Source organism: Paenibacillus jilunlii (assembly GCF_900102965.1).
Classification (GTDB): domain Bacteria; phylum Bacillota; class Bacilli; order Paenibacillales; family Paenibacillaceae; genus Paenibacillus_AQ; species Paenibacillus_AQ jilunlii.
Genome location: NZ_FNGM01000024.1, coordinates 57672 through 98282 on the forward strand (window position 1 = coordinate 57672; position 40611 = coordinate 98282).

Genomic DNA, 40611 nt, shown 5'->3' on the forward strand with positions numbered 1-40611 from the left:
TCCGGGTACGTTCGGTTTGCAGACCGGAAAACGCGTCCAGATAGCTGTTGCCCGCCACGTAATCTCCTAAATAGATGCCGCCCACTACAGAAGCGATGGATGAAAACAACAGGAGAAAATCGGGCGGGTTGTCACGGGTCAACAGATGCAGATGATGGGTTCCTTTGATTTTGGCAGCGACGGAGGCGGCAAACGCTGGCCCGTCCTTCTCAATCAGCAGACCACTGCCGGGAAGGCCCGCTGCGTGGATGATTCCGTCTATTTTTCCAAGCTGTCTTGTGATCCTGCTGATTACTGGGGACAATTCGTCCAGCTCGGCAACGTCCGCACTGTATGTATATAGCTGTGAACCGTTGCTCTCCAGATGCTTCAGGCTGCGGATCAGCGCCACTCTCTCGTCCGGTTCCTGAGCCGATTGGATCAGCTCATCCCAGGTTTCGCGCACAGGCAGCCGAGATCGGCTGATGAATACCAGCTTCACTTGGTGCTGCAGGGCAATATGCTGTGCCAGCTGCAAGCCAATCCCGCCCGTTCCCCCGGTGATGACATATACACCTTGCTCCTTAATGCCTGTCGTACTATTGTCGATAGCGTCCAGATCAACAGGCGTTAATTGCGGGTAATACTTCCTTCCTTCACGAATGGCAATTTGGTAGTATTCTGATTGCCTAAATACCTCCTCAGCGAGTTCACGGACCGTTGCCGATTCATCGTAATCAATGCATCTGCAGCGAAGTCCGCTGTATTCCTCGCGAATCACTTTTCCCATTCCGTAAAGCGATGCGAAATATGGATAAATCCTCTGGTCTGAAGGCAATACCCTTTGACCATTCTTCCCGGCTACGATAAGCTCTGTCCGGTTCATCTCCTGCTTGACCCATGCCTTTGTCAGATACAGCAGCGCATACAAGGTACGGGTTAATCTCTCCTCCAGCTCGCTGCTGCTCCCGATATCGCAGTCATCCATTCCGGTTGCCAAAAGAATTTTGCTGATCTTCATGGTCCCCGTATCTTTCATCAATTGGCAGAAGTCTGCTTCTGTGGCAGCCAAACTGTATAATGCCGGACTCTCCCTCTTGTAAGCTGCTGCAAGCCGGGCATGAATGACATGAGGGGTGTGCCGGGAGATTTCGCCTGCCAGTGCTTGGCCCCAATCCGTCGAATCGGTGAGCACCAGGACCACCTCTTCGTTCGTATGCAGCGGCGGTGAGGGTTCTTTGTTTACGGGCAGCCATTCAATATTGTGGTAGAGCCGGGACTGCGGCGTTTCTTCACGCGGGTTGGCCGTATCATGGATATCCGGCTGCTTCTCAAGTGCAGAACCGGATTTGACAGCAGCTGCCGGCCACAGCTTAATCTTTTCAAAGGGATATCCGGGCAAATTCAGCTTTTGCCGCTTTTGCGGGTAGAGGGCTGCCCAATCGACGGATAATCCGCAGACATATCGCTCAGCCAGCTTTTCATAAGTTAATTTCAGATTCTGGCGATTCATCTCGAACTCATCTGCAGCAGCTGACGTATCTACCGGCTGGATATTGCCGCTGATATAGATTCCATTCTCACCGGATATACGGTTTCGGGATAAATCTGCATTAGCCAACTGCTTCATTAACTCTTCTTTGGTGGCAAAAACGAACGCGGCCCTGCTTTCAGCCTGCCCCCTGCCGGTATTGGCGGTATAGCATAGATCCTCAAGATCAAGCTGATCGTTATCCTGCAAAAAAGCATAATACGCTTGGATTAACCGGGCCAGGCCCTGTGTTGATCCGGCTGACATCGTTAAAAAATGAAACGGAGACGAGCCTTCCCCTGCTTGATGATTCATCTCCGGAGCTTCCTCCACCACTACGTGGCAGTTCGTACCGCTGAAGCCGAAGGAATTGACACCGGCCCGCAGCAATGTATCTCTCCGTTCCCAGTCTTTTACCTCCGTATTCACGTAGATTGCAGAATGCTCCGCGTCAATAAACGGATTCGGGGACTGATAGTTCAAGGACGGAGGGATTTTTTTATGTTGCAACGACAATATAACTTTCAGCAATGACGCTAACCCTGAGGCAGCCACTGTATGTCCAATATTGGTTTTGACTGAACCAATGCCGCAAATATGAGGGGTATCCGTATATTTTTTAAATGCATCGTTTATCGCCTGCAATTCGATGGAGTCGCCCAGCAGTGTACCTGTACCGTGGGCTTCCACATAAGAAATCGAGAGCGGATCGATCTTGGCTTTCTCCCAGGTGCGGATGAACAACCCTGTCTCCGCCTCCGGATTGGGAGCGGTTAAGCCATTGGAGGCCCCGTCGGCGTTGACCCCGCTTGCCTTAATGACGGCATAGACGGGGTCCCGGTCCCTCATAGCCTTCTCTAACGGCTTAACCAGCAGGGCTGTGATTCCTTCGCTCCAAATGGTCCCGTTGGCATCCTTGTCGAATGCTTTCACCTTTCCATGGGAGGTCTCCAGATCATTTAGTTTCCCTGTTGCCTGCGGAATCACCATAAGGTTGACACCGCCAACCAGTGCCGTTTCGCACTCTTTGTTCGCCAAGGCCAAGCAGGCCTGGTGCAAGGCAACAAGTCCGGATGAGCAGGCTGTATTTACAACGAGGGCGGGTCCCCGCAGGTCCAGGAAATAGGAGATCCGATTGGCTAACAGACCTACCAAAGAACCCGTCAGCGAAGAGATATCCTCATGCTCCAAAAGAGCGCGATAGTGGGACTGATAAGCCGTTTCCAAGCCCACAAATACGCCTGTGTTCGAATGCTTCAGTGCATCTCCGCCATATCCTGCGTCTTCAATCGCATGGTACGCCGTCTCCATGAACAGTCTTTGATAAGGCTCCATCGCCATGGCTTCCTTCCCGCCGATCCGGAAAAAAGGATGGTCAAAGTGGGCGATTTGCTCCAAATAGCCTGCTTGATGATTGGACTGTGCAAGCAGCTCCTCCAATTCCGGGATAAAGGGAGCGAGGTCTTGCAGGCGTTCCTCCGGAAATGCTCCGATGCTGTTGACCTGGCCCAGCAAATTCCCCCAAAACTGCCCGGGGGTATTTGCACCGGGAACACGGCAGGCGATCCCGATTACGGCAATATCCTGCCGCTTCACGTCTGAGGAGCGGTTGACCTTTTCCAGAATGGAGACAGCCATTTCCTGATTCAGGTTGCCTGATTTTAACAACTGTAAAATATGATCATTGATCTCTTTACGGTTAATCATCATCATCCCCCAACTCGTTGTTATCCAGGTACTGCAAAATATTCTCGATCGGCACACTCCCCTCGACAAACCCGGATAGCTTATCGCTGAGCTCCATCCGCTTTGCAGCCTTCGGGTCTGCTTCCCGCGATGATTCGTTTTGACTTTGTTTTTGCTTAAGGTATTCCGCCATTTTGGCAATGGAAGGGTACGCAAACAAGGTCGCTATGTTGACACAACCAGGATAGACATCGTCAATTTCTTTGACCAGGCTTGTAGCCAGAATGGAGTTCCCGCCTGTTTCCTGAAAGGGCAGGTACACATTAACCTCAGCTACTCCCAGCACCTTTTGCCACATCGCTGCCAGCGAAGTTTCATACGAATTGTAGCTGTGATCATTTCTGCCTTTTAGGATAGGCATGATGGGCTCGTCTATAGTTGCTTTTCCTTGTGGAAGAAACGCTCCGGTTCCCCGGGCGATCATCTGGGGCGGGACGGCAAAAGGCAGCGGATGGTCCCCTCTCCGGAAATAGCGCTCATTGATTTCACCGGCAATGATCCGTGACAGCTTCCGCTGCAAAACAGCATCCAGGATGCTGATTCCCTGCTCCTCCGTCAACCCCAAAAAGGGAGAGCGTCCCTCCTGAATTTCATATTTCAGCGTCATGCCGACTTCTTTCCATGCAGGCCAATTGATGGTAACGCTCCTGCGGTTATTCGCCTGCCTGTAGTCGCTGAACCCATCCAAGTACGCATTGGCAGCCGTGTAATCCGCCTGTCCCATCCCCCCCAGCAGGCTCGTGACCGAAGAAAACAGCACAAAATAGTCCAGGTTATCCTGGGCCGTATACTGATCCAATAACCAGGTCCCCGTTACTTTTGCATCAAGCACCCGCTTGATCTCCGGCTTCGTTTTGTTGATCAGCAGCCCTTCCCCGGCAATGCCCGCGCAATGGAATAGGCCATGAATCTGCCCGTATTTGGTGCGGATGGCTTGCAGCACACCCTGCAATTCATTGGGATCAGAAATGTCTGCGGTATACAAATCTACGTCAGACCCATTGGCTTCGATCTGGCGAATCCTTTGGCTTTGGCCTGGGCCGGGCGGCAGCGTGCCCCTGTTCAACAGACAGAGATGAACCCGGTGCTTCCCGGATAGATATTGGGCCACCGCCAGTCCAATACCGCCAAGTCCTCCGGTCACCACATAGACGCCGTTTTCTTTGAGGGACACGCCTCCCGCTTCGGCAGCTTCAAGCCGCCGCTCTTCGAAATGCTCGATATAGCGGGTGTTTTCCCGATAGGCCACTTGGAAATCCTCTTTGCCGGAACATATCTCTTTCCAGACAGCCTCTGGAGCTGTAGCATTGTCGATATCGATGCAGCGGCATTTAAATTGCGGGTATTCCTGCGGGATCACTTTAGCCAACCCGAACAGAACGGCATGATGCGGGTTAAGCACCGGTTCATGCCGGTTCACCCTAAACGTGTGGTCTGCAATGAAGAACAGGTTCAGTTCTTGATGATACTGCCCGTTCAACAGCTCTGTTACCAAATGATAGAGGTTATATACGCCCCTGTTCTCTGCGGCATGCAAGTCTTCTATCCCGGTAATCTTCTCGTCCACGAGGCTTAGGCAGTGAATGATATTTTTGATCCCTCGATTTGAAAGCTCTTTCAGCAAAAGAGAATACTCTTCGCCCGAACCCATGCTGTACCGGTTAGCAGCTAATTTGTGATAGTGGGTTCCCGGAGTGACCTCAATGAGTTCAAGCTCTTGCTTCCGCAATTCACGGAGCAGCTCCTGGCTCTTGCTTCCGGTTCCCCCCACAAAGAGCCATGCTCCTTCGTTGGGCTTGATCCCCGCGGGCTCTTCTCTATGATCCGGCAGCCATTGCAAATGATAATATTTCCCTGAAGGGGAAGACGGCTTCCGGCTGGAGCCACCGATCCAATGACGGACAGATTCATAAGAATAAGCGGGCAGTTCGGTCAGCCGGTGCTGCTTGCCCTGATATAGACGGTTCCAGTCGATATCCGCTCCATCCGTGTATAACCGTGCAATTTTGTGCAGATTGTCCACAGCGGACAGCGTCTCCTCAACGCTCCATTCCTCAATCAGGCTCTCTGCCAGCTTGTTTAATTTGAGCTTATCCTGCTCAAGCAGCCCCTCTTCGTCATAACTATCCAGGTCATAAATAATCCTGCTGGCCTTGTAATAGATTCTCTGATCACTATCCGCCGCTTGCGGGATGCCCGCCTCCTGCAGACATTTGAACTTGGCGCGCAGCTCGTTTTCGGTCCGGAACAGGAGGGCAACCCGATGCTCATAATGTCCCCGGCTGATATTGGCGGTGAAGCAAAGATTTTGCAAATCCAGAGCCACTGATCCGTTGATCATGTGAATGTAGCGTTTGATCAATGCGTTCAAGGATGCTGCCGTCTTCGCCGACAACGCCAGAATATGCCAATCCTGCTTCTCTTCCTGCGGATTGGTGAAGGCCGGAGGCTCCTCCAGCAGGATATGGCAATTCGTACCGCTGAATCCAAATGAACTGATGCCGCATCTGCGCGGAGCGGCCGAGCCGCTCCAATCCTGAAGCTTGTCATTCACATAGATAGGAGAATCGGCAAATTCTATAAATGGATTCGGATTCTGGAACTGTAGAACCGGAGGCAATTGCTTATGCTTGAACGCCATTATCATTTTGATGACCGACGCCATCCCTGAGGCCCCGACCAAATGGCCGATGTTGGCTTTCACGGTGCCTGCGGCACAAAATTGCCTTTTATTCGTAAAACGTCTGAACGCATTTGTAATGCCTTTTATTTCAATGGGGTCCCCCAGTCTGGTTCCGGTTGCGTGGGCCTCAATATATGAAATCGTCTCAGGATCAATGTTGGCCGCTTTCCAGGCGGCTACCAGTACCTTCTCCTGCGCTTCGGCATTCGGTGCAGTTATGCCGTTGGACGTTCCGTTGTTGTTCATCTCCGAACCCTTGATTACGGCATGAATCACATGGTTGTCCTGCACCGCTTCGTTCATCCGCTTCAGGATGATCGTCCCTGCCCCCTCGCCCCACATGGTACCGTTAGCCCCGGCATCGAAGGGGCGGATCCTTTCGTCGGCAGAGTCAATCAAAGAGTTATGCTGTGTAGGAAGATACGCCAGAGATACGCCAGCCACAATGGCGATATCAATCTGTCCCTGCTTCAGGGCCTGCACCGCCAGACATATTGCGGTCAGACTGGAAGAACATGCGGTGTCCACAACCAGGCAAGGACCATTTAAATTAAGATAATAAGCGATTCTGCTGGCCAGAATGCCAGTAGAGCCTGAAGTCACTTTTAGAGGGTCCAGGATATCCACCCGGTTGTTATACTCATTCCGTCCGGTGGTATCCTTTCCGACATACACGCCTGTCCGGGTACCCGACAAGAGGGTTCCGCCCAGGCCGCTATGTTCGGCAGCCTGATACACATTCTCCAGCAGCAGCCGCTGCTCCGGGTCCATCATTTCTCCTTCTCTGGGAGAAATGTGGAAGAAGGCGGAATCAAACCGGTCGATGTCCTCCAGATACCCTCCCTGACAATACGCATTGCCCCCAGGGCTGATCTGATCGGCCGCCAGGTAGTCGTCGGTATCCTTTCTTCTTGATTCAGGAAATGGCCGGATCGCGTTGACTCCTGACGTAAGATTCCGCCAAAATTGTTCGGCATCCTCCGCCATTGGGAATTTGCAGGCATATCCAATGATGGCATACTCGTCACTCTCGGTTGGGTGAAGGCGCTCACCGGATGAATGTTCAGTCCATTCTGCTAACAGCCTCTTTGCCTCTTCTTTGGAATATTTACTTCCCTTGAACCCTTCCAGAATACTATCCAGATTAAGCGCCGCCGGCGGACTGATCCGCTGGCTGTCCAGATACCCGGCCATTTCATGAATGGTCGGGTATCTGTAAATATCCGTAACATCAAGCGTGCCGGGATGCCGCTCGTTCCATTGCTTGTGCAGATGCGCAGCATGAATCGAGTCCCCGCCCAGCTGGTGAAAAGAATCGAACACACTGATCGAGGCAAGTCCAAGAATATCACCCCAGACCTGAGCCAATTCCCGGTGTGTGGCTGTATACCCTTCTGACTCTTTCACTGTGACCTGGGTCTGCCGGACGGGCCGCTCTTCCTGGTGTGTCTTCTGGAACAGGGCCTGCTTGATTTCGTCCGCCAGCCGGAAAGGCCAGACGTTCTCCAATTCAAGCAGCTTGTTCTGAACGTTGAGCCTGCCGACGATGGTCCGGAACATCCGGCGGCGGATAATCAGATCCAGGGCCTGCAATGCCTGATGGGTAGGCAGAAACTCAAAAAAATGCTTTTCCCCCTGTAAGGAAAGACTGGATGCGGTCGCTTCCCAGGTGGACCAGTTGATGGCCATCACGTTTTTCCCCTGCAGCTTGATGGTTTCCGCCAAACCATCCACAAAAGCATTGCCCGCCGTATAGGCAAGCGAACCTCTTCCGCCCGTAATGCTAATAGCCGAAGAAAACATCACGGTAAACCCGGTATTGATTGGCTCTGTAAGATTGTGTACCAGCCAGCTTCCATAGGTTTTCACCGCATGTCTTTGTTCAAATTCCGGCCCGCTCATGCCGAAATCCTCGATGTCCCCTACTCCAACTCCCGCACAATGGAACACGCCGCTTATTCTCCCGTGCTGCTCCCGGATCAGCTGGACGGTCTGCCGGAGCTGAGTTTCCTCGCAAATATCTACACAATGGTAATCAAGCGTGAAGCCCAGCGCTTCAATAGCCAGAATGCCATTGATTTTTTTCAATAGCTGTTTATCTTCATTCTCCGTAATGATTGATTGCCAGGATTCTCTGTCAGGAATAGCCGTTCTCCCCAGGACGATCAGCTTCACTCTGTTCTTTTGGCTCAGATACTTGCAGACCTCTGTCCCCAGCAGTCCCAAGCCGCCGGTAATCAGGAAAGTGTCCCCTGCTTCTATGGCTATGGCTTCGCCGGCTTGTTCCGCAATATCCGCTCTCTTAATGACTTCAACGTACCGGCGGCCATGACGCAGCGCTACCGAATAGTGGGCAGAGGGTACTTCCAGCTCCACCGCAAGTGCATCCAGATCAACGGGCTCATTGCTGATGTCAATATGGCGCACATGGAAGGAACGATTTTCCTGCAGGATTGATTTTCCTATTCCGTAGAGCGTGTGGGCGAACGGGTTGGAAACCGTATCCCGCTTATCCATGACATGGGCATGCTTGGTAATCAGTGCAATGTCCAGATCCTTATGAAGTGTATTGGCAGCCTGCAGGGCCTTCACCAAATACAGCAGATTCATCACCGTCTGATTGAAGCTTTCCTTGAATTCCTCCAAAGAATCAGGCAGCCCTTCCATAGAAGGCGCTGCATACAGAATTTGCTCCAGGGCCGAAAGATCCAGCTCCCCGCACAGGGCGGAGAAATCTTCAACTGAATTGGATACTTGATAATGCACAGCGTTTATTTTGTGATAGGGTCTGCCGATTTCTGCGAGGATGCAGCGCTTTCCCTGTATTTTTCCGAGAAGCTGTGCCTCCCATAGGGCTGTATCGGCCTCATGGACAATCAGCAGAACCGTATCACGGGCAGCTCCCGTACCCGCGGGCAGCCTGTTCTCTTCTACCCATTCCGTCGTATAATACAGCTCATCCTGGAATGCTTCTTCCCGCTTCGCTTCGGCCGGCCAGTATTTCGCCCGTTCCAGCACATTGCCGGGCATAGCCAGTTTCCGGCCGTCGGGATAGAGCAGACGCCAATCCATGCTGGCGCCCTTGATGTAGAAGCGGGCAGCCTGCTCCCAGAGCATTTCATTGCCTGCTTTCTTTTGCAGCAGCTCCCTAATCACTTCACCTGCGATTTTATCCAGCGCGATTTTCTCGCCTTCCCTGAGCTCCCACGCTTCTACCGGCGATTTAGTATCGGCAACCACTTCATGGAGCTGGAAGCTGATTCCGGGATGGTTGTTCCACAGGGAGCGATCCTGTGTCTCCTTAATGATCTTCAGTTTGGCCAGCAAATCCTCATAGCTGCTGAACAGGATAGCCAGCCGGTTCGCAAAATGATTGCGGAATTGACTCGCTGTACAGCACATATCTGCCAGATTAACGCTGCGGTTCGTGAGCAAAAAACGCTGCAGGCTCTGTGCAGCCTCTACCAGCTTCTGGCCGCTTCTGGCCGATAAGGTCAGCAGGAAGACGTTATTCTCCGCATTTTTTTCGTATACAGGCACTGGTACAGGCACCGGCGGCTCTTCAAGCAGCACGTGGCAATTCGTACCGCTGAATCCGAACGAGTTAATCCCTATCCGGATCGGGTGGTTCCCCTTCTCCAGCTTGCTCCGCTGATCATTGATGTATAAAGCCGAATCCGCCAGATGGATATATGGACTGGGCGTCTGAAAATGCAGCGAGGCCGGAATTTCTCCATGCTTCAGCATCAATACGGCTTTTATCAGGGAGACGATCCCGGAAGCCCCGACCAAATGGCCGATATTGGTTTTCACCGAACCTACACCGCAGAACTGCTTCTTGGAGGTAAACGCTTGAAAGGCATTGATTATTGAATTCAATTCGATTGAATCTCCCAAGACCGTTCCCGTCCCGTGCGTCTCGATATAACGGATCGTTTCGGGGTTGATTTGTGCTTGCCTCCATACCTTTTTCAACAGCTCTTCCTGTGCTTCCCCGTTCGGGGCGGTGATGCCTTTGGAAAGACCGTTATTGTTGATTCCGCTGCCTTTGATGACCGCATAAATCACATCTTTATTTGCGACCGCCTTGGACAGCGGCTTCAAAAGCAGGCCACCGCAGCCTTCCCCCCAGACCGTGCCCTCTGCATCTCTGTCAAAAGCCCGGATCCTTTCTTCAGCGGACTCAACTTGGTCCAGTGATCCGTCTTCCTTCACAGGAGGAAAATAAAAAAGGCCGCTGATGCCGCCTACAAATGCCATGTCACATTCATTTCTGCGCAGAGATTCACAGGCAAAATGAAGTCCAACCAACCCGGAGGAGCAGGAGGTATCAAACACAACACTCGGCCCCTTCAGGTTATATACATAGGAAATTCTGCTTGCTAAAATACCCGGCCAGCCCCCCGTCAAACGAAAGATATCGGGAGCGGCATAGTTGCGGTACTCAATCCCTGTGACGTGGTCACGCCCGATAAACACCCCGGTTTTGGAGCCGAGAATATCCTGCGTTTCATAGCCGGCATTCACTAGCGTGTCATAAGCAACTTCAAGCATGATCCGTTGGTAGGGCTCCATCGATAAGGCTTCCTTAGGCGAAATGCGAAACATCTCTGCATCAAAAAAACTGATCTCGTCTAAATATCCGCCTTTTTTGAAGCGCTCACCCGCCAAATGCCGTTCAGGTGCCAAGGCCTGTCCGTCGTGTAACCGGTCTTCGGGAAAGGTGTCTAAACAATCTCTGCCTGAATAGAGATTATCCCAGAACTGCTCTACCCTATCAGCCTTTGGAAACCTCCCGGAGATTCCGACAACTGCAATCTCCTCGCTCCGATGCTCATTTCCGTTTTGCAGGTAAGTGATGTACTCCGTCGCTTCCTTGGCAGTCAGCTTCTTGGATGCAACAAGCTCGTAGATGTACTTTTTCAGTTTGTCCATCATTTAACACCATCGCTTTCTTGATCCTTCGGCTCTCCTACCCTTTGAATTGCAGCGATTCATTCTCCAGAAAAAGCGCCTGCAGCAGCTCAAAATGGGCATCGGGGTCTTGAAGATACATGGCGGCTTCATCGAGCAATTGCAATTCCTCGAAATCCAATTCATCTATTCCTTTTTGGCAAATAGGAGGATAATCCCAGTACCGCAGCTCCCGTCCAAGCACAGCATGCAGATCATAGCAGAGGTTGTTGCGGATGTAGTGCATTCCCCACGATTTTTTCACGCCAAAAAGCTGCGGGTTAATCTCTTTGTCTCTGGCCATTAACCAGGCAACTCCGGCCTCCAGGAAATCATCCCCTTGAAGATCGACGATTCCGATATCGGGGTCCACTCTGATCCAGCGCACCCCGCCTTCGTCCCACACCTCGCAAATCCAGTGATCGATATATTTCAATTGATGCTCTGAGAGATACCTTGCAAAACCGACTCTGCAGCGCACCGGGACTCCCTTGGAGCGCAGTATGGAAATAAGCAGCAGCGAATGGAACCGGCAGGAGACAATCAATCTTTCCCGGGGCAGCCGCTCACCGATAATTCCATTGGCATTGCGCTCTACCAAAGCCTCGAGCATGTCTTGAACGGTATAGAATTGCTCATCTTCATTTTTGGTATACGAAGTGAGCAAATGCCTTACCTTCTTCACCATCGCAGGATGAATCAATTGACATTTGATCAATTTGCATAATTCGCCCAGATCATCCGGCAGCTCATCAAAGAGGTAGCGCAGGCTGTATGGGTCTGTGTTCGGAGTATACTCCTTATAAAATTGCAGCACATAAGATTTATTCACTGTCCGTCTGTCCCCTTCTCTTGGCGCTTCGCTGTTTCATCCGCTCTCTTCCTTGATTCCGTGTAAGTATTTGCTCCTGCGGCATATCATCCGGCTCATTCTGGTCATTGCCGGATAAATACCCGGCCAGCGCGTGAATATTTGCGTATTCGAACAGGGTGAGCAGGGGAATTTCTTTCTGGAATTCCTGCTTCAGCTTGTTGTTTATCATTGCAATCTGAAGGGAGTTGATGCCCATCTCAAAGAAATTGTCCAGTGTACCCACCTGGTCCGCTTCCAGAAGCTCTTTAAAGATGTTTACGATGCTCTCTTCAACTTCATTGCACGGAGCCGCATAGGCCGACGTCTGCTTATTGCCGGCAGGCTGCAGCTTCAGCAGCGCTTGTACATCCATTTTCCCGTTCGCTGTCAAAGGAATTTGCTCCAGCACGACAAAATAATGCGGGATCATGTACTCCGGCAGGACCTTGGCGATCCGCGCCCGGACTTCATTGATGAATGCTGCCTGATCTGCTGAAGGGCTGGCTGGAATCAGATAGGCGCCCAAACGCTTTTCTTCCCCGTCCGCTGCCAGAACCACCGCTTGCCGGACCCCATCACAACGCTGCAGCTGCGCTTCCACTTCACCCAGCTCAATGCGGTAGCCGCCTACTTTTATCTGCTGGTCCTTCCTGCCCAGAAACTCCATGCAGCCATCCCGGTGCAATACTCCGTAGTCACCTGTCCGGTAAATGTACCCCAATTCGGGATGATGAATAAAGGAATGGCTAGTTTTATCCGGATCATTCAGGTAGCCGTTTGCCACTCCGCTTCCCCCGATGTACAACTCGCCGGGCACTTCAAGCGGGCAATAGTCCATCTGCTGGTTGAGGACATAGAATCGCTGGTTGGCTAGCGGCATGCCATAGGGAATGCTTGTCCACTGCGGCATGACCTCGTCTATTGGATAATAGATGGACCATATGGACGATTCTGTCGCCCCCCCGCAGCTGATCAGCTTGGCTTCAGGGAACAGCTGCTTGACAGTCTCCGGCAGATGCAGGGGAATCCAGTCTCCGCTCAGCAGCACCAGCCGTAAATCAAGATTTTCCTGATATATGCCCTGCGCTCTTATTTCTGATCCCACCCGGTCCATGATCGCGGGAACAGAATTCCAGATGGTGATCTTTTGGGCGGACAAGGTAGCCGCAAGCTGCCGGATGTCCTTCTGATCTTTCACCAATACAAGCGTTGCCCCTGCTGCAAATGCTCCAAAAATATCATAGACCGACAGGTCAAAGCAAAGCGAAGAGATGCCCAGCATCCGGTCCTCAGCGTTCACCTGAAACTTCCGATTGATATCCTGAACGGTATTGCATGCAGCCTGATGGCTGATCATAACGCCTTTGGGATTCCCTGTGCTTCCCGATGTATAGATTACGTAAGCGAGGCTTTCCGGCAGATGAGCGCGATGCTGTGGTTCCGCGGAATGCTGTCCTCTGTAATTCTTCTCATAATAATCCGTCTCCAGAACAAGCTTGCACTGGCTATGGTTACGGATATAGTCCACCCGTTCCTGCGGATATTCCGGATCAATCGGCACATAGGCAGCACCGCTTTTCAGGATGCCTAAGATATTGATAAAAGTAGCGATTTCTTTCCTGGCAATCACACCAACCCTGTCACCGGTGCTTACCCCAAGACTCCGCAGGCAACCCGCGACCTTGTCCGCCCTGTCATCAAGCTCTTTGTAGGTAATGCTTGCATGATCGGCTTCAATGGCAACCGCATATGGAGTTTGGTGGACGGCTTCTTCAAAAAGCCCGTGCAAGGTCTTGCTTGGAATCGGCTCTTCCGTATGGTTATAGGCCTGGATGCTGGCGTAGTCCGACGCCGGTACCGCCGGAAAGCCCCTTTCCTCACGGGAATCCATAATGGCATCGATCCGCGACAGATATTGCTCAAACATGGCATCCATCACGGCAGGATCAAACAGCTCGCTGATATAGTCCCAATTAATCACCATTTTCCCATGGATCAGCGCCACCTGGTTATCAAGATAGACCTGGGAGGTTTGCGTAATTCCGTTGGTGCTCTGCTCTCCATCAGAGGCTTCGCCTTGTTTTTCCGCGGCTTCCCCGCCGTCTTCACCATTTTCAAACAAAGCGCTTGTGAACACAATCGGCATCAGCGCCTTGTTCCCCAGCTCTCTTCTTTTGCTGATTTCCCGCATCACATCAATGCCGTCAAAATGGCGGTGGGCCAATGCTTCCATCAGCACCTGCTGAATGTTGCTTGCCTTCTCCCAGAATGAAGCTCCGGGATTCATCCGGACCTCTAACAACAGAAGAGAGGTGAAATCCCCGATCAGCTTGTCTACATCAGAATGCAAGGGCAACCGGTTAAACAGCGTCAAGTTCAAACCAAACTGGGGCTGGTTGCTCCAATTCGCCAGCACTTCGGCATAGACGGTGCATAACACCGCCGAAGGGGTCAAATTATGGTTTTGCGAAATTCGTTTGAATTGCTGCCAATGCTGCTGCGAATAATGCTTCGACTTCCGCTTGAAATAAGGATTTTTGATGTGCTGCGGTTGTGTCCGCAGAGGAAGGACGGGAGCTAAAGGGAAATCCTCTACCTTTTGCAGCCAGTACTTCTTGTCTTCCAGATACCACTTGCTGGTTTTCATCTGCTGGTAGCCTACGATGTAATCCCGGAAGGTAATGGACAGCTCCTCCAGCTGCAATGAGCGGTCAGCATACAGCGCCAGGATTTCCTTCTGCAGGATCTCCAGACTGTAAGCATCCATAATCAGCAGATCAAAGCTGATGCACAGCAGGCTCTCCTCCGGGGAGGAGCGGAATGCCACAATCTCAAACAGCGGCCAGATATTCGGATTGAAGATATGATGAGACATCCGGTCTCTTTCTTCGGCAATTCTCTTATGTTTCGCTTCTTCGGCGTATCCGCTCAGGTCGTATTCATAAATATGGTATTCCGGCACTTCCGGCAAAATCTGCTGTGTGGCATCCGGCAAATACACGGTGTGAAGCGCGGGATGCCTTTGAATCAGGATATTCAGGCATTGGTTCAGCCGGCGGATGTCCAGCTCTGTGGCAATCTCCAGATACGAGTGGGTCGAAACGCCGCCCAGTTCAAAATGGCTGCTTCTGCCCAGGTAATACGCCATTTGCACATTCGTTAATGGAAACGGTTCATGCCGGTTGGCAGGATCTGCAGCAATGGACGGCAATTCCTCCTCCCGCTCCTCTTGTAATGCCTCTTTGATGAAGTCCGCTATCCTCTCTATCGTCTGCCGTTCAATAAAATGTGTAAACTGAAAGGACACCGGAAAACATTGGTTGATCTCATAAACGAGCTGCATGATTTGAATCGAATTTCCGCCCATTTCAAAAAATCCGTCCTGCACACCGGCATCCCCGATACGCAGTACTTTCTTCCAGATTTCATGCAGCTTCGTCTCCACCTCACCCTGCGGCTGGCGTGCTCCGCTTGGTTGAACCAGAGTACCTGTTACAGGCGGCAGCGCCTTTACATCAAGCTTGCCGCTGATCATGAGGGGAATCTTGCCGATCTGCATAAAATGCTGCGGGATCATGTAGACCGGCAAAAACTTCAGCAAATACTCCCGGAGCTCCGCGCCCGAAATGGTGTGGGCTGCTGTATAATACGCAACCAGCATGGGTTCGTCCTGGGCATCCCGCTGGGCACGGACCACGGATTTTTCAATGGCGGGATGGGTATCGAGCTGCTGTTCAATCTCCGCCAGCTCAATGCGGTAGCCCCGGATTTTCACCTGAAAATCTGCTCTTCCCAAGTATTCAATCGTACCCTCTTCCGTCCACTTGGCCAGATCTCCCGTGCAATAGATTTTTTCACCGGGACGGTACGGATTATCAATAAACCTCCGGGCAGTCAGCTCCGGATTGTTCTGATACCCCCGCACAACACCGTGTCCGCCGATATACAGGATGCCGGGAACGCCTATGGGCTGAGGCAGAAGCTCGTCATTGAGGATATAAACTTGTGTGTTCTTGACCGGTTTGCCGATATTTACGGGACCTGCCGTCACCTCTTGTGCCGTAGACCAAATAGTCGTTTCCGTTGGGCCATAAAGGTTAAATATCCGTCCGCAATTCATGATGCTTCGCGCCTGCTCCGCCAAAGCCTGCGGCAAGGGCTCCCCTCCGATCAGCAAATACCGCAAGGAGCCCAGCGCCTTCGCCAGTTCTGAATCAGCGAGCAGGAGCTTCAGACGCGACGGTGTGGTTTGCATTACGCTGATCTCCGCTTGTTTTACTAAGGTGACCAATGCGTGTATATCTTTTTGCTGAAGCTCATCGGCAATGACCACCTGATATCCGGCTAACAGAGGCAGGATGCTTTCTAACCAGAAAATATCAAATGAAACGGTTGTTAACGATAAAAACGTCTCATCCTTCCCGAAGGACAGCATATCCGACATCGCCGATAAAAAATTCATTAAGGACCGGTGCTCCACCAGAATCCCTTTCGGCAAGCCGGTAGTTCCCGAAGTATACATGCAGTACGCCAGATTACGGTTGCTGTGTACGGGCGGCAATGGAAGGGGGGCACCCTGATCCATCTTCAAGCTGCGCATGTCCATGACAATACGATTTCCCTGATTTTCTACAGACGTGTTGGTCAAAATGACTTGAACCTGGGAGTCATCCAGCATATAAGCGATTCTATTCGCCGGAAGGCCCGGGTCAATAGGCAAATACGCCCCGCCGGCCTGTAATATGGCTAATATCCCGACGATCATATCAACCGAACGCGTGGTGATGAGTGCAACGACCTGATCGGGACCGATTCCTTGTGCCCGCAAGGCGTGTGCCGTTTGCTGCGCCCGGCGGTCCAGTTCATCGTACGTAATGCTCTGATCGCGGAACGTGACAGCCACCTGGTACGGATGCTCTTTCACCCTGGCGGCAAAAAGCTGATGAACGGTCAGATGCTCCGGATACTCACCTGCAGTCTGGTTGAAGCGGTTAAGCAGCCGGTCCGTCTCTTGGTCATCGGGCAGATGAATCCGGCCGATCTTCTGCGCGGGGTGTTTCAGAACCTCCAGAAGAATGGTGCGGAAATATCGGATCAAGCGCATGACCGTTTCTCTCTTGAATAAGTCCGTCGCGTACTCCAAAGTGAAAACAAGCCCGCCTGCCCGCTCCTCGCCGTCCAGTGTCAGATCAAAGCGCGACGTTGTTGTCTTATACGGATAAGGCGTCATTTCCAGCTCATTCAGCTGGACCTGTCCGGCCTCTTGCTGCTTTACATTGGCATTTTGAAAAGCAAACATCACATCAAACAAAGGATTTCGTCCAAAGTCACGTGTAATTTGAAGCCGGCTGACAAGATCCTCAAAAGGATAATCCTGGTGCTCCAGCGCATTGGAAATGTTCGCTTTCATGGCATGCAGGATTTCAGCAAACGTCTGCTTGGTGGAAATCCGGCTTCTAATCGGTAGGGTATTCACAAACATGCCGATTACATGCTCGATATCACTGTGATTTCTTCCCGAGGTGGGCACGCCTACAATGATTTCTTCCTGATCGCTCAGCTTAGCCAGCATTATGTTCCAAACCGCAAACAATACCATATACAGTGTCGCTTCCTGCCCGGCCGCCAGCTGCTTAATTTCCAGTACCTGCTCTTTCGGGATGCTGAACATTTCCGCAGAGCCCTGGTAGGTCTTGAATGCCGGACGTGAATGGTCTGCAGGCAGATCGAGCAGCGGAATTTCCCCGGAGAACGTTTCCAGCCAATAGGCCTCAGCGGCTTCATTGCTGACGTTCGCCGCATCATTCCGCCATTCCGCGTAATCCTTGTATTGTACAGCTAAAGGCGGCAAGGCGCTGACCTTCCCGTCATTCTGATACAGGGTAGTGAACTCGTCGATCAGGATGGCATTCGAGGTCCCGTCGGTGATGATATGATGAATATTAAACACAATAAGATGACGGTGTTCACTTTCCTTAAACACACCAATTTTCCATAACGGCGCTGCCGCCAGATCAAACACCTGTACCCATGCTTCAATGTGCTTATCCTTGACCGTTCCCTTGATGTCCACAACATCAAGGGTCACCTGGACCTCTTCCTCAATCCATTGCATCCATTCCCCATCTATTCTCCGGAAGCAGGTCCGCAGGCTCTCATGTCTGCGAATCAGCTGACTCAGGCAAGCTTCCAATTTCCCGAAGTTCAAAGGCCCATTTACTTGCAGTGCAATAATATTGTTGTACTGTTTATTTTCCTTCTCCATTTGGCTGAGGAAATAGAGCCTTTTCTGTCCCGGAGTTAACGGATAACCCTCTTTTTGGGGTGCGCGCTTAATCTGGGCATAATTACTCCGGGTTGCTTCCTGGATGACACGGCTAATTTCACGGATCGTTGGTTTGTGGAAAAATGCAGGGAGCGGGAGCTTGACTCCAAGCTTTTTGAAGACCAATGATACGATGGTGATCGCTTTAAGGGAATCGCCGCCCAATGCGAAGAAATCCTCATCGATGCCGATAGCGTCAATTCCCAGGACTGTGCTCCAGATATCCGCAATCTGCTGCTGCAGCCCGACTTCCGTGAGCAGGCTGCCGCTGCCAACTGCTGCAGGTGCAGCTTCCATGGCATGGGCAGCCGCCTCCTGCTCCAGAATGGCCTCCACATTGATGTTGTTGCTCTCCTCCATCAATGCCGGCAAATCGAGCGCAGACACGATTACCCGGTTCATGCGGTTCTCCATAATATACCGGAACACATTGACACCTTGTTCTGTCGTGATCGCCTCGGCTTCAAACTGAAGGTCGTTGACCGCCTTGTGCAGGCTGCGGTTCTTCTCCATCGCTTTCACGGACATTCCGGCTTCCGCCCAGTCGTTCCAGTTAATCGTGGCTGTAAAGCCCTCCCGGTGCTGTAAGCGGTAGTGTACAAAGGCATCCAAAAATTCATTTGCCGCATTGTATCCCACCTGTCCGAACTTGCGGCCATAAATATAGTTGCCGATGGAGGAAAATAAAACAAAAAAGTCCAGCCTGCGGTTGCGGAAAAGCGTATCAAGCACGATGGTCCCTTTAACCTTGGGCAGCAGCACCTCGTCGGTCATCGCCTGTGTCCGTCTTTGAATGACTCCGGCATAATCTGCAACTCCAGCCGTGTGCAGGACCCCGGTTATCGGTCCCAGCCGCGCTTCCGCCTGGTCAACCACCTGCTGCATGGCGCTGAAATCTGAGATATCGGCGCTATGCACCTCAATCACTGCCCCTGCCGCTTCCAGCGACCGGATGGTTCGAATGGTCCGGGTTACTTCTGCATCGTCCGGGCGATCCATCCATTGCTCCCATTCACCTTTCGGCGGAAATGCAGAACGGCCCACCAAAACCAGGCGGGCTGTGTACTGCGTGGCTAAATATTCCGCCAGCGCCAGGCCCATTCCTCCCAGCCCCCCTGTAATCATACAGACGAGATTTTCCTTAAATGGCGGAACCTTGCCAGGGCTGGCTAACAAAAGCGGCTTTTGGACCGATTCGATCCACCGGCTTTTCCCCCGGTATGCGACTTGCTTGTTCGGAAACTCAAACTGGAATTCCCGGAGCATTTGCCGGGCCTGCTCTCTTTGCCGCGCGGCATCACCTTCCGCCAGCGGGAAATCCACATGGCAAACCTTGATATTCGGATATTCGTACGGAATAATTTTGCTGGCACCCAGCAGCAGCCCTTTCATGGAGCACAGCATTTCTTCCTGTGTTACTGAATACAATCCATTCGAAGCGATCTGTAAGTGTACCTCTTGAGCAGCAGCCGCAGTGCCTAAGAATTGGACCAGACGCAAAATATGATGCAAAAACAATTGCTGGCCGATTTCGATATTAGCCAGCTCCGGCTCCATCGGTGAGGTGACCGTCCAGAGATAGCAGATGTGATCCGGAACCGCGTCCAGGCTATGATACAGCCGGTCCATCTCTTCGCTGCGCAGCGGATTCACCCTATAGTGATCTGCCGTAATTTGCTGGTAATGCTCTGCATGTTCAACCATAATGCAGCGGATCTGCTGCTGCTTGAGCAGATCGCCCAGCGCTTCTCCCAGACCGGTCGGGTCACAAAAAATGAACCAGACTGCATCCCTGGAGAGCATTCTGCCTTCATAGTTAGGAAGTGAGGCGCTTTCCCAGGCGGGGATATAAAACCACTTGCGGATATCGTCCCTATTTGCCGGGATACTGCCCTTCCCGGATGGAGGCCGATTGAGAAGCTGCTTAAGGTTGAACAGCTCTGTATCTACCGGGAATTCCTGGCGGTCAAAGGCATAAGTGGGCAAAGAGAGACGGTTCCGCTGCTCATGTTGGTATAATTCCCGCCATTTGATGTCCTTGCCGTACAGCCACAATGTACCTACAGCAGCCATAAGGGAGTATGTGTCCAGCTTGTCCAGGGCGATGATTTGGGGCTTAGCGGACTGTCTGTCCAAGAAGGGCTGTGCCCCATCGCCTGCGCCTAACACCAGCCAAATCTCCTCCTGCCGGGAAACCCTGCGGCCGGCCTCCGGCTGGTCCGTCCCGTAATCGTCCAGACTCAACAGAAAGGAACGGACAGCCTCTTCAAGCGAAAGCTCTCCCGACAGGCAGGCAGCGAGCCATTGACTTTTTCCTCTTCCGATCACAGCTTCCGGGTGCAATCCCCATTCGATGAACAACTTCCCTGCAGCATAATAGCTGCCAAACGCAAGCATTGGATTGTACTCACGTTTCCGCAGGTCCTCCGGCTTCAATGCAGCCCTGTCCGGAACCAGCCGGTTCATCATTCCCAGCGCCTGATTCAGGAAGCGGCGGGCACCGGGCTCCTCTTGATACAATTGCTCAAGTTCATCAAGCTCGCTGCCACTCCATACGTGCTGCGTAAAATCCGGGATCACAAAAATCACCGGAGAATTCTCCAATCCCGCCGTGCCTTCCTTTGTTGCCATTTCAGCAAATTGAAGGACCCGTTGGCTCTTCCGGTTGATGAGGGCAACCTCGCGTATAGGAAAATGTTTTCTGCCGACTTGCAGTGTATATGCAATATCCGCGAGGCGATTGGGTTCTGCTTTGGAATACCGCTCCAAATCCTTTTTGATCGCCGCCAAAGCCGACGGTGTTTTCGCTGAAACGGGAAGCAGCTGCCACTCCCGACCGGCGGAAGATTCCCGCAGGGGCGGTGCTTGCTCGACAATAATATGGGCGTTGGTTCCGCCGATGCCGAATGCGCTGATTCCGGCCCGCAAGGGCTCATTTTTGCAGGGCCATTCTGTCAGCCGGTCATTAATATAAAAGCCCTTTTCAATCACCTTCAACACCGGATTCGGCGTCTGAAAATGCAGAGATGGGGGGAGCATGTTATGTTTGAGCGCCAGAACTGTTTTGATGAAGGAAGCAATGCCTGCTGCGCTGTCCAGATGTCCAATATTTGTTTTGACCGAGCCGAGCGCACACGCATGTCTTCGCTCCGGGTTATAGCCCAGCTCCAAGGCTTCCAGTTCAATCGGGTCGCCCAGCGGCGTCCCTGTTCCGTGACATTCGATGTAATCGATGCTGTCCGGCGATACCTCAGCCAGCTTGAGCGCTGTCCGGATGACCTCTGCCTGCCCGATGGTGCTGGGGGCTGTAAATCCCGTTTTTTGCAGACCATCATTATTCACTGCGGAGCCTTTGATGACCGCATAAATCTGGTCACCGTCATCAAGGGCATCCTGCAGACGCTTCAGGACGGCTACGCCCGCTCCATCTCCCCCCACAATCCCTTTTCCATCGGCATCAAACGCCCGGCATGTCCCGTCGGGGGATAAGATCATGCCCTCCTGATATTCATAACCGCTTTTCTCAGGCAGGGTGACCGTGACCCCGCCCGCCAAGGCGATATCGCACTCGCCGTTCAGCAGCGACTGCGCTGCCATATGCACGGCAACGAGAGAGGTGGAGCATGCTGTATAGATCGACAGGGCCGGGCCTTTGAGATTTAATTTGTGTGCGATCCGCAAGCTTAAATAGTCTTTATCCAGCAGTTGGGAGGCAGCCCAATGCCCTATGACCCCGCTTTTGCCGGACAGGCCCATAAGCCCTTCCCACATATGATTCGGAGATGCCCCCGCGAATAACCCGATAAGCTGCTGATCCGCCTCCGCCGCATAGCCGGCATCCTCCAAAGCCGTCCAAATACACTCATGAAACACTTTCATCTGCGGGTCCATCAGTTCTGCTTCCAGGGGGGTGTAGTCAAAAAAACGGGCATCAAAACAATTGCCTGCTTCCAGATAGCCCTTTGCCTTGACATACTCTGCCTTAGCGGCCAAGCCGGGTTCTACTCCGGCGGCAACCAATTCCGGCTCACTAAAGGTCCGGACCGAATGAACGCCGTTCTTTAGATTGTCCCAGTATTCTGAAATGGTGCCTGCTCCCGGAAATCTGCCGGCAAGGCCAATGACTGCAATTTCCAAACCACTGTAATTCTGCACGCTATCACCCCTACTTCTTCAACAGACGTAATTTTTGCCTTCTTGCCCGTTTGCCTTCCTCGATGGAAGCTTCTCTTGAATCGGCACTAAGTTCCGTCACAGGGCTGTCGGCCTTGAGCACCTTAGCCAGCATACTTATCGTCGGGTAGGTAAACAAGGTGATCACCGGCACCTCTTGACCCAATTCTTCTGACAATGCTTTGCTGATCGTGATTACATCAAACGACGTTCCGCCCAGATCGAAGATGGTCGAATGCACACCGATGCGGTCCATTCTGAGGATAGTTTTCCAAATCTCCGCGATTCTGTGCTCCATCTCCGTGCCTGGCGGGGTCAACACCCCTTTTACCTGCTGCCTGAGCTCAAGGGTATTTAGCTGGCCATAGTCTACTTTTCCATTGAGTGTTAACGGGACCTTTGAAATCGGCAGCAGGACGGAAGGGATCATATAATCGCTTATACGCGTTTGCAGATATTGCCTGATTTCCACTGGATCGAATGCGTCTTCCCGCCCCTCCTTGATCACCACATAGGCAACCAGGATTTGGGCCGTTGGTTCAATCTCCCGTACCGACACCACAGCTTCCTTGATGGACTCTACCGTCAGGAGGTGGGCGGAGATTTCGTCAAGTTCGATGCGGAACCCCCTTATCTTCACCTGGTTGTCCCTGCGCCCCGCATACTCCATTTCACCGCTTGGCAGATATCTGCCCAGATCACCGGTCCGGTAAAGACGTATCCAACGGTCCACAAGCTTGCAGGTTCGGAATCTGTCTTCGGTCAATTCCGCCCGATTCATATAACCACGTGCTACCCCTTCGCCGCCAACCCATATTTCTCCGACAGTTCCAATAGGGACTTGCTCATGCTGCTGATTGAGAATATAGACCTGTACTGTTGAAAAAGGCACACCGATGTTATTCTGATTCGATTGGATCTGCTCTGTGCCGATTTCTTTAAAGGTTGTATGTACCGTCGTTTCGGTAATCCCATACATGTTGATGATTCTGGTGTCAGGGTACTTCGCTCTCCAGGCTTCCAGCTTGCCCGGCTGCAAAGCCTCTCCGCCAAGAATCACATAACGTAAACTCAGCTTCTCCCCGGTATCTCCCAGCTCTTCTTGCATGAATTGGTAGAAGGAGGATGGCGTCTGGTTGAATACGGTTACGTGCTCGTTTCGCAGCTCCTGCACAACGTACCGGTAATCTTTCTTGAGCAGCTTCGGAATCAGCAGCAGCTTGCCGCCATGCAGCAATGCGCCGAAAATTTCCCACACGGAAAAATCAAAGCCAAACGAATGAAAAAGTGTCCATGTATCCTGGCAGGTGAAATCAAACCTGTTATGTTCATGAAAAAATAGCCGGACGACATTCCGGTGTTCGATCATGACACCCTTGGGATTTCCTGTAGTGCCGGAAGTATAAATGATATAGGCCAAGTCGTTAGGATGAATGACATGCTCCAGGTTGGAACCGGAATACTGCTCCAGCTTGGGGTCATCGAGAAAAATCACCTCACAGCTTTCGCCGGTCCCTGGCGGCAATGAAAGCGATTGAACCGTTAGAATCTGCCCGGCCTGACTGTCCTTCAGAATATAGTCTATCCTTTGTGCCGGGAGGTCCGGGTCGATGGGCAAATATGCGCCTCCCGCCTTAAGGACCGCCATTATGCCGATGATCATTTCCAGGGAAGGCGGCAGGATCAAGGCTACAACCGATTCGGCTGTTACGCCAAGCCGGCGCAGATGATGGGCCGCTTGATTCGATTTGCGGTTCAGCTCTTGGTAGGACAAGCGCTCAGCCGCAAATACTGCCGCCGTATGGTTCGGATATTTAGCAGCACATTCCTCAAAGAGGCCCGGGATCGTTGCTTCTTCCGGAAAGTCCGCAGCTGTGGCATTGCTGTGTTCGAGGATTTGCCGGTCCTTCTCTGTCAGAATCGAAAGCTCCTGCACAGTGCTGTGCAAGTCTGCAAGCGACCGCTCCAGCAGCACATGGAAATGCTCCAGCAATTGGTTGACCGTATCGGCACTGTAGACCGAAGCATTGAAGCGGATTTCACCCTGGAGCAAGCTCTCCTCCCTTTGGACGATCATTGTGAAATTGGACAGGGTTCCGGATAAATACTGCTCGTCCTGGATGTTGCTCACAATCACGGAAACATCCAATACATCGGATGCTAAGCCTGCCTGCTTCAACATGAGCCCGAACGGATAGTTTTGGTGCCGGGCGGCTTCGGAAACACTCTGCTTCATTAAGGAAATCAAGTCAATCAGCCGCATCTCATTCTGAAGCTGTACCCGAATCGGGAGGACGGTATTAATGAAATCCTCTTCATTGTGCTGCCGGTAAATGCTTGTGCCAAGCACGATATCCGTTTGTCCCGAATACTTGAACAGCCACACGGAAGTGAATGCCAGCAGCAGCACATGCAGCCGGGCATCGGAGTCATTGCTGATCTGCACCAGCTTCCGGGCATGGACGGGGTCCAGTGAAAAGGGGATGGTCTCCATATGGCCTTCCTGATGGCGGTCTTTATGAGGTTCATAGGGAAAGTGACTTTTGTCAGGCAGGCCGGCCAGCTTGTGCAGCCAGTATTGATGTTCCTTCTTGTACACATCATTCAAGTACGGCACATTTGTGAAGAAATTACCTTTCACCATACCCCACTCCTTTGCTGTGGATTGACTGCTCAAAAAACAAAATCATTCCCGTCATCAAGCAAATCCAGCGCTTCTGTCCTAACGAGACCTGAATCCAGCATAATTTCTTTGACAAGGATGTCCGGGTTCCCGGCAACCTGTCCGGCAATATCCAGCAAATGCCTGCACATTGTTGTAATGGTCTTGCGGGCAAACAAATCCGTCGAATACTCCATCCGCATTTCAATGCTGTCGTCATAATCGTACACCCATAGCGTCATGTCGAATTTGGACGACGGGTTGCGGAACGGATACGCCTGCAGCCTCACCTGATCCATAGCCGCTTCGGCGGGTGCAACATCGGGCAGCACCAGCATTACATTGAATAAGGGATTACCGCTTAGCTGATGGCTCCGGCCCAAGGCTTCGACCAATACCTCAAATTGAACATCCTGGTTTTCAAAAATCTGCAAGCTCTGCGCTTTGACCTCTGTCAACAGCTGTTCAAATGATCCATCGCGGTTGATGCGGGAACGGAAAGGCAGCACATTGGCAAACATGCCGACCATATCCGCCAGATCTGCATGGTTTCTTCCGGCTAGACTCGCCCCGACCATCACTTCATCCTGGCCCGTGTATTTGTGCAGCAGGACACTGTAAAGGGCCATCATATTCATGAATAATGTGGTGGTATTGCGCTTCATCCCTTGCTTCAGCCGGCCCGTTACGTTCTTATCTAAAGTAAATGTATAAATATCGCCTTGGTGGCTCAGCACGGCAGGCCGCGGGTAATCGGTGGGAAGCTGGTTCTCCGGCAGTTCCCCAGATAATTGCTGAAGCCAGTACCCGGTTTGCTTGTCGAATTCTCCGCGTCTGATCTGTTCGTTCTGCCAGCCCACAAAGTCAACATACTCCAGGAGGATTGGCTTTAGCTGTCCGGCTTGACCGTTATATATGCGGATAAGCTCGCTCTTGAGAATCTCAACCGACAGGTTATCGGCAATGATATGGTGAATATCAAACAGCCACACATACTTCTGCATACCGCAGCGGACCAGCTTTACCCGCAATAAAGGAGCCGACCGCAGATCAAACGGCTGCATAAACTGCTCAACCACCTCATCGACTTCATCTTCCTTTACGGTCACATGCTCCACTTGAAATCCGGCACGGTCATGGATGATCTGGACAATCTCCCCGTTGATGACGTCAAAGCTGGTCCGCAACACCGCATGCCTCTGGATTAATAGATCAAATGCGTTTTGTAATTTATCCGGATCGAGCTCACCTTCAACCGATGTGACCTCCAGAATGTTGTAGGCAACGCTGTCCGGCTGGAGCTGCTGTTGAAAATACAACCGTTTTTGCGCCGATGACAAGGGATAATGAGCCTCAGGCGCAGCCTTTTGAATGGCGGCATATTCTTTGGTCGTTGTATGATAGGCCGCTTGAATGTGCCGGGCAAGCTCCTTCAGCACGGTTGTATGAAAGAAGACCGAAACCGGAATCTTGATGCTGATCGCCTGATAGATCCTCTCTGCGACCGTTAGCACCTTCAGCGAATCTCCACCCAAATCAAAAAAATCATCGTCTCTGGAAATTTGCTCATGCCCCAGAACACTCTGCCAAATGCTGCTGATCACATGTTCTAACTCCTGGACTGACATATTCACTCCTGAAGCGCTCACCTTGTCCTCCGCAGAGCTGCTGCCATTGTCCTGATACAGGCTCACCTTCTCATTCTGATAGGCTTCCACCCGTGCAGGCAAATCAACAGTAGATACAATCACCTGTGGATAGGCAGTCGATAATGCGGCATCCAGAATCATAAGTCCTTCCTCAGGAGTCAGAGCACCCGGATTGCCGTTGACAGTTTCCTGAGCCGCCTGGACCGCAGTTGTTTTTTTACCAGCTGCGCCTCCCCCGCTGACCTGTTCATTCGTGACGGCTGTAACCTGATAGCCCTCGATTTCAACGATCCCTTGGCCGTGTTCGTCCATAATCGTCAGATCAAACTCCATGATTTTGTTTCCTACAGAGTGTTCTGTCCGGTGACGGATATAACTGTATACTCTTCCCGGCACCTTCCCATGGACCGTAATGTTTCTGTAGCCGAATGGAACGTACTGGCCGGCCCCGGTGTGTGCAAGCCCCATATGCACCAGCGCCACATCAAGGATCGCCGGGTGGAATCCATAAACAGCCAAATCTCCTGCGAACGCTTGCGGAAGTTCAATGCAAGACAGGCCCTCCTGCTGAGAAAATCCTCCCCAGCGGTAGCTGTCCCACCGGGGACCGTACCGGAATTGGCTGTCCCGCCGGTTGTTGTAATGCTCCCTGCCATAGCGGCTGTGATCGCAGGCATTGCGGATCGCAGCCAATTCATAGTCTTGGGGCTTGATATCGGCAGTGCCAATGCTGCCGCGAGCGTGGAGTATCCACCTGCCCCCGGGGGTCTCCAGATAGCTTTCTATCGTAAATTGATAGCCTTCTGCGTCCCGGGTAAGTATTGTTCTGACCGGAACCTCTATATTCTCTGCGACCGCTAGCGGGGTCAAGAAAAAAACATCACGGATCATTACGGCTGCTTCAGGATTCGAAGACGCTGATTGATAGGCTGCACGCGCCATTTCCAGATAGCAGGTTCCCGGCAGCACGGCCTGGCCCGCTATGCGGTGTTCATCCAAGACCCAATCTCTGCCGGTATGGAAATAAGAAAGAAACGTAGTGCGTCCTGTATTTTCTTTCACGGAATACTGAAACAACGGATGCTCCCCGGGCTGATAAGAGATTCCCGGAGCAGTACCGGCTGGACGGGTTTGCGCCGAGAGGCTGGTCATTCCGGTGTTCTCCCACCTATCCCAGTTGATGGCTTGGGTGAAATACCCCCTTCTGGTGTTAACCCGGGCATAAGCATCCAAAAAGGAATTGGCTGCGCTGTACGCTACTTGTGCCGGTGGAGCGAGCAGCGAGCTTAAGGATGAGAAGAGCAGCAGAAAATCGACCGGGAGCGACAGCTCTTCGATAACCTTTTGCAAAACCTGGGTTCCATAAATTTTGGTGCCAAAAACCGCTTCGCACATCTCCTTGCTTCTTCGCTGAATGACCGCTCCGTCCGGAACACCCGCAGCATGGATAATCCCGTTGATAGCCTCATAGCGCTCAAGGATCTGCCCAAAAACAGCTCTGACCTGAGCGGCATCCGTAATATCCGCCTGAACCAGATAGAAGCCGCTTGCCGCTGCTTTGATTTCCCGCAGGCTGGCAATTTTTTGGCTTACCGGGTCATCCCCGCTATGGATTGCACACCACTTGTCCCACTCGGCCTCGGGTAGAAACTGCGACCGGTTGAGCAAGACCACTTGAGCTTGATACTGCTCTGCCAGAAACCTGGCGACATGCAATCCGATGCCTCCAAGACCTCCGGTGATGACATATACCCCTCCGGTTGTTAAGCGCTTGTTGACTGCATTCAGCGGAGTTGTTAGGCGCACCGGCTTGAAGGCGGGCTCCCAAATATAGTTATTCCGCAGCGCGATCCAATCGGCACGGCAGTTATTTTCCGGCTCGGATAGTATGCGGCAAAGGATACGATGGTCGTATTGATCGGTGTCGATCAGCCTGCAGGCAATGTTCTCGTACTCTTTGGCAATGACACGAAGCGGTCCGAGCAATGTGGCCTTTGCAGGGACAACCGTCTCGTTTCCGATTACTTCTGCCACCTGGTTGGCCACGATGTCGATGGTTACCTGCTGCCGAAGCTGAAGCTGGCCGGCCGCTCTGGCAATGTTCAATAAGGTGTAGTACCCGAGGCGGTTGCATTCCTCCGCTTCCGGTAGTTGTTCGTGGGCCGCAGACTGCGGATGCATGCACCAAAAATGCACAATCCGGATTGGCCCGTCACCCCGCCGGGCAAGTATATCCAGCAACTGCGTCAGATCGTCCGGGATTTCCGGATTGATCGCAAATGACAGCTTATTTTGCTGGAAGGATTCACCGGCCTCAATCCGGGCAACCGTATGGCCCATTTGCTCAAGCTGCTCAATACATTGGGCTACAAAGGGCTCCTGCGTGGCGAAAACTGCGAATAAACCTTGCTGCTGCTCCCTTTCTTCCGGCATGTATTCAGAACGTATCCATGAGGGGACATACATCCATTCTTCCTTGCTTTTCTTGCCGGGTTGGGGTTCTTGACGCTTCCAGATATTCTGGAACTGCTTAATCTGCTGCGTATCCACCCAGTACCTTTTCCGGGTGAAGGGATAGGTCGGCAGCGCCAACCGGGATGGGCTTTGATGCTTGGCAAGCTCGTCCCATTGGAGGGGATAGCCGTTTGCCCATATACAGCCGAGAGCATCAAGGAGGTCCGGCTCGCTTTTCACAAGGCAAATAGGTCCGGACGGTCCGGATGGTTCACCTGCTGCGCCGAAGTCAAGAACCAGATGCTTATCCGCTTCATCCGCCTCTGCGGGCAGGCTCTTGTTGTCATCTGCACCTAATGAATTGACCCAATAGTCCGGGAGCGTTACATCCTTCACAGTATTTCTTCCGGCATCCGCAGAGAGCAGCGGAATCGCAGGCACAGACAAGGAAACAGAATCAAACGCCTCGTAAAATTCGGACTGGAGGGCCTCCAGCAAAAAGAGATCCCCTTCGCTGCCCCGCCATTCCTCCAGCAGCCGGTCTCTTTTCTCAATAAGCATCAGCGCCTCTTCCAGGGTAAAAACACCGGCTAAGCAGCCCGCCACATACGCCCCGGTCCCGGTCCCCATAAGGGCCGCCGGCTTCACACCCACCCGCAGCAGCCATTTGGCCAAGGCCAGTTGAAAGAGAAAGACCGGCGTCTGTCCAGCATAAACATCGTTCCCACCCGATAAAAGCTCGGCACGCTTAACCCCTCTTATCCCGCTCGCCTGAAGCAGCAGCCCTTCCATTTCCTCGCGGCAATACGGATGATGCAAGCAGGTGTGGTAATGCTGCACCGCCTCTTCGGGTTCCATCCCGGCAAATAGAAAGTGTACAGGCTTCAATTCTTTTTTCGGATCAACCCGCAGGGCTTGCCCCGCCTTCACTCTTAAAGCTTCACAACCGGCAAGCAGTGCCTTGCAGGACACATATTGACGATAGGAAAAATGCTCACGTCCCTGCTGCAAGGTATACGCAATCGCCGCAACATCTTTCCCCGGATGCTTCTGCACATCTTGTACAAACGCTTCAATGGACTCCTCCAGCGCTTCCCTGGTTTTGGCTGAAAAAACCAGCAGCTGCTCCTGTGCCTCCTCTTGCCTGGCGCTCTGCCCTGATGGAGCTTCCTCCAAAACGATATGCGCATTGGTTCCGCCAACACCAAATGAACTTACCCCTGCCCGGCGCAGCCCTGAACCGCTCTCCCATTCTCTCATCCGGTCTACCAGATAAAACGGGCTGTCTTCAAGCATGAGATGCGGATTGGGATTTGCAAAATGCAAGGTTGGCAGCAGGCATTTATTGTGCAGAGCCAGCACCGTTTTTATAAGCCCGGCTATTCCGGCCGCACTGTCGAGATGGCCAATGTTGGTTTTGACTGAGCCTAACCCGCAGAAATGTTTACGTTTTGTCTGGAAAGCTGTGGTTAACGCCTTGACTTCAATCGGATCACCCAGAGCCGTCCCTGTTCCGTGAGCTTCAATGTAACCAATCTCCTTAGGATCTACCCCGGCTACGCGGTGGGCCGTCCGAATGACCTCTACCTGTCCATCTACACTCGGCGCACTGTAGCCTACTTTGCGGTTACCGTCATTATTAATCGCCGTTCCTTTTATAACGGCATAAATGTGGTCCTTGTCGTCCAAGGCGTCTTCCAGCCGTTTCAATATCACCAAGCCGATGCCATTGCCCACCACGGTCCCGTCCGATGCGGCATCGAACGCCCGGCAGCGGCCGTCCGACGACAGGATCATCCCGTCCTGATAGAAATATCCGTTTTTCAATGGACTCGTAACGGATACCCCGCCGGCTACTGCCATATCACATTCTCCGCTGATGACCCCCTGGCAAGCCGCATGGACCGCAACGAGCGAGGTGGAGCAGGCCGTGAACAGCGTATAGCTGGGCCCTTTTAAATTCAGCTTGTAGGAGACTCTCGTACTCATTAAATCCTTGTCATTCAGATGGGCAATCTCAAAATCCTCAGCCCCGTTGCGGGAGCCCATGGACAGGGATAATGCCTCCCAGTGAAAGTGGGGCCGTCCTCCTGCATAGACTCCGATGGCATCCTGTGTCCTGCCTGGCGGATAACCGGCATCCTCCAGGGCCATCCAAGTATGCTCGTGCAGCAGTCTCGTCTGCGGGTCCATAAATTGCGCTTCATTCGGTGTATACCCAAAGAAGGAATTATCGAAGTACTCACACTCATTGAGGTAACCTTTTGCTTTGACGAAGTTCTCTTTGGTGTATACCTCTGCGGGAACTCCGGCCTCCTCCAATTGTTCATCCGTAAAGAAGGAAATACTGTCCACACCATTCTTTACATTTTGGAAAAACTGCTCAAGGTTTTTGGCACCCGGAAAAGAACCCGACATTCCAATAATGGCAACTTCTAAACCTGTTCTCGTGTTTTCCTTCATAATTACCCTCGTTTTTTCGTCATTTTCTTTGCTCTGGGGCACCTGCGTTATAATCTCAGGCATATAAGGCCATAGCGAAAATATGTAAATTAGGACAATCAGGCAGCCTCAGGCTTGCAATTTTCCGGGCCGGATCAAGTGCATAATTTTGGGTAAATACACGTACCCGGGATTCATCCAGCTTCACTTGCCCGTTCTTTCGTGATGCTGCCATGCCTGACCAGACGATCTTTTCACCGTAAAGGGGGTTCATATACCAGTCTGTAAAAGCAATGGAGAGGAAAGACGCGGACCGGTCTTCGTACACAAGCTCGATCTGATCCGAGTAACTCCCACACTCCGAGCATCCTACCAGCGCCAAGGCGGAATAGCAGCCCAATGGAATCCTAATGGACTGTGCAGCGCATGAAATATTGTCATAATCACTGCAGTTCAATACCGGGAGGGAAAATTCCATCCCTTCGGTCTTCCACTCCACTGGAGGATCATCGGCTAGAAAATAATCGCCCATCAGCGTAAAATCCGCCTTGCTCTCAGGCGAGAGTGAGCCGTCAAAGCCTTTATTATTGTAATATTCCGATAGCTCAACGAATTTCATATCCACTTGAACTTGATCGTTGATTGGACTCACGTTAATACTTTTGGACAAAGCCGGATGACCTTTCGCCTTGTCTTCGCACATAGAGAGAAGCTGACCGGCAATCTGTTCTTCCTTGTCTGCGATCATCCGAAGTTTATGGGCCGCTCTGTGCATTAGACTTTTATCCCTTGGGCTGTAGTAGGATTTGGTCACCATAGAGAGCAGGGTGCTCCATTGCGATGCAGCATAATGCAGTTCATTCACCGTTTCATGGAAATCCTGCTCCTGTTGTCTGGTATTCAAATATTGCAGTACCGCTGCAAATTGTCTTCTGCCATTGCTGATAGTGCTTAGCACGGACAGCAGCGGCGCCATCCAAATATGTTCATACTGTTTGAATTCTCCGCCTAAATCGGGAGATTGCTCCAAAATAGCCGCGAGACTTCTCATCTGATGAAATGAATGCTCCCTTTGGTTTTGTACTGTCATCCTTTTGACAGCCTGTTGGATGATGGTCCTCCAATCAGCAATGGGCTCGGGAAGGGTTGAACATCTGAATACAGCTACACGGTTGCTATCGCTAGAAAAACAATGTTCACTTGAAAGCCTGATATCTTGTTTCTGGTAAAAACAATCGATTAAGCTGTACATGCGGTTTCCTTCGTCGTACCCGGCAATTAAATTGGTGTGTGGGTAATGATAGTTATGAAACCCGGAATCCCAAGGACAGTTATACGTATCCAGTTCAATGATGACGGGTCTGGATTCTGCCAATTCCCGGGCGACTACATCGACCGCATCTTGAAAGCGCAGGTTCTCTGCGATCCGGATACCGATACCATGGTGCTGCGCCAGTAAAGGAAGCATGTTTCCGGATTCAGGACTGAGGCCTGAAGATAGCTTCCCCGTGCGGCTCCATTGCTGGCTGTCAAAGGAAAATCCCCACGACTCCGCATACATAAGCTCATGGTTACGCTGCACCCAGGATGCAACAGAAGCAATGGTGTCCTCCCTGCAATTTCTCCAATCGTGGTGAACCGGAATGATATCCAATACGTTCATTGTAATCCCCTTGGGTTTATGATTTGGCGGTCTATTTAACAAAACAGTCGTTGTGAATATCTTTGGTTTTCAACGTCAAATCTTGTTTCCATATATGCGAAGTATCCCCAAAGCCGATGCATCTTGGCGTCGCCCACCGGTCCGACCGCTGTTCCAGAACAACCGTCGTGACTGAACTCGGCGGCATCCAGAACCCTGTCCACATTAACGAAATCGGAATATCCAGTAAATGGCCAAGCCATGTCAAACCAATAGCTCTATGGCAAAACACCACAATTTTATCCTGGTTGGGATTGATGCATGAGTACCGTCCATCCTTTCTTTCATATCCATGGCACAGCAAAAGCCGGTCAGAGCTTCTGCGGATCTCCTCTACTCTTTCTTTTGCCTGAACCTCCTGGTAATAATTAAGCTGATGCCAGGTTTCATGGGTCGGGAGAGGGTCCCCGTTTCGGATTACTTCACCCGGAATATCAAAAACCCCTATATACCCCCAAGGAGAATGCTCCATCCATAAATCTGTCAGCTCTTTCAGCCAATCCTCCGTCCGCGGCTCTATCCCCAGCAGCTCAGAGGTATACCTCATCGTCTTCAACGCTCTGCCCATTGGCGATGAATAAATATAATCGACTCCCTGAACCTGCAGATACTGCGCCAGTGCCTTTGCCTCAAGCTCTCCGGCAGCAGTGAGGCTATCATTGTCATAATCCGGCTCTGCATGGCGGACAATATATAAATGCATCCCTCAAATTCCCTTCAAGCTTAGTCGTATGAACCAGAATCGATCCCTGCGGATTTTCTGAATTGCAATTGTCTGGTTAAACCCGGCCTTCCACTTTCCACCCTGCTCATCGCTGTATCCTCTTGCCCATCATGCCCGCCATGCTCAGCCTGCTGAATCCGTCTGGCCAGCGCTGCGATGGTCGGGTTGGCAAACAAATCAACGATAGGAATTTGAAGGCTGAGCGTTTCTTCCAGAATCGATTTGATGCGTATCAGCGTCAAGGACGTAGCTCCCAACTCAAAAAAGTTATCATGGATGCTGATGTCCCTGATTCCCAAAAAATCCTCCCAAATCCCAGCGATTTGCTTCTCCAGATGATTGGAAGGTTGTTCGTATTCAACCATTGCAGCAGGACGCTGCCGTTTCTTTTGTCCATCTCGCTGCACAACAGGCTTGCCTTCCGAAATCCCTTGAAGCTGTACCCACTCAGCCAGTCTCTTGTCCAAAAGACCGGGGGAGTGAACAAGATGGTGGTATTTTTCTACGGACAGCACCCGTTTCAGGGCCTCAATTCCCTCATCCGGGCTCATCGCCAAGTCGCCAATTGAAGATGTATACCCTCCCTCTGCCTTCGTCTCCCGCCTCCATGCCTCCCAATCAATGGATTTCCACTTGACCTGCCGATGCTTATTTCTTGTCTTCGTGTACGTATCCATAAATACACTCGCCGCCGAATAGGCGGCAAATCCGTAGCCCCCTAAGGCCGCAGCCGTTGAGGACATGAGCAGACAAAAATCAAGGTCTTTATCTTCCAGCACCTGATCCAGAACCAGCAAACCGTCAACCTTCGGCTGGAAAATGGTCCGGCAAAGCGCTTCATCCAACCGGGTAACCGGGTTAAAAAACTCTGCTCCCATATTTGCGGCACAATGAATGACACCGTTAATGGCTCCCAGATCGCCTTCGATAGCCTCAATGGTATCCGTCATTTGCCTGTAGTCACTCACATCAGCCGGATAGATGGCGATGTTCGCACCCAGCTTCTCAGCCTGCATCATCTCATGGATGGTCCGGCTTCCTGGATCATCTTCAGGGTGATCATTCAGCCACTTGTCCCATTCCTGTCTCACCGGGAACGAGCGCTGAATAATAGCGATGGAGGCGCGATAGTTTATCGCCAGATGCTCAGCAATAATCCACCCGATCATGCCTGCTCCGCCAGTCAAGACATACACACCGTTAGTCCGAAACAGATCGGGCTTGACGATCTGTGGTTCCAGCTTGATAGGCTGATAGATGGGCACCCATCTTTGGAACCCCCGGTAAGAAACCTGCCGGTCACGATATTCGCCGCCCAGCTCCTCTAACAGCATCCCGGCCAATTGTTTGGCCTCTTCCCCTGTTTCTACAGAAGCAGATTGGATGTCTACGGTCAGATGCCGGATATGCTGCATTTCCTGCGGAATCACCAGGCCCAGCCCAATCAAAGGGGCGTTCTCCGGGTGGAGTCTTTCCTGCCCCGTTACAGAGAACACTTCGTCCGTCACAACTGCAATCCGAACCGCCTTGTGTCTGCTATATTGATGGAGGCTTTGGACAATATAGGTGACACTGTAAAACCCGTTTTTTTGGCTTTCATGAAATCCAGCCGCATCCAAATGCGCGGAAACCCGGTTCTCCAGGCTCCACAGATGAACCAGATTATCCGCCTCCAGCTTTTTCTCTTGCAGGGCCGCAAACAGTTTTTGGTAATCCGCCAGCGATTCCGGGTGAATCGTATATTCGTGGTCATTGTGCATACTAAATTCATGACCGCGATAAACGGTAATTACGCGCTGCCCGCTGTGCAATAACGCCTGCAGCAGTTCCCTGCTGATCAAATCATGGTTCGCAAAAAGAAGGCAGAACTGCCCGCCCGACGACCCGGAGGCCAGCGGCAGCACCTTCTGCTGCCAGAGCGGAAGATAAAACCAGTCTTCCATATGCGGCTGTTTTGGCAAGAGCGAATGCTTGTCCTTCTGTTGACCCTCCAGCATGTCAAACGGGTTGCCCTCCAGCCTGTACGATTCCCGTTCAAAGGGATAGGTCGGCAGGGAAAGCCGCTTTCTTTTCTCATAGGCATAGAGCTTCATCCATTCAATGCTGTGTCCCGCTCCCCATAACTGGCCTAGCCGGGTGTACAGGTAGTTCTGATCCTCCACTTGTTCCTGCGGATTTCGAATGAGATTAAGGATCGTATGCGACGAATCACGGTGTACAAAGTATCTCAAGAGCGCACTTAAATTCCGGTCGGGTCCTACTTCGAGAAAGGTCAGCGCTTCTTCCTTCAAGATCTCCTGCAAGCCATCTGCAAAACGGATCGAATCGGTTAATTGCTGTCCCCAATACCCCGGTTCGGTTGCTTCCTCATCGGTAATCCAGTTCCCGCTGAGGTTCGAAATAAACGGAATTTGCGGCGGACACAAACGGATTTGCTTCATCTCTTCCGTAAAAGCATCTCTGACCGGTTCCATCACCGCGGAATGAAGGGCATAAGACGTGTCCAGACGGATGCAGATTTGCCGCAATGACTTCAATTGCTCCTCAAGCTGTTCAACCGCCTTCCGGGTTCCGCCTACCACGCAGGAAGGGCCATTCACAATGCTTAAGGAGACGTCCGGCGGGAGCAGAGGCCGCAGCTCTTCCTCCGTCATCGGAACGCTGAGCATAGCGCCTTCCTCCGTCCCCTTAATCATCTGTCCTCTCCGGATAATCACGCGGATGGCATCTTCCAGCACAAAAACGCCTGCCAGACAAGCGGCGGCGAATTCTCCAAAGCTGTAGCCAATCATATATTTCGGCTTGATCCCAAGCTCCATAAGATATTTGCCAAGGGCATATTCAAAGATAAAGACCACCATTTGATTGATATCAATCCGGTTGATCTTTTGCATGGCTTCATCCCGTGCTTCCTGCGGGAAAAGAATGGCTTTCACGGAGAAATCCAAGTGGCTGTCCAGCAGGTCAAAACATCTATCAAGTTCTTGCTTAAAGAGAGGCTCTGTACAATATAGCCCCAGCCCCATATCCACGTACTGATTGCCCAGCCCCGGAAACATGAATACGATCGGTTTGTTATCCTGTTCGACAGTACTCGTGAATACTTTCCGTGAGTGCTTTCCTTTCTCATTGCCCAGCGTTTGCAGCATTTCCTGAAGTTCGCCCGTATGGTTCGCCACGACAAACCGTCTGTGCCCGAAATCCGTTCTCCCGACCTGCAGGGTATAGGCCAAATCCGCCAAGGGCACATCAGGGTGATTGCTGAGATAGGCCGCCAGATTGCTGCTGTGCTGTTCCAATGCGCTTTTGCTTTTTGCCGAAATCAGAATAAGCTGTGAATCTCTTCCCTTCGACGATCTTGGCGGCGGGGGGGCTTCTTCCAAAACGATATGCGCATTCGTGCCGCCGATTCCAAAAGAGCTGACTCCGGCTCTGAGTGTGTCGCCTGCGCCTGATAAATCGAACAGCTTGGCATTTACCACGAAGGGAGAATCCGCCAAACTGATTTTTGGATTTAATTTGGTAAAGTGCAGGGTAGGCGGCAGCAATTTGTGCTGTAAACTGAGCGCTGCCTTGATAAATCCGGCGACACCTGCCGCCGCATCGAGATGGCCGATGTTCGACTTCACCGAACCGATCCGGCAGACCCCTTCACTGTTTCCAAAAGCCGCTTTTAACGCCTCCAGCTCAATCGGGTCCCCCAGTACCGTGCCTGTTCCATGCGTCTCAACAAATTGGATCGACGCCGCAGTCACCTCGGCCAGCTGCTGGGCCGTTTGGATGACTTCAACCTGTCCTTCCACGCTTGGCGCCGTGTAGGCGCTTTTGCGGTTTCCGTCGTTATTGACCGCTGACCCCTTGATCACTGCATATATATGATCTCCGTCTTCGATAGCCTCTTCATAACGCTTCAGGACGACTACGCCAGCTCCATTTCCCGGGACAGAGCCTTGTCCCTCCTCATCAAACGCCTTGCAGTGTCCATCCGGCGACAATATCATCCCCTCTTGGTACTGATAGCCGGATTTCAGCGGCATGGTGATGCTCGCACCACCCGCCACAGCGATATCGCATTCACCGTTCAGCAGCGCCTGAGCCGCAAGGTGAATGGTTACGAGAGAGGTTGAACAGGCTGTATTGACCGTCAGGCTCGGTCCTTTTAGATTGAGGCGGTGGGAAATCAGCGTCGACAGATAATCCTTGTTGGCGAACTGGTTCGCGGTAAATGGACCGAGCAGCCGGGCAGATTCCGATAAATAGGAAAGGGCCTGCCAATAGAGGCTGCCGGCCGCCCCCGCATATAATCCGATTAAACCCGGATACGTGCCGGGGCAATAACCGGCATCCTCCAGCGCTTCCCAGACACATTCATGAAAGAGGCGAACCTGCGGGTCCATCACTTCGGCTTCCAGCGGCGAGTAGTCGAAGAAGGAAGCGTCAAACTGCTCACTGTTCTCCAGATAGCCTTTGGCGCGGACATAATCCGGATGGGACACCGCTGCCGGTTCAATCCCGTTCTCCAGCAATTCGTCCGCAGTGAAAAATGTAATGGATTCTTTGCCGTTGACTAAATTGTCCCAGAAGGCATGAACATCCGCCGCACCCGGAAATCTGGCCGACATGCCAATGACTGCAATCTCCAGTCCGTTTGTTTGTTTACTCATCTCGGTTTATCCCTTTTCTTTTTGATAATCTTTGCGCTCTTTTCTCGTTGCCTTGCAGCAGCAGTTCTCTTCGTCCGGCATTGCTTGCAGTGTGCCGGGCAGGAGTATTTTGCTTCTGGCTCAGGTAATCCAGTAAAGCTTCAATGGTGCGGTACCGGTACAAATTGGCGATTGAGATTTCAGCGTCTACCTGCTGCTTCACCTGCTGATGCAGAATAATCACACTGAGGGAATCTCCTCCGATCTGGAAGAAATCGTCACGAAGACCAACCTTATCGATGTGCAAAACCTCTTTCCAGAGCTGTGACATCTGCTTTTCCAGCATGGTTTTCGGATGAACATACCGCACTTTCTCTACACGTATTTCCATTTGGGAAAGTGTCTTTCGGTCAACCTTCCCGCTGGAGGTATGGGGGAGCGTATCCAGTTGCATATAAAAGACCGGAACCATATACGCCGGCAACTCCCGGCGTAAATATTCCTTCAGCGCCTCCGTTTCGATTCGCTCCCTGGCTGTAAAATAGCCGCAGAGCACTTTGGTTTCTGCCTGTGCCCCCTGGCTCACCACGACAGCCGTTTCGATCCGGCTGTCATATTTCTGGATGGCGGACTCGATCTCCCCCAGCTCGATCCGGTAGCCCCGCAGCTTGATCTGGGTATCCTTTCTCCCCAAATACTCGATATTCCCGTCTTCCCGCCACCGGGCGAGGTCCCCCGTGAAATACAGCCGTTCTTCCGGCAGCCCCGGCAGCGCCTTGAATTTCTCCGCCGTAAGCTCCGGCCGGTTGAGGTACCCCTTCGCCAATTGCACGCCGCCGATGCATAATTCTCCCGGAATGCCTACCGGCACCAGCCCGCCTTCTTCGGATACGATGTACAAGCGGGTGTTCGATACCGGCTTGCCAATCGGAATCAGCGTGTCGGATGGGTGTACCTCGCAGGAGGTGACATCAATGGACGCTTCGGTGGGTCCGTACAGGTTATGCAGTTCAACCCCTTCGATCCTGCGGAAAAACCGGTCTTTCACTTCAGGCGTCAGCTCCTCACCGCTGCAAATACAGCGCCTCAGCTGACCCAATGACGCGTTCTCCGGCAGCGCATGCACAAAGCCTGACAGCATCGAAGGCACGAAATGCAGCGTCGTTATCCTCTGTTCGTTGATCAGCTGAACCAGATAATCCGGGTCTTTTTCCCCGCCCGGCTTTGCCAGACAGAGCACGCCCCCGATCATCAGCGGGAGGAACAGTTCCCAGACCGAAACGTCAAAGGTATAGGTGGTCTTTTGCAGAACGACTTCCCGTTCGTCCATCCCGTACGCCTCCGCCATCCAGCGCAGACGGTTCACCAGTCCCCCGTGCGTCAGCATGACCCCTTTGGGTTTGCCCGTTGAACCCGAGGTGTAGAGGACATAGGCCAAATGATGCGGGAGGATGTCCAGGGCGACATTGTCCCGTTCGTACCCTGCATAGACCGCTTCCTCTTCGACATCCACAGCAGTTACGCCCAGGGCAGCCGCCTGAGCGGCAAAGGCGGTCTGGGTCACTACGAGCTTCAGCCCGCTGTCTGCAATCAAATAGCCGATCCGCTCCGCCGGATAGTCCGGGTCCAGCGGGAGATAGGCGCAGCCCGCTTTCTCGATCCCCAGCAAGCCGATGATCATCGCCGGGGAGCGCTCCGCCAGGATGCCGATGATCTCATCCCGCTGGCAGCCCCGATCTTGCAGCAAGCGGGCGACCTGGTTGGCCCGCTCATTCAGCTCGCGGTAGGTCAGACGTTGCCCTTCGCAGACGACTGCCGTCTCGTCTCCCCTCTTCCCCGCTTGTTCTTCGATCAGCGCAATAATGCTCTGACTGAGGTCATACCCGGCCTCGGTCTGATTGAATCCGTACTGTACCTGCTCTGCTTCCTCTGGCCCGAGCAGGCTAAGCTCCCGGATTGTCCGGCCGGGAGACTGCAGAACCTGCCGGACAATCTGCTGGTAATGTCCGCCCATCCGCTGAATCGTGGAGTCCTTGAACAGCGCGGTGGCGTACTCGATGTTAAAGCCCATTTCCCCCTGCTCTTCCCAGGC

10 protein-coding genes (1 of these 10 cut by a window edge) are annotated in these 40611 nt (G+C 52.2%); all 10 read right to left on the reverse strand.

Translation table 11 applies throughout. The features are described 5' to 3' along the window. Nucleotides 1-3217 carry the beginning of a non-ribosomal peptide synthetase gene (locus tag BLQ82_RS27550; RefSeq protein WP_062525455.1) on the reverse strand. The gene continues 3782 nt to the left of window position 1, outside the view, so the window shows 3217 of its 6999 coding nt (coding positions 1-3217); the start codon lies at nt 3215-3217; its stop codon lies off the left edge, out of view. Beyond that, nucleotides 3210-10877 carry an SDR family NAD(P)-dependent oxidoreductase gene (locus BLQ82_RS27555; protein ID WP_244281028.1) on the reverse strand — a complete coding sequence of 2556 codons (7668 nt, stop codon included), beginning with the start codon at nt 10875-10877 and terminating at the stop codon, nt 3210-3212. The genes BLQ82_RS27550 and BLQ82_RS27555 overlap by 8 nt, the downstream gene beginning before the upstream one ends. 34 nt (nt 10878-10911) lie before the next feature. Further along, on the reverse strand, nt 10912-11724 hold the full coding sequence (locus BLQ82_RS27560; RefSeq protein ID WP_062525458.1) for a transglutaminase domain-containing protein: 813 nt from the start codon (nt 11722-11724) through the stop codon (nt 10912-10914). Next, the gene (locus tag BLQ82_RS31185) at nt 11717-22225 is read right to left on the reverse strand and encodes a hybrid non-ribosomal peptide synthetase/type I polyketide synthase (RefSeq protein ID WP_062525460.1); all 10509 of its coding nucleotides are present in this window, start codon (nt 22223-22225) and stop codon (nt 11717-11719) included. The genes BLQ82_RS27560 and BLQ82_RS31185 overlap by 8 nt, the downstream gene beginning before the upstream one ends. 10 nt (nt 22226-22235) lie before the next feature. After that, nucleotides 22236-24887, reverse strand: coding sequence for a non-ribosomal peptide synthetase (locus BLQ82_RS27600; RefSeq protein WP_062525462.1), 2652 nt, complete (start codon nt 24885-24887; stop codon nt 22236-22238). A 29-nt stretch (nt 24888-24916) separates the two neighbouring features. Next, nucleotides 24917-31471: an SDR family NAD(P)-dependent oxidoreductase gene (locus tag BLQ82_RS27605; RefSeq protein ID WP_062525464.1), complete on the reverse strand. Its 6555-nt coding sequence runs from the start codon at nt 31469-31471 to the stop codon at nt 24917-24919. A 55-nt stretch (nt 31472-31526) separates the two neighbouring features. After that, nucleotides 31527-33113: a cysteine peptidase family C39 domain-containing protein gene (locus tag BLQ82_RS27610; RefSeq protein ID WP_062525466.1), complete on the reverse strand. Its 1587-nt coding sequence runs from the start codon at nt 33111-33113 to the stop codon at nt 31527-31529. A gap of 31 nt (nt 33114-33144) precedes the next feature. Beyond that, on the reverse strand, nt 33145-33855 hold the full coding sequence (locus BLQ82_RS27615) for a histidine phosphatase family protein (protein ID WP_062525468.1): 711 nt from the start codon (nt 33853-33855) through the stop codon (nt 33145-33147). A gap of 20 nt (nt 33856-33875) precedes the next feature. Further along, nucleotides 33876-38540, reverse strand: coding sequence for a type I polyketide synthase (locus BLQ82_RS27620; RefSeq protein ID WP_062525470.1), 4665 nt, complete (start codon nt 38538-38540; stop codon nt 33876-33878). Further along, a partial coding sequence (locus BLQ82_RS27625; protein ID WP_143013576.1) for a non-ribosomal peptide synthetase occupies nt 38533-40611 on the reverse strand: 2079 nt, incomplete at its 5' end. The genes BLQ82_RS27625 and BLQ82_RS27620, both read right to left, overlap by 8 nt.

Excerpts from the sequence above, each read along its gene's own strand:
- BLQ82_RS27555 (WP_244281028.1), bottom strand. The coding sequence starts at position 10,877 with ATGATGGACAAACTGAAAAAGTACATCTACGAGCTTGTTGCATCCAAG.
- BLQ82_RS27600 (WP_062525462.1), bottom strand. The coding sequence starts at position 24,887 with ATGGTGAAAGGTAATTTCTTCACAAATGTGCCGTACTTGAATGATGTG.
- BLQ82_RS27605 (WP_062525464.1), bottom strand. The coding sequence starts at position 31,471 with ATGAAGGAAAACACGAGAACAGGTTTAGAAGTTGCCATTATTGGAATG.
- BLQ82_RS27610 (WP_062525466.1), bottom strand. The coding sequence starts at position 33,113 with ATGAACGTATTGGATATCATTCCGGTTCACCACGATTGGAGAAATTGC.
- BLQ82_RS27615 (WP_062525468.1), bottom strand. The coding sequence starts at position 33,855 with ATGCATTTATATATTGTCCGCCATGCAGAGCCGGATTATGACAATGAT.
- BLQ82_RS27620 (WP_062525470.1), bottom strand. The coding sequence starts at position 38,540 with ATGAGTAAACAAACAAACGGACTGGAGATTGCAGTCATTGGCATGTCG.